This window comes from Deferrisoma palaeochoriense (assembly GCF_054656955.1).
In genome coordinates this window covers 1-57,185 of the sequence record NZ_BAAHXI010000001.1, presented here as the reverse complement: position 1 = coordinate 57,185, position 57,185 = coordinate 1, and the positions used below count along the sequence as shown (strand labels likewise).

51 protein-coding genes, 1 tRNA gene and 1 pseudogene are annotated in these 57,185 nt (G+C 71.1%); 29 read left to right on the top strand and 24 right to left on the bottom strand.

Going from position 1 to position 57,185, the window contains the following annotated elements; all coding sequences use genetic code 11:
- The first annotated feature begins 149 nt into the window (after window positions 1-149).
- The 4 genes from ACYQ8L_RS00265 (at window position 150) to prfB (ending at window position 4,406) form a co-directional block, all read left to right on the top strand.
- Entirely contained in the window at window positions 150-674 is a 525-nt protein-coding gene (locus ACYQ8L_RS00265) for a CheB methylesterase domain-containing protein (RefSeq protein WP_459939857.1), read from the top strand.
- Window positions 661-1,644, top strand: coding sequence for a diguanylate cyclase (locus ACYQ8L_RS00260; RefSeq protein ID WP_459939741.1), 984 nt, complete (start codon window positions 661-663; stop codon window positions 1,642-1,644). Before ACYQ8L_RS00265 ends, ACYQ8L_RS00260 begins: the two co-directional genes overlap by 14 nt.
- Entirely contained in the window at window positions 1,616-3,184 is a 1,569-nt protein-coding gene (gene lnt / locus ACYQ8L_RS00255) for an apolipoprotein N-acyltransferase (protein WP_459939740.1), read from the top strand. The genes ACYQ8L_RS00260 and lnt overlap by 29 nt, the downstream gene beginning before the upstream one ends.
- A 96-nt stretch (window positions 3,185-3,280) precedes the next feature.
- Window positions 3,281-4,406, top strand: a protein-coding gene (gene prfB / locus ACYQ8L_RS00250; protein WP_459939739.1) for a peptide chain release factor 2 whose coding sequence is annotated in 2 segments (ribosomal slippage) — window positions 3,281-3,343 and window positions 3,345-4,406 — 1,125 coding nt in all. Because the reading frame shifts where the segments join, the coding sequence is not laid out codon by codon here.
- 237 nt (window positions 4,407-4,643) lie between these two features.
- Here the strand turns inward: prfB and bamD are convergent.
- A complete protein-coding gene (gene bamD / locus ACYQ8L_RS00245) occupies window positions 4,644-6,044 on the bottom strand; it encodes an outer membrane protein assembly factor BamD (RefSeq protein WP_459939738.1) in 1,401 nt (466 codons plus the stop codon).
- A gap of 184 nt (window positions 6,045-6,228) precedes the next feature.
- Here bamD and ACYQ8L_RS00240 point away from each other — a divergent pair, with 184 nt between their 5' ends.
- The 23 genes and pseudogenes from ACYQ8L_RS00240 to ACYQ8L_RS00130 all read left to right on the top strand — a co-directional run bounded on the left by ACYQ8L_RS00240 (window position 6,229) and on the right by ACYQ8L_RS00130 (window position 29,804).
- Window positions 6,229-6,780 carry a YceD family protein gene (locus tag ACYQ8L_RS00240; protein ID WP_459939737.1) on the top strand — a complete coding sequence of 184 codons (552 nt, stop codon included), beginning with the start codon at window positions 6,229-6,231 and terminating at the stop codon, window positions 6,778-6,780.
- A 51-nt stretch (window positions 6,781-6,831) separates the two neighbouring features.
- Window positions 6,832-7,020, top strand: coding sequence for a 50S ribosomal protein L32 (rpmF, locus tag ACYQ8L_RS00235; RefSeq protein ID WP_459939736.1), 189 nt, complete (start codon window positions 6,832-6,834; stop codon window positions 7,018-7,020).
- Between the two features lie 9 nt (window positions 7,021-7,029).
- Complete coding sequence (gene plsX, locus ACYQ8L_RS00230) at window positions 7,030-8,139, top strand: phosphate acyltransferase PlsX (RefSeq protein ID WP_459939735.1); 1,110 nt, start codon at window positions 7,030-7,032, stop codon at window positions 8,137-8,139.
- Window positions 8,140-8,141: 2 nt separating this feature from the next.
- Complete coding sequence (locus ACYQ8L_RS00225; RefSeq protein WP_459939734.1) at window positions 8,142-9,143, top strand: beta-ketoacyl-ACP synthase III; 1,002 nt, start codon at window positions 8,142-8,144, stop codon at window positions 9,141-9,143.
- 106 nt (window positions 9,144-9,249) lie between these two features.
- Window positions 9,250-10,176 carry an ACP S-malonyltransferase gene (fabD, locus tag ACYQ8L_RS00220; RefSeq protein WP_459939733.1) on the top strand — a complete coding sequence of 309 codons (927 nt, stop codon included), beginning with the start codon at window positions 9,250-9,252 and terminating at the stop codon, window positions 10,174-10,176.
- 41 nt (window positions 10,177-10,217) lie between these two features.
- Window positions 10,218-10,952 (top strand): 3-oxoacyl-ACP reductase FabG, encoded by a 735-nt coding sequence (gene fabG, locus ACYQ8L_RS00215; RefSeq protein ID WP_459939732.1) that lies wholly within the window; start codon window positions 10,218-10,220, stop codon window positions 10,950-10,952.
- 32 nt (window positions 10,953-10,984) lie between these two features.
- Complete coding sequence (gene acpP / locus ACYQ8L_RS00210; RefSeq protein ID WP_459939731.1) at window positions 10,985-11,227, top strand: acyl carrier protein; 243 nt, start codon at window positions 10,985-10,987, stop codon at window positions 11,225-11,227.
- Between the two features lie 96 nt (window positions 11,228-11,323).
- Window positions 11,324-12,568 (top strand): beta-ketoacyl-ACP synthase II, encoded by a 1,245-nt coding sequence (gene fabF / locus ACYQ8L_RS00205; protein WP_459939730.1) that lies wholly within the window; start codon window positions 11,324-11,326, stop codon window positions 12,566-12,568.
- Between the two features lie 8 nt (window positions 12,569-12,576).
- Window positions 12,577-12,996, top strand: a pseudogene (rpiB, locus tag ACYQ8L_RS00200) (ribose 5-phosphate isomerase B); the annotation flags it as partial.
- Between the two features lie 24 nt (window positions 12,997-13,020).
- Window positions 13,021-14,271, top strand: coding sequence for a serine hydroxymethyltransferase (locus ACYQ8L_RS00195; protein ID WP_459939856.1), 1,251 nt, complete (start codon window positions 13,021-13,023; stop codon window positions 14,269-14,271).
- A 175-nt stretch (window positions 14,272-14,446) separates the two neighbouring features.
- Window positions 14,447-14,905, top strand: coding sequence for a deoxycytidylate deaminase (locus tag ACYQ8L_RS00190; protein WP_459939855.1), 459 nt, complete (start codon window positions 14,447-14,449; stop codon window positions 14,903-14,905).
- 3 nt (window positions 14,906-14,908) lie between these two features.
- Window positions 14,909-15,373, top strand: coding sequence for a transcriptional regulator NrdR (nrdR, locus tag ACYQ8L_RS00185; protein WP_459939729.1), 465 nt, complete (start codon window positions 14,909-14,911; stop codon window positions 15,371-15,373).
- Window positions 15,370-16,512 (top strand): bifunctional diaminohydroxyphosphoribosylaminopyrimidine deaminase/5-amino-6-(5-phosphoribosylamino)uracil reductase RibD, encoded by a 1,143-nt coding sequence (ribD, locus tag ACYQ8L_RS00180; protein ID WP_459939728.1) that lies wholly within the window; start codon window positions 15,370-15,372, stop codon window positions 16,510-16,512. Before nrdR ends, ribD begins: the two co-directional genes overlap by 4 nt.
- Before the next feature lie 19 nt (window positions 16,513-16,531).
- Window positions 16,532-17,176, top strand: a complete 645-nt coding sequence (locus ACYQ8L_RS00175) for a riboflavin synthase (RefSeq protein WP_459939727.1) — start codon at window positions 16,532-16,534, stop codon at window positions 17,174-17,176.
- Window positions 17,177-17,265: 89 nt separating this feature from the next.
- On the top strand, window positions 17,266-18,498 hold the full coding sequence (locus ACYQ8L_RS00170) for a bifunctional 3,4-dihydroxy-2-butanone-4-phosphate synthase/GTP cyclohydrolase II (RefSeq protein WP_459939726.1): 1,233 nt from the start codon (window positions 17,266-17,268) through the stop codon (window positions 18,496-18,498).
- Between the two features lie 9 nt (window positions 18,499-18,507).
- On the top strand, window positions 18,508-18,975 hold the full coding sequence (ribH, locus tag ACYQ8L_RS00165; protein WP_459939725.1) for a 6,7-dimethyl-8-ribityllumazine synthase: 468 nt from the start codon (window positions 18,508-18,510) through the stop codon (window positions 18,973-18,975).
- An 8-nt stretch (window positions 18,976-18,983) separates the two neighbouring features.
- Window positions 18,984-19,418 carry a transcription antitermination factor NusB gene (nusB, locus tag ACYQ8L_RS00160; RefSeq protein WP_459939724.1) on the top strand — a complete coding sequence of 145 codons (435 nt, stop codon included), beginning with the start codon at window positions 18,984-18,986 and terminating at the stop codon, window positions 19,416-19,418.
- On the top strand, window positions 19,415-21,088 hold the full coding sequence (locus ACYQ8L_RS00155) for a sigma-54 interaction domain-containing protein (protein WP_459939723.1): 1,674 nt from the start codon (window positions 19,415-19,417) through the stop codon (window positions 21,086-21,088). Before nusB ends, ACYQ8L_RS00155 begins: the two co-directional genes overlap by 4 nt.
- Before the next feature lie 300 nt (window positions 21,089-21,388).
- Window positions 21,389-22,702, top strand: a complete 1,314-nt coding sequence (locus ACYQ8L_RS00150) for a hypothetical protein (protein ID WP_459939722.1) — start codon at window positions 21,389-21,391, stop codon at window positions 22,700-22,702.
- 19 nt (window positions 22,703-22,721) lie between these two features.
- Window positions 22,722-23,579: a cytochrome c3 family protein gene (locus ACYQ8L_RS00145; protein ID WP_459939721.1), complete on the top strand. Its 858-nt coding sequence runs from the start codon at window positions 22,722-22,724 to the stop codon at window positions 23,577-23,579.
- A 30-nt stretch (window positions 23,580-23,609) separates the two neighbouring features.
- Window positions 23,610-26,060, top strand: a complete 2,451-nt coding sequence (locus ACYQ8L_RS00140; RefSeq protein WP_459939720.1) for a cytochrome c3 family protein — start codon at window positions 23,610-23,612, stop codon at window positions 26,058-26,060.
- Between the two features lie 171 nt (window positions 26,061-26,231).
- The gene (locus ACYQ8L_RS00135) at window positions 26,232-27,470 is read left to right on the top strand and encodes a rhodanese-like domain-containing protein (protein ID WP_459939719.1); all 1,239 of its coding nucleotides are present in this window, start codon (window positions 26,232-26,234) and stop codon (window positions 27,468-27,470) included.
- Window positions 27,471-27,479: 9 nt separating this feature from the next.
- On the top strand, window positions 27,480-29,804 hold the full coding sequence (locus tag ACYQ8L_RS00130) for a hypothetical protein (RefSeq protein ID WP_459939718.1): 2,325 nt from the start codon (window positions 27,480-27,482) through the stop codon (window positions 29,802-29,804).
- Window positions 29,805-29,872: 68 nt separating this feature from the next.
- Here the strand turns inward: ACYQ8L_RS00130 and ACYQ8L_RS00125 are convergent, their stop codons facing one another.
- A complete protein-coding gene (locus ACYQ8L_RS00125; RefSeq protein ID WP_459939717.1) occupies window positions 29,873-30,778 on the bottom strand; it encodes a multiheme cytochrome-associated LysR family transcriptional regulator in 906 nt (301 codons plus the stop codon).
- 489 nt (window positions 30,779-31,267) lie between these two features.
- On the opposite strand from ACYQ8L_RS00125, the gene ACYQ8L_RS00120 reads away from it, so the two are divergent.
- Window positions 31,268-33,781, top strand: coding sequence for a carboxypeptidase regulatory-like domain-containing protein (locus ACYQ8L_RS00120; RefSeq protein WP_459939716.1), 2,514 nt, complete (start codon window positions 31,268-31,270; stop codon window positions 33,779-33,781).
- A gap of 584 nt (window positions 33,782-34,365) precedes the next feature.
- Here ACYQ8L_RS00120 and ACYQ8L_RS00115 read toward each other — a convergent pair.
- The 18 genes from ACYQ8L_RS00115 to ACYQ8L_RS00030 all read right to left on the bottom strand — a co-directional run bounded on the left by ACYQ8L_RS00115 (window position 34,366) and on the right by ACYQ8L_RS00030 (window position 51,616).
- Window positions 34,366-35,655, bottom strand: a complete 1,290-nt coding sequence (locus ACYQ8L_RS00115) for a HEAT repeat domain-containing protein (RefSeq protein WP_459939715.1) — start codon at window positions 35,653-35,655, stop codon at window positions 34,366-34,368.
- Between the two features lie 10 nt (window positions 35,656-35,665).
- A complete protein-coding gene (locus ACYQ8L_RS00110; protein ID WP_459939714.1) occupies window positions 35,666-38,473 on the bottom strand; it encodes a cytochrome c3 family protein in 2,808 nt (935 codons plus the stop codon).
- Complete coding sequence (locus ACYQ8L_RS00105; protein ID WP_459939713.1) at window positions 38,470-38,679, bottom strand: hypothetical protein; 210 nt, start codon at window positions 38,677-38,679, stop codon at window positions 38,470-38,472. The genes ACYQ8L_RS00110 and ACYQ8L_RS00105 overlap by 4 nt, the downstream gene beginning before the upstream one ends.
- A 371-nt stretch (window positions 38,680-39,050) precedes the next feature.
- On the bottom strand, window positions 39,051-39,905 hold the full coding sequence (locus ACYQ8L_RS00100; RefSeq protein WP_459939712.1) for an NHL repeat-containing protein: 855 nt from the start codon (window positions 39,903-39,905) through the stop codon (window positions 39,051-39,053).
- Window positions 39,902-40,444, bottom strand: a complete 543-nt coding sequence (locus ACYQ8L_RS00095; protein ID WP_459939711.1) for a hypothetical protein — start codon at window positions 40,442-40,444, stop codon at window positions 39,902-39,904. The genes ACYQ8L_RS00100 and ACYQ8L_RS00095 overlap by 4 nt, the downstream gene beginning before the upstream one ends.
- Window positions 40,437-41,363 carry a tetratricopeptide repeat protein gene (locus ACYQ8L_RS00090; protein WP_459939710.1) on the bottom strand — a complete coding sequence of 309 codons (927 nt, stop codon included), beginning with the start codon at window positions 41,361-41,363 and terminating at the stop codon, window positions 40,437-40,439. Before ACYQ8L_RS00090 ends, ACYQ8L_RS00095 begins: the two co-directional genes overlap by 8 nt.
- Window positions 41,360-42,079 (bottom strand): cytochrome c3 family protein, encoded by a 720-nt coding sequence (locus ACYQ8L_RS00085; RefSeq protein ID WP_459939709.1) that lies wholly within the window; start codon window positions 42,077-42,079, stop codon window positions 41,360-41,362. The genes ACYQ8L_RS00090 and ACYQ8L_RS00085 overlap by 4 nt, the downstream gene beginning before the upstream one ends.
- Window positions 42,066-42,989 carry a hypothetical protein gene (locus tag ACYQ8L_RS00080; RefSeq protein ID WP_459939708.1) on the bottom strand — a complete coding sequence of 308 codons (924 nt, stop codon included), beginning with the start codon at window positions 42,987-42,989 and terminating at the stop codon, window positions 42,066-42,068. The genes ACYQ8L_RS00085 and ACYQ8L_RS00080 overlap by 14 nt, the downstream gene beginning before the upstream one ends.
- Complete coding sequence (locus ACYQ8L_RS00075; protein WP_459939707.1) at window positions 42,986-43,402, bottom strand: ExbD/TolR family protein; 417 nt, start codon at window positions 43,400-43,402, stop codon at window positions 42,986-42,988. Before ACYQ8L_RS00075 ends, ACYQ8L_RS00080 begins: the two co-directional genes overlap by 4 nt.
- Entirely contained in the window at window positions 43,392-44,054 is a 663-nt protein-coding gene (locus ACYQ8L_RS00070) for a MotA/TolQ/ExbB proton channel family protein (RefSeq protein ID WP_459939706.1), read from the bottom strand. Before ACYQ8L_RS00070 ends, ACYQ8L_RS00075 begins: the two co-directional genes overlap by 11 nt.
- Window positions 44,055-44,271: 217 nt before the next feature.
- The gene (locus tag ACYQ8L_RS00065) at window positions 44,272-45,609 is read right to left on the bottom strand and encodes a hypothetical protein (protein ID WP_459939705.1); all 1,338 of its coding nucleotides are present in this window, start codon (window positions 45,607-45,609) and stop codon (window positions 44,272-44,274) included.
- An 82-nt stretch (window positions 45,610-45,691) separates the two neighbouring features.
- A tRNA-Pro gene (locus ACYQ8L_RS00060) sits at window positions 45,692-45,768 on the bottom strand.
- Between the two features lie 148 nt (window positions 45,769-45,916).
- Window positions 45,917-46,438: a metallophosphoesterase family protein gene (locus ACYQ8L_RS00055; RefSeq protein WP_459939704.1), complete on the bottom strand. Its 522-nt coding sequence runs from the start codon at window positions 46,436-46,438 to the stop codon at window positions 45,917-45,919.
- Between the two features lie 5 nt (window positions 46,439-46,443).
- On the bottom strand, window positions 46,444-47,367 hold the full coding sequence (locus ACYQ8L_RS00050; protein ID WP_459939703.1) for an NAD(P)/FAD-dependent oxidoreductase: 924 nt from the start codon (window positions 47,365-47,367) through the stop codon (window positions 46,444-46,446).
- A 222-nt stretch (window positions 47,368-47,589) separates the two neighbouring features.
- Window positions 47,590-48,051, bottom strand: a complete 462-nt coding sequence (locus ACYQ8L_RS00045; protein ID WP_459939702.1) for a hypothetical protein — start codon at window positions 48,049-48,051, stop codon at window positions 47,590-47,592.
- A complete protein-coding gene (locus ACYQ8L_RS00040; protein ID WP_459939701.1) occupies window positions 47,966-49,159 on the bottom strand; it encodes a mechanosensitive ion channel family protein in 1,194 nt (397 codons plus the stop codon). The genes ACYQ8L_RS00045 and ACYQ8L_RS00040 overlap by 86 nt, the downstream gene beginning before the upstream one ends.
- A 97-nt stretch (window positions 49,160-49,256) precedes the next feature.
- Window positions 49,257-49,667 (bottom strand): 8-oxo-dGTP diphosphatase MutT, encoded by a 411-nt coding sequence (mutT, locus tag ACYQ8L_RS00035; RefSeq protein WP_459939700.1) that lies wholly within the window; start codon window positions 49,665-49,667, stop codon window positions 49,257-49,259.
- Window positions 49,664-51,616, bottom strand: coding sequence for an acetoacetate--CoA ligase (locus ACYQ8L_RS00030; protein WP_459939699.1), 1,953 nt, complete (start codon window positions 51,614-51,616; stop codon window positions 49,664-49,666). The genes mutT and ACYQ8L_RS00030 overlap by 4 nt, the downstream gene beginning before the upstream one ends.
- Window positions 51,617-51,833: 217 nt before the next feature.
- Between ACYQ8L_RS00030 and ACYQ8L_RS00025 the strand changes: the two genes are divergently transcribed.
- Window positions 51,834-52,871, top strand: coding sequence for a fatty acid desaturase (locus ACYQ8L_RS00025; protein ID WP_459939698.1), 1,038 nt, complete (start codon window positions 51,834-51,836; stop codon window positions 52,869-52,871).
- A 94-nt stretch (window positions 52,872-52,965) separates the two neighbouring features.
- On the opposite strand, the gene ACYQ8L_RS00020 is transcribed toward ACYQ8L_RS00025, so the two are convergent.
- From ACYQ8L_RS00020 to ACYQ8L_RS00005, 4 genes are all read right to left on the bottom strand, one after another.
- Window positions 52,966-53,544 (bottom strand): isochorismatase family protein, encoded by a 579-nt coding sequence (locus ACYQ8L_RS00020; RefSeq protein ID WP_459939697.1) that lies wholly within the window; start codon window positions 53,542-53,544, stop codon window positions 52,966-52,968.
- Window positions 53,541-54,653, bottom strand: coding sequence for an oxidoreductase (locus tag ACYQ8L_RS00015; RefSeq protein ID WP_459939696.1), 1,113 nt, complete (start codon window positions 54,651-54,653; stop codon window positions 53,541-53,543). Before ACYQ8L_RS00015 ends, ACYQ8L_RS00020 begins: the two co-directional genes overlap by 4 nt.
- A gap of 21 nt (window positions 54,654-54,674) precedes the next feature.
- Window positions 54,675-55,769 (bottom strand): methyltransferase domain-containing protein, encoded by a 1,095-nt coding sequence (locus tag ACYQ8L_RS00010; RefSeq protein WP_459939695.1) that lies wholly within the window; start codon window positions 55,767-55,769, stop codon window positions 54,675-54,677.
- 61 nt (window positions 55,770-55,830) lie between these two features.
- Window positions 55,831-57,147 (bottom strand): PhoH family protein, encoded by a 1,317-nt coding sequence (locus ACYQ8L_RS00005; protein ID WP_459939694.1) that lies wholly within the window; start codon window positions 57,145-57,147, stop codon window positions 55,831-55,833.
- Window positions 57,148-57,185 lie beyond the last annotated feature (38 nt).

Genomic DNA, 57,185 nt, shown 5'->3' with positions numbered 1-57,185 from the left:
GGGGCGGCGCAGGGGGTGGTCGGCGGGGCCGAAGGAAGCCGAGACCCCGCCCCGGGCCGCCCCGCCGGGCCCCGCCCGGCCCGACCGCATCGTGGCGATCGCCGCGAGTACCGGCGGCCCCCCGGGCGGTCCAGCGGCTCCTTCAGGATCTGGCGCCGCCCTTTCCCTGTCCAGGGGTTCTGGTGCAGCATATCAGCCTGGGGTTCACTCGGGGCTTCGCCGGATGGCTCGAAAGGGAGACCGGCCACCCCGTAACGGTGGTGGAGCGGCCCGTGGAACTCACCCCCGGCACCCTCTATGTGGCGGCCGACGGAACCCACCTGGCCGTTCGCCACGGCCGGGCCGTGCCCCAGGAGGGGCCGCCGGTGAACGCCTGCCGCCCCTCGGCCGACGTGCTGTTTGAGGCCGTGGCCCGGGAGTACGGGGCGAGGGCCGTGGGAGTGGTGCTCACCGGCATGGGTCGCGACGGCGCCCAGGGGGCCCTGGCCCTCCGCCGGGCGGGCGCCTCGGTGCTCGTGCAGGACGAGGAGACCTCGGTGATCTTCGGCATGCCCAAAGCGGCGATCGAGGTGGGGGCCGCCACCCGGGTGGTGGGACTGGGGGAGATGGCCCGGGCCGTCCTCGAGGCGCTGGGAACCGAACCCCGGGCGGAGGTGCGCCATGGCGTCCGCTGAGATTCTGGTGGTGGACGACAGCCGCATTGTGCGGGCCATGGTGACCGACGTCCTGAGGGCCCAGGGCTACGGTATCCGGGAGGCCGAGGACGGCCGGGAGGCGCTGGCCCAGGTGAGGGAACGCCCCCCCGATCTGATTCTCCTCGACGTCATGATGCCGGAGATGGACGGCTACGAGGTGTGCCGGGAACTCCGGCGGCGCGAGACCAACGATGACTATATCCCGATCCTGATGCTCACGGCCAAGGGCGACGTGGAGGACCTGGCTCGCGGCCTCGACGCCGGGGCCGACGACTACATCTCGAAGCCCTTCGACAACGTGGAACTCGTGGCCCGGGTGCGAAGCCTCCTGCGGATCCGGGCCCTGCAAAAACGGCTCTTCCGCCAAAACCTGGAACTCGAGGCCAAAAACCAGCAACTCGAAGCCCTGGCCCGCCAACTCGACGCGGCCAACCAGGAACTGCGGCTTCTCTCGGTGACCGACGGCCTCACCAAGGCCTACAACCACCGCCACTTCCAGGAACGGCTGCGGGCCGAATACGCCCGGGCCACCCGCCACGGGGAGCCACTGGCCTGCGTGATGATCGACCTGGACCGGTTCAAGCGGATCAACGACACCTACGGCCACCCGGTGGGCGACCGGGTGCTCGTGCACCTGGTAGAGGTCCTGAAGGAGGGGGTCCGGGGCGAGGACCTGGTGGCCCGCTACGGCGGGGAGGAGTTCGTGCTCCTCCTGCCCAAGACCGACGCGGCCCACGCGCGCGCCCTCGCCGAACGGCTCCGGGCCCGGATTGAGGCCGAACCCGTGCCGATCGGCGACGGCGCGACGCTGCCGGTCACGGTGAGCATGGGCGTGGCCGACCTTGTTCCGGGGAGCCGGGACCGCTCCCCCGACGAACTCCTGAAGGCCGCGGACGAGGCCCTCTACCGCGCCAAGACGAATGGCCGAAACCGGGTCGAAGTGGCGTGACCCCCGGGCCTGGGGCCTGGCCGGCTGGGGGGCGCTGGTGGCCGCGGCGGGGTTTCCCCCGGTGGGGATCTGGCCCCTGGCGCTGGCGCTTCCCGCACCCCTGTGGGCGGCCACCCTCGGCGCCGCCCCGGGCCGGGGGTTTTTTCTGGGGTGGGTCCAAGGCCTTGGGTTTTTCGGCACGCTCCTGTGGTGGATCGCGCCCACCGTGGCCGCCTACGGGGGGCTCCCCTGGCCCGCTGCGGCCGGGTGCGTGGGGCTCCTGGCGGGGTACCTGGCGCTCTTTCCCGGGCTGTGCGGCTGGGTTTGCGCCGCCCTGGGCCGGAAGTCCCCGGCCTCGGCCCTTCTGACCGCGCCCCTGGTGTGGACCGGCGCCGAGGCCCTGCGCGGTTGGTTCCTCGGCGGGTTCCCCTGGGGCGACGTCCCCCAGGCCCTGTGGGCCTGGTCCCCGGCCCTGGCGCTGGCCCCCTGGGCCGGGACCGACGGAATCCGGCTGGCCGCGGCCGCCCTGGCCGTGGCGCCCGCGTGGTTGCTGGCTCACCTGGGCCGCGGAACCAAGCCCGGGGCCGCCGCGCTGGCCGTGCCCCTTGTTGCGGCCATGGGCTGGGCCGGCCTCGCCCGCCTCCCCTCGCCCCTTCCTCCCGCCTCCGGGGCGATCCGCGTCGGCGTGGTCCAGGGCAATATCGACCAGGCCGTGAAGTGGGACAAGGCCTACCGGGCGGCTACTTTGGAGCGGTACGAACGCCTGAGCCGGGATCTTCGCCCCCGGCCTGACCTCATCGTGTGGCCCGAGACGGCGGTACCCCTCTACGCCCAGGATCCCGGGCCCGAACGGGCCCGGATCGAGCGCCTGGCCCGGGAACTGGGCGCCTGGATCCTTTTTGGCGCGCCCGCGTACGAACGGCGTGGTGGCGAGGTCGAGTACCGAAACGCCGTCTTCCTGATGTCGCCGGAAGGCACTCTGGCCGGGCGCTACGACAAGGTCCACCTCGTGCCCTTCGGCGAATACGTACCCCTGGGCCGGTACCTGCCGTTCCTCAAGAAGCTCGTGGAAGGCGCCGGCGACTTCTCCCCAGGCGATGGGGTCCGCCCCCTCGTGGCCCCGGGCCTCGCCCCCGTGGGCCCCCTGATCTGCTTCGAGAGCATCTTCCCGTCCTTTGCGGCTGCCCATGCCCGGGCCGGGGCGCGGCTCCTTGCCGTGGTGACGAACGACGCCTGGTTCGGCCGGACCGCAGGTCCCTATCACCATTTGGCGTTCGCCGCGCTCCGGGCCGCCGAAACCGGCCTCGCCCTGGTGAGGGCCGCCAACACGGGGGTGAGCGCCGCCTTCGACCGGCGGGGTCAGATGCTACGGGCCACGGAACTGGGGGCCCGGGACGCCTTCGTGGTGGAGGTACCGCTGTCCCCCGGGGTTCCCCCTCCCCAGGTCTGGGTCCGCCCCTGGATCCCGACCGTCTGCCTCACCTTGGCCGGCGGCTTGGGTTTTGCTATCCTTCGCCGCCCCCGGGGACCCGGCCCTCCGGACCTCCCCCGGTCCCGGTAGGGCCGGGGGTCGGGCCGTGCGGCTCCGGGCGACCGGAGGCGCCCGCCGGGCCGCCGCTAGGCCGACCATCCCCTCTCCGCGCAGGAGTCTCGGACCATGCCCGACATCGAGCGACTCGACGACCTGCACCGCCGACTCACCGACCTATGGAGGCATCTTTGACCTGGCCGGCAAGGAGAAGCGTATAGCCGAACTCGACGCCCTCATGGCCCGTCCCGACTTCTGGGACGACCCGGAGGCCGCAGCCCGGTTGGGGAAGGAGCGTGAGCGGCTCGTCGAGGAGGTGGACCGCTGGAACCACCTCCACGACGAGCTCGAGGAGTGCCGGGTCGCCTGGGAACTCGGGGAGGAGGAGGGAGACGAGGAGCTGGTGCGGGAGGCCGAGGAACGCCTCGGGGCGGTGGCCCGGGGCGTCCGCGACATGGAGCTGCGGGCCATGCTCGGCGGCCCCCATGATGCGGGGGACGCGATCGTGGCCATCAACGCGGGGGCGGGGGGCACCGAAGCCCAGGACTGGGCCCAGATGCTCCTTCGCATGTACCTCCGGTGGGCCGAGAAGAGGGGGTACACCGTGGAGATCGTCGACGAACTGCCCGGCGACGAAGCCGGCATCAAGAACGTAACCTTCACGGTGTCGGGTCCCTACGCCTACGGCTATCTCAAGGCCGAAGAGGGGGTCCACCGGCTTGTGCGGATCAGCCCGTTCGACGCCCAGGCCCGCCGGCACACCTCGTTCGCCTCGGTGAGCGTGTATCCCGAGGTGGAAGAGGACGTGGAGGTGGAGATCGACGAGAACGACCTGCGGGTCGACGTGTTCCGGGCGAGCGGGGCCGGGGGACAGCACGTGAACCGGACGGAATCGGCGGTGCGCGTGACCCATCTGCCCACTGGCATCGTGGTCACCTGCCAGAGCGAACGAAGCCAGCACAAAAACCGGGCCAACGCGATGCGGATCCTCAAAGCCCGTCTCCTCGACCTGGAACGGCGAAAGCGCGAGGAGGAGTGGGAGGCCCAGCAGGGAGAGAAACGGGAGATCGCCTGGGGAAGCCAGATCCGCTCTTACGTGCTCCAGCCGTACCGAAAGATCAAGGACCACCGTACCGGCCTCGAGGAGGGCGACGTGGACCGGGTGCTCGATGGGGAACTCGACGCCTTCATGGAGGCCTACCTCCTGCGGGCGGCGGGCCAGGGGGGCGAGATCCGGCCCGAAGCCCAGGCCTGATCCCCGGCGGAACCGAAAAACGGGCGCCCCCTCCGAGGGCGCCCGTTTTTTGCACCTTGGCTGTGGCCTCATACCAAGTTGCGTTCAAAGCTACGGTTTCCCGATTCGGCCCGGCGAGGGGCCTGGTGGAGCGCCGGGCGTGGCTCCTACAGTAGCCGGATGCCGCACTCGGCACGGCCGGAACCAGGCCCCTTGCCGAACCCCCGGGCTGGGTGTCTGTTTCAACGCAACTTGGTATCAGTTCCCCTGCAGCATCTTCCGGTACCGCTCCAGGGCCTTTCGCTTCTCCCGGGGAAGGCTCTGCTCGGCCTCCTCGACCCGGGCCTCGAGTTCCTCCAACCGGCGCCGGGCCGCCTCGGCCTCCTCCCCCTCGGGATGGGCTTCGAGAAACGACCGGTACGCCTCGGCCGTGTCCGCCGCCTGGGCCCGCTTCCAGTCCGCCTCCAGGGCTGTTTCCGCCGGTGCCGCCGCGGGGGGCGCCGGGGCCACCTGGGCGCGGTCGCGGATCACGGCGGCCCTCCGGCGGGCCTCCTCGGCCATGGGGTGGTCCGGGTAGGCCGCGCGGAACGCTTCGTACGCCTCGGCCGTGTCCGCCGCCTCGGCCTCGGCCCAGGCCTGATCGGCCTGGGCCCGGAGCACCGCCTCCCGCTCCCGCCGGGCCGCCTCCTCGGCCTCCCGGGCCCTGCGAGCCTCCTCTTCCCGGGCTCTGGCCGCCGCCTCCTCGGCCTCCCGGGCTTTCCGCGCCTCCTCCTCCGCCCGCAGTTGCGCTAGGAGCTCCCGAGCCTCGGCCTCGTGGGGGGTCCCCGGGTAGGTTTCCAGAAACGCCTCCAGCCCGGAAACCGAACGGGCTTCCTTGGCGATCCGGAAGGCCTTTTCCGCGGCCCGCAGGTGGTCGAGTCGCCGCTGGGCCTCGATGGCATACCGCCCCTCGGGGTACGCCGCCAGAAACGCCTCCAGGGCCTCGGGCGTCCCCTCGGCTTGCGCCTTCTCGTAGGCCTCCCGCTCCGCCTGCTGCTCCTTGGCCCACGCCTCCCGCAGGCGCCGGGCCTCGGCCGCCTGAGGCGCGTCGGGGTACCGGGCCAGGAACGCATCCAGGGCCTCCGGGGTTCCCTCGACCAAAGCGCGCTGGTAGGCCGCGTTCACCTCCTGCTCCCAGCGCGCCTTCTCCTCCTGGTACTTCCTAAGGATCTCCAGCTTCTTCTGGGCATCCTCGCGGTAGGCCGAATCGGGATGTTCCCGGAGGAACGCCTCCAGGGCTTCCACGGTCCCCGCCGCCAGGGCCCTTTCGTACGCCTCCCTCTCGGCCTTCTCGATGCGCTCCAGAGCCTGGAGGGTCAACTGCCGGACCTGGTCCAGATCCGAGGCGTCGGGCTGGAGTTCGGCGTACCGCACAAAGTGATAAAGTGCCCGGGGATAGTCCTGGAGGCGGAAGAAATACACCACGCCCAGGTTGTAGTGGGCTTCAGGGTAGTCCGGATCCACCTGGAGCGCCGCGAGGTACTCGTCCTTCGCCTTCTCGTACTCGCGCTTCTTTAGGTAATAGTTCCCCGCCTCCTTCCTGAGGCGCGCCTCCGGGGGTTGGGCCAGGGCGCCCCCCGCGAGCGCCAGAACCATTGCGACCGAGACGATCCACCGCATCGCGGCCTCCTTGGCGGAGACGGGTTTCCGTATTTTTAGCCCTGAAAGGTTTGAAGTATACGGGGTTGAGCCCCCAGGCACAAGCACGCTCCCCGCGCTGCACGAGGGGAAGGGAACGGGAAACTTGACCTGAGGACGGACCCGGATATAATGGGCGGCTTATTGTGCCTCGGAGGAACCGAACGTGTCAGCCAAACGCATCCTGTCCATCGACCAGATCCCCGCCGGCGGCCTGGACTGCCTCCTGGAGTTCGGGCCCACCGGTGCCCGCGACCTCGCACGGGAACGGGGCTGGGTCGAAGTGGAATGGATCTCGGGGATCTCGGGCGTGGCGCGGCTCCAGCGCTCGGGGTCCGATGTCTTCGTGACCGGGGAGGTCCGGGCCACGGTGCGCTGCCGGTGCGTGCGGTGCCTGGAACCCCACGACCGCGCGGTGTCCGAGGCCTTTCACCTGACCTTCGTGACCGACCTGGACCGGTCCCACGGCGAGCACGAACTCCGGCGCGAAGACATGGAGGTGGAGGAACTCGTCGGAGACAGCCTCGACCTCGGGGGAATCGCGGTGGAACAGATTCTGCTTGCGTTGCCCGACTACCCGGTGTGCCGCGACGACTGCCTCGGGCTTTGCCCGGTGTGCGGGGCCGACCGGAACCGGGTGCCCTGCGAGTGCCGGACCGAGGCCCCCGACCCCCGGTTTGCCGTTCTGGCCCGGTGGAAGGCGGCCCGCGGGGCGTAGCGGTTCCTTCCGGGACGCAAGCCCGACCCCATCGAACACAAGGAGAATCCCATGGCCGTACCCAGAAAACGCCACTCCGTGGCCCGCAAGCGCAAACGCAGGTCCCACCTCGCGCTCGGGGCCCCGAACCTCGACACCTGCCCCCGGTGCCTCGAGCCCAAGCCCCCCCATCGGGCGTGCCTTGCGTGCGGCACGTACAAGGGCCGGGAGGTGCTGCCCCAGGAAGAGGAAGAGTTCTAACCCCCGCCCATGCGGATCGCCGTTGACGCCATGGGGGGCGACTACGCCCCCGAGGCGGTGATCGAAGGGGCCGTCTGGGCGGCCCGGGACTTCGGCACCCACGTGATCCTGGTGGGCGATCGGGAGATCGTGCTCCAACACCTCGAGCGCCACAGGATCGACGGGCTTCCGATCTCGATCAAGCACGCCTCCGAGGCGGTGGGCATGCACGAGAGCCCCTCGGTGGCCGTGCGCCGCAAGAGGGACTCGTCGCTTCGCGTGGCCTTCGAACTCGTCAAGGCGGGCGAGGCCCGGGCCGTGGTGAGCGCCGGAAACTCCGGAGCCGCCATGGCCCTTGCCATGCTCGTGCTCCGTCTCCTGCCCGGGGTCGACCGGCCCGCGATCGCGGCCGTGCTGCCGTCCCTTTCGGGGGCCACCGTGCTCCTCGACGTGGGCGCGAACGTGGATTGCAAGCCGGTGCACCTCGTGCAGTTCGCGCTTATGGGGGAGGTGTTCGCCCGGCTGGTCCTCGGGACCGAGCGCCCCCGGGTGGGTCTCCTGTCGAACGGCGAGGAGGAGACGAAGGGCACCGACACCACCCGGGCGGCCCACCAGGCCCTTAAACAGTCCCGGATCCACTACCTGGGCTACGTGGAGGGCCGCGAGGTGTTCAACGGCGCCGCCGACGTGGTGGTGTGCGACGGGTTCGTGGGTAACGCGATCCTCAAGAGTTCGGAGGGCCTCGCCAAGGCCGTGGGGCAGATGCTCAGGGAGGAGTTCCGGCGCGGCCTCGCCCCCCGCATCGGGTACCTTTTCGCCCGGGGGGCCTTCGAGCGGCTCCGGCACCGCATGGACTACGCCGAGGTGGGGGGGGCGCCCCTGCTGGGCATCAACGGCGTGGGGATCGTGGCCCACGGATCCTCGAACGCCCGGGCCATCCGTAACGCCATCCGGGTGGCCCGGGATTTCGCCGACCGCCGGGTCAACCTCCACATGACGCAACTGCTCGAACGAAGCCACGACATCGGGGCCTGGGCCGCCAAGGGCGGCTTCTGGGCGCACCTCAAGGACCGGCTGGTGCACCCCCGTCGGGAGGCCCGGGACCGCGAAGAGCCCGCCGAACCTGAGCCAGAGGCGTAGCCTTGACCGAACGACGACACCCCCCGCGGGCGGCCGTGCTGGGCACCGGGCGGTGTCTGCCCGACCGGGTGGTCACCAACCACGACCTGGAAGCCCGCGTGGACACGAGCGACGAGTGGATCCGCACGCGCACCGGCATCCGGGAGCGCCGGATCGCCCCGGAGGGGGTCGACACGTGCGACCTGTGCGAGGAAGCGGCCCGGCAGGCCCTGGACGCGGCCGGCCTCGGTCCCGACGACCTCGATCTCATCCTCGTGGCCACCGTGACCCCGGCCCTCGGGTTCCCGGCCACCGCGTGCCTCCTGCAGGACCGCCTCGGGACCCGGGGGCAGATGGCCTTCGACCTGAGCGCCGGCTGCACCGGGTTCCTCTACGCGCTCGCCGTGGCCGACGGGTTCATCCGCTCCGGCGCGGCGCGCCACGTGCTCGCGATCGGCGCCGAAACGCTGAGCCGGATCGTGGACTGGGACGACCGGGCCACCTGCGTGCTCTTTGGCGACGGGGCGGGAGCGGTCGTCCTCGGCCCCTCCCCCGACCCCGACCGGGGCGTGCTGGCCACCCGGATGGCGGCCGACGGCTCCTACTGGCCGCTTCTCCACATGCCCGGCGGCGGATCCCGCCACCCGCCCAGCCCCGAAAGCCTCGCGCAGCGCCTCCACTACGTGAAGATGCAGGGCAACGAGGTGTTCAAGGTCGCCGTGCGCACGCTCCACCAGGTGGCCGAGGAGGTGCTCGAGGAAGCCGGCGTCCACGGCGACGAGGTGGACTGGTTCGTGCCCCACCAGGCCAACCGTCGGATCATCGACGCCGTGCGCCTGCGGCTCAAAGTGCCCGAAGACCGGGTGTATGTGAACGTGGACCGGTACGGGAACACCTCGGCCGCCTCGGTGCCCATCGCGCTCGATGAGATGGCGCGATCGGGCAAAATCCGCCCCGGGCACCTCGTGCTCCTCGACGCCTTCGGCGCGGGGTTCACCTACGGCGCCGCCCTCATCCGGTGGTAGCGCGGGGGGTTGCGCGCGCCCGCCGTCCTTACGTATAGTCTCGCGGATCTCGTCCCCGTACCCCGATTCCATCAGGGCCTTCCCGCCGCCGGGAGTCACCCGCACCATGAGCACCGCGTATCTGTTTCCGGGCCAGGGTTCCCAGTACGTGGGCATGGGCCGCGCGCTCGCCGAGGTGTCGGCGGCCGCCCGGGAGGTGTTCCGCCAGGCCGACGAGGCCCTGGGCCGCCCCCTTTCGAGGCTCATCTTCGAGGGCCCGGAAGACGCCCTCCGGCTCACCGAGAACACCCAGCCCGCCATCCTTACCGCGAGCGTGGCGTGCCTGCGGGCCCTCGAGGAGGCGGGCGCGCCTCCCCCGGCCGCGGTGGCCGGCCACAGCCTCGGGGAGTACTCGGCCCTCGTGGCGGCGGAGGTCCTCTCCCTTCCGGACGCCGTGCGCCTGGTGGAAAAACGGGGCCGGTTCATGCAGGAGGCGGTGCCCGTGGGCCAGGGTACCATGGCCGCGATCCTGGGCCTGGACCTGGCCGAGGTGGAGGAGATCTGCCGGAGGATTCACCGGCCGGACCACGTGGTGGAGGTGGCCAACGACAACTGCCCGGGGCAGGTCGTGATCTCCGGACACACGGCCGCCGTCGCCGAGGCCTGCGGGGCGGCGAAAGAGGCCGGGGCCAAGCGGGCCGTGGAACTCGCGGTCAGCGCCCCTTTCCACTGTTCCCTCATGGAACCGGCGGGGCAACGGCTCGAGGCCGAACTGCGGCGCGTGCAGGTGCGTCCGCCCCGGTTCCCGGTGGTCGCCAACGTGGACGCCCAGCCCTACCGGTCGGCCGACGACGTGGTGCCCCGGCTCGTGGCCCAGGTGAGCAACCGGGTCCGATGGCAGGAGTGCGTGAAGGCGCTCCGGGCCCTGGGGGTGGACCGGTTCGTGGAGGTGGGGCCGGGGAAGGTGCTCTCCGGGCTGGTGCGCCGGATCGACCGGAGCGTAACCGTGGCCAACGTGGAGGATCCCGAGACGCTGAAGGCCTTCCTCGGGTAGCGGGAGGACCCGCGTCCGGTTTCGACGCTTCGAGGAGACCCATGGAGTTCGAGGGAAAGGTCGCCATTGTCACCGGCTCCACCCGGGGCATCGGCCGGGCCGTGGCCGAGCGCCTCAGCCGCGAGGGCGCCCGCGTGCTCGTGACGGGCCGCGACGCCGAGGCCGCCGCCCGGGTGGCCGCGGAACTCCCGGCCGAGGCCCTCGGGGCGGGCCTCGACGTATCGGACCCTGAGAGCGTCGAGGCGGCCGTGGGCCGAGCCCTCGAGGCGTGGGGCCGCATCGACATCCTCGTGAACAACGCCGGCATCACCCGGGACAACCTGGCCCTGCGGATGAAGCTCGAGGACTGGCGGGCCGTGATCGACACAAACCTCACGGGTGCGTTCCTGTGCGCCAAGGCCTGCCTCCGGCCCATGGTGCGGGCCAAGTCGGGGGCCATCGTGAACATCTCGAGCGTGGTGGGGGCCCTGGGCAACCCCGGCCAGCCCAACTACTGCGCCGCCAAGGCCGGGCTCGAGGGCCTTACCCGGAGCCTCGCCCGGGAGTACGCCAACCGAGGGGTGCGGGTGAACGCCGTGGCCCCCGGCTACATCGCCACGGACATGACCGCCGAACTGCCCGAGGCCGTGCGGGAGGGGCTCCTGTCCCAGGTCCCGCTGGCGCGCCTGGGCCGACCCGAGGACGTGGCGGAGGCCGTGGCGTTCCTCGCGTCGGATCGGGCGGCGTACATCACGGGCCAGGTGCTCCACGTGAACGGGGGCATGTATATGGGCTAGTCCCTGAAACCCGAAACGAAAGAGAGGGAGAGATGAGCGCGAACATCGAGGAAACCGTCAAGAAGATCATCGCCGAGCAGTTGGGGGTCGACGAGGAGAAGATCGTGCCCGAGGCGCGGTTCATCGAGGACCTCGGGGCCGACAGCCTCGACACCGTGGAACTCGTCATGGCCCTGGAGGAGGAGTTCGACCAGGAGATCCCCGACGAGGACGCGGAGAAGATCCGCACCGTGCAGGACGCCATCGACTACATCAAGTCGAAGTTGGCGGCGTAAGGGAAAACGTTCGGCGGTTAGGGAAGGGAGCCAGGCCCGCCGGGTCTGGCTCCCTTCCCTAATGAACCCGCCCGAAGCGGGTTCAGGAGGAGCGACGTGGCAGCACGACGAGTGGTGGTCACCGGCCTGGGGTGCGTCACCCCCCTGGGCGTGGGCGTGGAGGAGACCTGGAAGAGCTGTCTCGCCGGCCGGTCGGGCGTGGGCCCGATCACCAAGTTCGACGCGGCGGGCCTGAAGACCCAGATCGCCGCCGAGGTCCGGGGGTTCGACCCGGCGGCGTTCATGGACCGGCGCGACGCCAAGAAGATGGACACCTTCATCCAGTACGCCGTGGCCTCGGCCAAGATGGCCGTCGAGGACGCAGGGCTGGAGATCACCCCGGAGAACGCCGAGCAGGTCGGCACCTCGATCGGGGCCGGCCTCGGGGGGCTTCCCGAGATCGAGAACCAGCACAAGGTGCTCCTGGAGTCGGGGCCCCGGCGGGTGAGCCCGTTTTTCATCCCCATGGTCATCGCAAACCTGGCCCCCGGATACGTGGCGATCCTCACGGGCGCCAAGGGCCCGAACCTCTCCATCGTCACGGCCTGCGCCACCGGGGCCCATTCCATCGGGGAGGCCTGGCACGCCATCCGGCGGGGCGACGCCGACGTCATGCTGGCCGGCGGCGTGGAGTCCACCATCACCCCCCTGGCCGTGGCCGGGTTCAACGCCATGCGGGCCCTCTCCACCCGCAACGACGAGCCCGAAAGGGCGAGCCGGCCCTTTGACAAGGACCGGGACGGGTTCGTCATGGGCGAGGGCGGGGCCGTGCTGGTGCTCGAAGAACTCGAACGGGCCCGGGCCCGGGGAGCCAAGATCTACGCCGAACTCCTGGGGTACGGGGCGACCTGCGACGCCTACCACATCACGGCCCCCGACCCCGAGGGCGACGGCGCGGCCCGGTGCATGCAGGCGGCCCTGCGGTCGGCCGGGCTCGCCCCGGACGAAGTGGACTACATCAACGCCCACGGCACGAGCACCCCGTTCAACGACTATTACGAAACCCTGGCGATCAAGCGGGTGTTCGGCGACCACGCCCAACGGCTCTGGGTTTCGTCCACGAAGAGCATGACGGGCCATCTCCTGGGCGCCGCCGGGAGCGTCGAGGCGGTGTTCTCGGTGCTGGCGATCCGGGATCAGGTGGCGCCCCCCACCATCAACTACGACACGCCCGACCCCGACTGCGACCTCGACTACGTGCCCAACGAGGCCCGTCCGGGCCGGATCCGGGCGGTCCTGTCCAACTCCTTCGGGTTCGGCGGCACCAACGCAACCCTCCTCTTTCGCAGATTCGAAGGGTAAAGCCGGCCATGATCCTGATCTCCAGCGACCACGGGGGCTACGCCCTCAAGGAGGACCTCAAGGCCTTCCTCGGCGAACTCGGCTACGAGGTCCGGGACCTGGGGCCGGAGAACGGCGACCCCGTGGACTACCCCGAGTTCGGGGTGGAGGTGGCCCGCCGGGTGGCCCGGGGGGAGGCCGAGCGGGGTATCCTCCTTTGCGGCACCGGGATCGGCATGAGCATCGTGGCGAACAAGGTCCCGGGGGTCCGGGCGGCGCTGGTGCACGACACCTACACGGCCCGGATGGCCCGGGAGCACAACGACGCCAATGTGCTCGTGATCGGCGGCCGCACCACCGACCCGGCCCTGGCCCGGGAGATGGTGCGCGTCTGGCTCGAGGCCCAGTTTCAAGGGGGGCGCCACGCGCGGCGGATCGAGAAGATCCGGGAAATCGAGCGCCAGCGTCGCCCGGTGCTTCCGGAACAGGACCCCGACGTCTGGGCCGCGATCCAGGGGGAGATCCGGCGGGAGGAGGAGGGCATCGTGCTCATCGCCTCCGAGAACTACGCCTCGGAGGCCGTGCTCGAGGCCCAGGGGTCGGTGCTCACGAACAAGTACGCAGAGGGGTACCCGGGCAAACGCTACTACGGCGGGTGCCGGTTCGTGGATGAGGTGGAGCAACTCGCCATCGAGCGGGCCAAGGCCCTTTTCGGCGCCGACCACGCCAACGTGCAGCCCCTTTCGGGTTCGGCGGCGAACATGGCGGCCTACTACGCGCTCCTCCAACCCGGGGACACGATCCTCGGCATGGCCCTGGCCCACGGGGGGCACCTGACCCACGGGGCACCCGTGAGCTTCTCGGGCCGCCAGTACCGGGCCGTGACCTACGGGGTCCGGCGGGACACCGGCACCATCGACTACGACGAGGTGCGCGACGTGGCCCGGCGGGAACGGCCCGCCGTGATCGTGGCCGGCGCGAGCTCCTACTCCCGGGTGCTCGACTTCGCGGCCTTCCGGGAGATCGCGGACGAGGTGGGGGCCTATCTGGTGGTGGACATGGCCCACATCGCGGGTCTGGTGGCCGGCGGGGCCCACCCGAACCCGGTGCCCTACGCCGACATCGTCACGAGCACCACCCACAAGACCCTGCGGGGCCCCCGGGGCGGGCTCGTGCTGTGCCGGGCCGAGCACGCCGAGGCCGTGGACAAGGCCGTGTTCCCGGGGCTCCAGGGCGGCCCCCTCATGCACCAGGTGGCGGCCAAGGCCGTGGCGTTTCGGGAGGCCGCGACACCGGCGTTTCGGGACTATGCCCACCAGATCGTGGCCAACGCCCGGGCCATGGCCGAGGCGCTCGACCGCCGCGGCTACCGGATCGTCTCGGGCGGCACCGACAACCACCTGTTCCTGGTGGACCTGACGCCCCAGGACCTCACCGGGCTCGACGCCGAGCGGTGCCTCGACCGGGCCGGGATCACGGTGAACAAGAACGCCATCCCCTACGAGACCCGAAGCCCCTTCGTCACGAGCGGCATCCGCATCGGCACGCCCATCGTGACGACCCGGGGCATGGGCCTGGCGGAGATGGAGATCATCGCTGACGCCATCGCCCGGGTGCTCGCCCGGTGCGGCGACGAGACCACCGAGGCCCAGGTGCGCGGCGAAATGCGGGAACTGTGCGGCCGGTTCCCCTTCTACCACCACCTCCTGGACGGGGCGGCCTGAACCGGGGGAACCCGCCCCCCTTCCCTTCCCGCCCGCCGGGGAGGGCAACCGGAAGCCCGGGGCCGCGGCTCGCCGGGCCGGAGGGGCCGGCCCAGGGAGACGGGCGGTCTCGCCTTCCGGCGTTCCACCCTGCTGGCCTCCACATCCCACCCACGACGACGCAACGAGGTTCACGATCATGCGTCCTTCCTGGCAGGAGTACTTCATCGAGATCACACGGCTGGTGGCGACCCGCTCCACCTGCACCCGCCGCAAGGTGGGGGCGATCCTCGTGAAGAACAAGCGGATCCTCGCCACGGGCTATAACGGCGCCCCCTCGGGCGTAGCCCACTGCCTCGACGTGGGGTGCCTGCGGGAGGAGATGGGCATCCCCTCCGGCGAGCGCCACGAGCTGTGCCGGGGACTCCACGCCGAGCAGAACGCCATCCTCCAGGCGGCCCAACACGGGGTGCGGATCGAGGGCTCCGACATGTACTGCACGAACCTCCCGTGCGTGATCTGCACCAAGATGATCATCAACGCCGGCATCCGCCGGGTGTACTACCTCCAGGGCTACGCCGATCCGCTGAGCCGGGACCTCCTGCGCAGCGCGGCCATCGACCTCGTGCCCCTGGGCGAACCCGAGGAGGCGTGAGCCGTGCGCTGTCCGTTTTGCGGGGAACAGGAGGACCGGGTCATCGACTCCCGGGTGTCCCGGGAGGGCGAGGTGATCCGACGGCGGCGGGAGTGCGTGGCCTGCGGCCGCCGGTTCACCACCTACGAGCGGGTCGAGGACACGCTGCCCCTGGTGGTCAAGAAGGACGGCCGCCGGGAGTCCTTCGACCGGCTCAAGATCCTGGCCGGCATCAAGAAGGCGTGCGAAAAGCGGCCCGTGTCGGCCGACAGCCTCGAGCGCATCGTGGACCGGATCGAGGCCCGGCTCCAGGAGGAGGGCCGAAAGGAGGTCCCCAGCCGGGAGATCGGCGAGGCGGTCATGGCCGAACTCCAGGCCCTCGACCCGGTGGCCTACGTACGGTTCGCCTCGGTGTACCGGGAGTTTCGCGGGGTGGACGAGTTCGTGGACGCCCTGCGCGAGTTCCTCGAGGGGCAGAAGGACGCGTGACCGAGGCCGCCGACCGGTTCTACATGGGCCTCGCCCTGGACCTCGCCCGGAAGGGGCTCGGTCGCACGAGCCCCAACCCGGCCGTGGGGTGCGTGGTGGTGCGCGACGGGCGCGTCGTCGGCCGGGGCTACCACCCCCGGGCCGGGGAGCCCCACGCCGAGGTGTTCGCCCTTGACGAGGCCGGGCCGGCCGCCCGGGGGGCCGACCTCTACGTGACCCTGGAGCCCTGCTCCCACCACGGCCGCACGCCGCCCTGCACCGAGCGCATTGTGGCCGCCGGGGTCCGGCGGGTGGTGGCCGCCATGGCCGACCCCAACCCCGCCGTGTCGGGCGGGGGGTTCGAGCGGCTCAGGGCCGCCGGCGTCCGGGTGGAGGTAGGGTTACTCGAACCCGAGGCCCGGCGACTCAACGAGGCGTTCTGCCTTTCCATCGTGGAGGGCCGGGCCTTCGTGCACCTCAAGCTCGCCGCGACCCTCGACGGCAAGACGGCCACCGCATCCGGCGACAGCCGCTGGATCACATCGCCGCAGAGCCGGGAGCGGGTCCACCGCCTCCGGGACCGGTGCGGGGTCGTGATCGTGGGCGTGGGCACGGCCGCGGCCGACGATCCCCGGCTTACGGTTCGCCTCCCCGGAGAGCCGGAGCGGCCCACGGTGCGGGTCGTCCTGGATCCCCGGGCCCGCGTGCCGGAAACCCTCTGGATGCTCTCCCCCGGCGAGGCGCCTTCCACCTGGATCGCCTGCGGCCCCGAGGCGCCGGCCGACCGAATCGAGGCCCTCGCCCGCCGGGGCGCCCGGGTGCTGCGGCTGCCCCAGGGGCCCCGGGGCCTCGACCTCCGGCGACTGCTCGAGGAGATCTACGCCGCGGGGCGCATGGAGGTCCTCGTGGAGGGCGGAGCCGAGACCGCCCGCCGGTTCCTCGACGCGGGGTTGGCGGACCGGATCCATCTCTTCTACGCGCCGCGGCTCCTGGGGGGCCGGGACGCGGCGCCCATGCTCGGGGGAGCGAGCCCGGAACGGATCGCCGAGGCCTGGCCCGTGGAGGACCTCGAATGGGAACGGGTGGGCCCGGACCTCTACGTGACCGGCCGTCCGGGCCGACTTCCTCCGTCCCCGGGGCCCGGCGCTTCAGCGGCCTAGGCGAGAAGGGGCACCCACCATGTTCACGGGCATCGTGCAAGACGTGGGAACGGTCCGGGAGATCTCGGCCGTGCCGGGCGGCAAGCGGCTGCGGATCGCCACCCGCCTCGACACGGCCGATTTCGAGCTCGGGGAGTCCGTGGCCGTGGACGGGGTGTGCCTCACGGTCACCGAGATCGCCCCGGGCCTGTTCTCGGCCGACGCCTCCCCCGAAACCCTCGGCCGGTCCACCCTGTCGGACCTCCGGCCGGGCCGCCGGGTGAACCTCGAGCGGGCGCTTCGGCTCAGCGACCGTCTGGGCGGCCACCTGGTGCTCGGCCACGTGGACGCCACCGGCCGGGTCCTGGGCATCCGGACCGAGGGGGCGTTTCGGGTGGTGCGGTTCGAGGCTCCCCCCCCGGTGGCCCGGTACCTCGTGGAGAAGGGGTCCGTGGCCGTGGACGGGGTGAGCCTCACCGTGTACGAGGTGAGCGCCGGCCAGTTCTCCGTGGCCGTGATCCCCCACACTTGGGACGCCACGGCGCTCGCCCAGCGATCCCCCGGCGACCGGGTCAACCTGGAGGCCGATGTCTTGGCGAAATACGTCGAGAAACTCCTCGGGGGCCGCCCGGCCGAAGGCGGGGTCACCTGGGAGCTTTTGGCCCGCAGCGGCTTTCTGAAGTAGAATACCCGCCCTCGACCCTTTTGAACCCCATGAGCAAAGGCCCGGCCCCGCCGTTCGGGCGGCGCGCCGGCTTGGAGCAGGACATTCCCATGCCGATCGAACGCGTCAAACAAGCCATCCAGGCCTTCCGGGAAGGCCGCATGGTCATCCTGGTGGACGACGAGGACCGGGAGAACGAGGGGGACCTCGCCATCGCGGCGGAAAAGGTGACCCCCCAGGCCATCAACTTCATGGCCAAGCACGGCCGGGGGCTCATCTGCCTCGCCATGACCGAGGAGCGGTGCGACTACCTGAAGCTCCCGCCCATGGTTTCCGACAACACGAGCCCGTTCCAGACCGCCTTCACCGTGTCCATCGAGGCCCGCCGGGGCGTGAGCACCGGGATCTCGGCCCACGACCGGGCCACCACCATCCTCACGGCCATCGCCGACGACACCCGGCCCGAGGATCTCGTGCGGCCCGGCCACGTGTTCCCGCTGCGCGCCCGCAAGGGAGGCGTGCTCGTGCGAACCGGCCAGACCGAGGGGTCGGTGGATCTGGCGCGGCTCGCGGGCCTCAAGCCCGCGGCCGTGATCTGCGAGATCATGAACGACGACGGCACCATGGCCCGGCGCCCGGAGCTCGAGAGGTTCTCCCAGGAGCACGGGCTGCCCATCGTCACGATCGCCGACATCATCGAGTACCGGCTGCGCACCGAACGGCTGGTGCGCCGGTCGGCCGAGACCCGCCTTCCCACGGCCTACGGCGGGGAGTTCCGGGCCATCGTGTACGAGAACGACGTGGACGACTACCTCCACGTGGCCCTGGTCAAGGGCGACGTGGCCGGGGACGAGCCGGTGCTCGTGCGGGTGCACTCCGAGTGCCTCACCGGCGACGTGTTCGGGAGCCTGCGGTGCGACTGCGGCGACCAGCTCCACCAGGCCATGCGCATGATCGCCGAGGAGGGCCGGGGCGTGATCCTCTATCTCCGGCAGGAGGGCCGCGGTATCGGGCTCGTGAACAAGCTCAAGGCCTACGCCCTCCAGGACCAGGGCAAGGACACGGTGGAGGCCAACGAGGAGCTGGGGTTCCAGGCCGATCTGCGCGAGTACGGGATCGGGGCCCAGATCCTCGTGGACCTGGGCATCCGCAACATCCGGCTCATGACGAACAATCCAAAGAAAATCGTAGGCATCGAGGGATACGGGCTCGAGGTGGTGGAGCGGGTGCCCATCGAGATCCCGCCCCACCCCGAGAACGAGCGGTATCTTCGAGCCAAGAAGGAAAAGCTGGGCCACTGGATCGATCCCGACCGCCGGGATCCCGGCCCGACCGACGCGTGAGGAGACGCCATGCCTGCTTTCATCGAGGGGAAGCTCACCAGCCAGGGCCTTAGGATCGCCCTCGTGGCGAGCCGGTTCAACAGCTTCGTCACCGACCGGCTTGTGGAGGGGGCCGTGGACGCCGTGGTCCGCACCGGGGGGGACCCGGACGCGATCCGGGTGTACAAGGTGCCGGGCGCGTTCGAGATCCCGCTCGTGGCCAAAAAGCTCGCCACCTCGGGCCGGTTCGACGCCGTGGTGTGCCTGGGCGCGGTGATCCGGGGCTCGACCCCCCATTTCGACTACGTCGCCTCCGAGGTGGCCAAGGGCGTGGCCCTGGTCGCCCTGGAGACCGGGCTTCCCGTGACCTTCGGGGTGCTCACCACCGACACCCTGGAGCAGGCCATCGAACGGGCGGGCTCCAAGGCCGGGAACAAGGGGTTTGAGGCCGCCATGGCCGCCATCGAGACCGCAAACCTCCTCCGGGCGGAGGGGTAAGGGGCTCCATGGGTGCCCGACGAGCGGCCCGGCGGGCGGCGCTGCAGGCGCTCTACGCCCTCGACCTCAACCCCGAGCAACCCCCTGTGGGGCTCCTGGAGCAGGCGATAGCCGAGGCCGGGGGCGAAGCGGACCGGCCCTACGCCGAGACCCTGGTGCGGGGGGCCTGGGAACGCCGGGACGAGATCGACGAGCGCATCCGGGGCGCCAGCCGCCGCTGGCGGCTCGAGCGGATGGACCGGGTGGACCGGAGCGTGCTGCGGCTCGCCACGTACGAGCTCCTGGCCTCCGCGGACGTGCCGGCCCCCATCGTCCTGGACGAGGCCGTGGAACTCGCCCGGGAGTTCGGGGCCGAGGACTCCCCCCGGTTCGTGAACGGCATCCTGGACCGGATCGCCCGGGAACTCCGTCCCGGCGAAACCCGGCCGAGGAGGGCCCCGTGAGCGCGACCGCCCTGCCCGCCCTGACCGATGTGCTGGCCGCATTCCACCAGCCCGCCGTGCTGGTGGACCGGTCCGGCCGGATCCTGTGGGGGAACCCCCCGTTCCGGGGGCTCTTCGGCGATCAGCCCCCGCCCCAGAGCCTGGGGGAGTGGGAGGAGCGCTCGCCCCGGGACGGCGAACCCCTCTGGGACGCGTTGGTGCGGAACCGTACCCTGGTGCGCCGGCTCCACACGGGCCGGGGCATCCAGCCGCTCCGCCTCAAGCTCGCGGCCCGGCCGGGGGGCGACGCGGTCGTCGTGCTGGCGAGCGCCGCGTCGGCCGAAGGCATCGAGGCCCTGCAGGAGCGCACGGCGATCCTGGAGGCGGTGTTCGACAGCCTGAACGAGGGCGTTCTCGCCATCGACGCCCAGGAGCGGATCATCGCCCTTTCGCGCTCGGCCGAGCGGCTCACGGGGTTTGCCGAGGCCGAGGTGCTGGGGCAGATCTGCCGCGAGGTGTTCCAGGCGCCCCCGGGCACCGAGTGCCCGTTTCAGGCCATGATCCGAAGCGGCCAGGGGTTTCACCACCGGGAGATGGTGCTCAAGGGCAAGGGCGGCCGACCGCTCCACGTGTCCGTGAACGCGACCCCGCTTCGGGGCCGCGACGGAAGGCTCGAAGGGGCCGTCGTGGTGCTCCGGGACCTCTCCGAACTCGACCGGCTGCGCTCGGAACTCGCCGGCAGCGGCGCCCGACTCGGCATCGTGGGGAACCACCCCTCGATCCGCCGGGTCATCGAGAAAATCGAGACCGTGGCCCCGAGCGAGGTCTCGGTGCTCATCACCGGGGAATCGGGCACCGGAAAGGAGCTCGTGGCCCGGGCCATCCACGACCTGAGCCCCCGCCGGAACAAGCCCTTCATCAAGGTCAACTGCGCGGCCCTGGCCGAGGGGCTCCTGGAGAGCGAGCTCTTCGGCCACGTGCGGGGCGCGTTCACCGGCGCGGTGCGCGACCGGCCCGGCCGGTTCGAGGCCGCCCACGGGGGCACCCTGTTCCTCGACGAGATCGGCGAGACCTCCCCCGCCCTTCAGGTGAAGCTCCTCCGGGTGCTCCAGGAAGGGGAGTTCGAGCGGGTGGGCGAGTCCGTTCCCCGGCGGGCCGACGTGCGGATCGTGGCCGCCACCAACAAGGACCTCCGGAGAGAGGTGGCCGAGGGCCGGTTCCGGGACGACCTCTTCTTCCGGCTGTGCGTCGTTCCGATCGAGCTCCCGCCGCTTCGGGAGCGGCGGGAGGACGTGCCGCTCCTGGCCGACCACTTCCTGAAACGGCTCGCTCTCCGGGAGGGGCGGCGCAAGGTGTTCGCGTCGGCCGCCTACGGGATCCTCGAGCGCTACGCCTGGCCCGGCAACGTGCGGGAGCTCGAAAACGCCGTGGCCCACGCCTACGTGTGCTCCCCGGGCGACGTGATCCAGCCCGAGGCCCTCCCCGACCACATCCTCCGGGGCGAGGACCCCTTCGGCGGCGAAGACCCCTACGCCGAGGAGCGCGAGCAGATCTACGCCGCCCTCGAGGCCACGGGCTGGAACAAGGGCGAAGCCGCCAAACGCCTGGGCTGGAGCCGCACCACCCTGTGGCGCCGGATGCGGGACCTGGGCATCCGGGACACCCGCCGCAAGCCCCCCGCCCCCCTCTGAACGCCATTCCCCTCTTTTTTTCGAAAAAGCGACCCGTCCCCCTCAAGCCCCCTCCCCTGCCGTCCGATCCTATTCCCCGTCAACTTTGCGACGAACCAAGCCCCTCCCCAATTGTTTCAACTGGAAACACAGAGAAACAAACCTGAACAACCTTGTGAAACACTAAAGCCAACAGGGTAACCGGACAGACTCGTAACATCCCGTTTTCCAAGATTGTTTTGCTTTGTGGCCACCCCCGGCACGCCTCTCGCATGCCGGAAGGTTGTACCCACGTTCACATTCACCAGGAGGGAACCACGGATGCGAAACCCGCTGCCACCGCTCCTCGCAGCCCTCCTCGCGGCTGGGCCGGCCCTGGGGGCCGGGCCGGACGTACGGGCCGATCTGTCGGCCGAGTACGAAACCCGGTGGGCCCAGATGCACGCGGGAGACGACGAAACCGACCAGGACCTGGCCGTGGACCTGGGCCTCGAGGCCGGCCGCGTGGCCGTGGAGGGGCTCGGGTTCTCGGGCCGGCTCCGCTACGAGGCCGACCTCGACGGCACGGCCGAGGCGAGCCCGTACAAGGACACCCTCGACACCTATTCCAACCGGGACGACTGGCGGCTCTACCGGGCCGTCGTGTCCTACGACCTGCCGGCCGGCTGGGCGCGCCTCGAGGCCGGGCGCCAGGAGGTCTGGAGCGCCGAGACCGTGCTCTTCGACGGCGGGCTCGTGCGCCTCACCCCCTGCCGCTGGGCTCAACTCGAGGCTTTCGGCGGCCGCCGGGTGAGCTTCTACAAGGACCCGGAGCCCAACGCTGTCTACGGCGGCAACCTGGATCTGCGGCCCCTGCCCGGCACTCTCGTAAGCCTCGAGGACGTCCACTACATCGAGAACACCTTCGAGGCCCGGCTGGTCCAGGATCTGGCCGGCTGGGGCACCGGCCGACTGGGGTACCGGATGGTCAACGCCGACCCCCAGGAACTCTCGGCCGCCCTCCACCTCTACCCCTGGGCCGAGGCCGAGGTGCACGCCACCTACGTGCGCACCCTGGCCGAGGAGGGCGACGACGACTACGCCTACGACTACACCTCGGCCGACGACCACGAGGTGCCCTACCTCACCTTCGAGCCCCTGGAGCCCTACGCCGACTATACCCTGACCGTGCGCCAGGGGTTCTTCGGCAAGGTGGGCCTGGGGGCCCGGCTCCGCCACCACAACGTGGTCGACGAGGCCGACGAGGACACCTACAACGTGGACTTCGACGAGGGGGCAATCCTCCTCGACCTCTCGGACCTCCCCTGGCCGGGGCTTCGCCTCGACGCCGAGGCGGTGCGCTGGGTCGAAAACCGCGACCGCTCGGACATCACCGAGGACAACCTCTGGGGGGTTACCGTGGCGGTGGAGCAGTCCTGGCGGGGCCACGCCCTGGGCGCCTCGTTCCAGAAGCAGGCCTACGACTCCGACGGCCGGCCCCGGGACAGCCGGGCCTGGGAGGCCTGGGCCCGGGTGCGGCTCCTGGAGAGCGCCGCGCTCCACCTGCGCTACGCCCGGGAAACCGACGACCTCTACCGGGCCGACGGCGTCGACGCCCTGAACACCTTTACGGCCCGCCTGAACCTGACCTTCTAACCACCGGGGAGACACCGCCATGCGACGGATCCGACTGCGAACCACCGCCCTGGCCGCAGGCCTCGCCCTCTCCCTGGGCCTCGGTTGCGTGACCAGCCTCAAGGGCCTGCGGTTCGACCACAAGCTCCACTCCGGGGAGGCCGGCTGCGCCGACTGTCACGCCGGCGCCAAGCGGCCCGACCACGAGGCCTGCGCGGCCTGCCACGAGATCGACCAGAAGAACCCGTCGGACGCGTGCCTCACCTGCCACACCGAGGGCGACTACCTGGTGGAGGCGGCCCGGCCCGCCTCCTACGCCGACGTCATCTTCGACCACGACGCCCACGCCGACGTGGACTGCGCCCGGTGCCACGCCGGAGCGGCCACGAGCACCCGGGCCAGCGACTCGAACCTGCCCGGGATGAAGGTATGCCTCGGCTGTCACGACGGCGACGAGGCGCCCTCCGACTGTGCCACCTGCCACCAGAGGCTCCGCAAGGACGTGCGGCCCGCGAGCCACAGCGCGGCTTGGCCGAAAGCTCACGCCGAGGCGGGCCGCCTGGACGGGGAGTCGTGTACCTGGTGCCACGGCGAAAACGCCTGCTCCGACTGCCACGCCACGGCCCGGCCCAAGAGCCACACTCCGGCCTGGAAGAACTCCGGCCACGGCATCGCGGCCGACCTGGATCGAAAGGCCTGCGCGGCCTGCCACCGGGCCGACGAGTGCTCCCGGTGCCACCGCACCCGGCCGGCGAGCCATTTCGGCGCGAACTTCCGGATCCCCCTCGACGCCGGCCAGGGCCACGCCGGCCTGGTGGCCCGCCGGGGCGGGGCCCGCAGCTGCCGCGCCTGCCACGAAGCGAGTTTCTGCCTGACCTGTCACCCGGGCGGGTTCTGACCCCGGAGCCCCACAACGAGGAGGAGACCCATGCGCATCAAGCCCAGAGGATTTCACCGCGCCCTGGTTACCGTGGCCGGGGCCGCACTGCTGAGCGCCGGCCCCGCCGCGGCCTTCGATCACGGGCAACTCGAAGCGCTGTACAACGATCCCGAAACCGGCGGAGCCAACGTCTGCCGGGTATGCCACCCCGAGGCCGTGGAGAGCTTCAAGGCCTCGGTCCACTACACGTCCCGCTCCGTGGTGGAGAACGAGAACTTCTTCTTCCCGGGCGGCGGCAAGCACGGCATGCTCGACCGGGCCTGTGCGCTCGTGGGCTCGCCCATGCTCCTGAACATGCTGGGCACCTCCTACACCTCCGTGGAGGTGGCCGCCGAGCAGGGCGGCACCCCGGGCCAGCAGTGCGGCTCGTGCCACACGAACTACTACAACACCCTGTTCGAGGGGTTCCTGACCCAGCAGTTCATGGGCATGGAGATGGACGCCGCCTCGGCAGCCTCACAGGCCGAGCAGATCATGCTCTCCGGCGTCGACTGCCTCGTGTGTCACGCCGAGGAGTACGACTTCCGGATCCGCACCACCTATGAGCCCGATCCGTACGGGCTCAACATGGGCTTCGGCACGCTCGACGGCGTTCCCCAGCGCATCAAGCAGGACCGCTCGGCCGAGGCCCTGGCCTCGATCGTCCGGACCCCCACGGACGAGATGTGCCTGCGGTGCCACGAGCACGGCCGCACCGACTACAAACGGGGCGAACTGCCCGAGGCCGAGTACGACATCCACTACAAGCTCGGCGTGTCGTCGGAAAACCCGTGCCTGTTCTGTCACGAGGCCACGGACCACAAGTTCAACCGGGGCCCCATGGTGAACGGCGACCTGTTCGCCTCGGACTACCCGGTCAACTCCGACGAGAACGACGCCTCGTGCGCGGGCTGCCACACCGACCGGCCCCACTCGAGCGACCGGCTCAACGACCACGTGGAGAAGATCGCCTGCGAGACCTGCCACATCACCTGGACCTCCGGGGCCGAAACCACGATCTGGGGCGACGGCGGATTCCTGGCCCTGGCCAAGGGCAAGGACAACCGGCCCGTGAAGCTCTACACGAAGAAAGAGGGCGGCCAGCCGCTCACCAACGAGGAACTCTGGGAGAACTACCACCAGCGGCCAATCTACATGCCGTTCTCGGGGCTCACGAGCTTCCTGGCCCAACCCCTCCCGGTGACCAACCCGGCCACGGGCGAGGCGCCGCGGATCTACCCGTTCAAGACCATCATCAACCCCCTGCCCTTCGACGGCCGGTTCTTCGGGATCGGCGTGGACGACGTGGATCGCGACCGCGACGGCGTCAACGACTACTCCATGTTCGCGGCCATGCGGATGTTTGCCGAGCAGTACAAGATGCTCGGGTTCATGGACCAGGACTTCGACTTCTCGAAGTTCCAGGTGGACGAGGCCACCGGCATGGTGGTGACCACCGTGGACCCGGCCGACCCGGCGTACCCGGGCTACGCGGCCATGGCCCAGATGGCGGCGTTCCCGAACATGCTGTTCTTCGACAAGTACACCTTCGGGTACAACTGGTACCAGGACCTCGGGAAGCTGGCCGAGGCGGGCAAGATCACCACCTGGGACGAAGCCTACCGGCCCCTCGCGGTCAAGGACATGCGAAAGGCCGTGGAGGTGGGGATGAGCCGGCTCCTGGACATGATGCTCCAAATGGGCTTCGACCCCACCGAATACGGCATGACCGCCGAGCAGATGAAAGCCATGTACTCGAAGGACGCGCTTTCGGCCGACCAGGTCGTGGTCATGGCCGCCCCGCCGGGGAGCGAGATGCAGATGATGCTCTCCCAGATGGGCGTGGACCCGGCCCTGTGGCAGAACTACCCGGCCTACTCCAACGGTGTCACCCTGGGCGGCCACGGCGTGCGCAAGGACGACGCCCTCATGTGCGCCGACTGCCACGACGCCGAACGGAGCGTGTTCAACCAGAAGGTGGAGGTGCCCACCTATGGGCCTAATGGCCTGCCGCTCGTGCACTGGGAGTTCTACTCCAAAGAACTCCTCGAGAAGGCCGAGGCCGGGGAGATCGTGGAGGACGTGTGGGAGGCCGGGTACGCGCTGGCGAGCGACGACTTCGAGATGGGCGGGCCCTTCGTGACCGCCTCCCAGGCGGCCGAGGCCCTGGGCATCACCTTCGGACTCGACGGCGACTACATCGCGGTCTTGGTGCCCACCACCCGGCTCGCCACCAACTGGGAGGTGCTCGGGTACTCCGCGGCTCGGATCGCCGAACTCACCGGCACCTCGTCCGAGGAGGCCGGCGGGGTGATCCCGGGCGACGTGGAGTCGGACGAGGCCGGCTCCAGCGAGTGCTTCGTGCAGGCGCTGGGCGGTGAGGTCGGCCCCCTGGCCGGACTCTCCTGGCTCCTGGCCGCTGCGGCGGCAGGTCTCGGTCTGACAGGACGTAAACGGTAGCGGTACCCGCGGGGCCCGTTCTCCAGGGAACGGGCCCCCCTATTCCGGGGAAATGTGAAATTTTCCACATTTAAACGCCAGAGAAAGGAGGTGCCCCATGGTGTAGCCGCGAAGTGGGAGTTCTTGCCCGCGTAATAGGTCTTCCAGTTCCTTCACGAGGAGGAGAAGCCAATGAGATCGCTCCGATGGTTGCGATACGCTGCCGCCGCTCTCCTGTTCCCCCTGGCGCTCGGCGCCTGCGGCGGGTCGGACGATGACGACGACAACGCCGGATCGCCTACACCGCCGGTGAGCACCACGATCACCCGCGAAGACGTCGCGGCCCGGCTCGACGGCGTGCTCAAGACCGGCCTCAACACGATCAATGCCGACCAGGTCGCCGCCCTCTTCTTCGACGGCGATCCCTCCAACGACCCCTTCGTCCTCGACGTCCGAAACGCCGAGGACTACGCCAAGGGCCACATCCCGGGCGCGGTGAACGTGCCCCTCAAGGAGTTCGCCCAGCGGTACCTCGAAGAGGGCGACGCCCTCGTTCCCGCCGACAAGAACGTGGTGGTGGCCTCCTACTACGGGGGCGACGGGAACATGGCGAGCCTTCTCATCAACGCCGTGCGGATCAAGGATCCGGCGAACTTCGGGGACTACCCGTGGTCGAAGACCATCATGATGGGCATGATGGCCTGGAGCTTCGACAAGGAGCTTTCCAACGGCCACCGGTGGACCGACGACGCGGGGGACAAGCGCCTCGCTGACGGCCCCGTCGAGACCACCGCCTACACCGGGGGTTCCTTCGACCTTCCGGAGTTCTCCGGGTTCAGCGCCGACACGGTGGAAGGGGTGATCCTGGAGCGGGCGGCAAAGTACCTCGCCCAGGCCGACACCCCCCTCACGCTCCAGATGCCGGCCACCGAGCTCAAGGCGCTCCTCGACGACGGGGATCCGGCGAACGATCCCCAGATCCTCAGCGTGCGGGGCGCCGCCCACTACGCGCTCGGGCACATCCCCGGGGCGCTCAATGTGTTCTGGAAGGACACGGCCGTCCTCGAGAACCTGACGATCCTCGATCCCGACAAGCCCGTGGTGGCCTACTGCTACACCGGCCACACCGGGTCGCTGGCCACCCTGACGCTGGCGATTCTCGGGTACGACGCGAAGAACCTCCTTTACGGCATGGACGGCTGGTACCCCTCCCCGACGGTCGGCGCGGGCAAACTCCCCAACTTCGACACGATCCGGGGTTGGGACTTCCCCGTGGACGACGGGGGAGCGGACGACCTGGGTTCCCTGGCCGCCTACAAGCCGCCCACCGGCTGCAAGGGGTGCCACACGAGCCTCACGGCCATCTTCTACGACCTGACCACCAACCCGCCCCAGGCCACGGAGGCACCACCCTCCGTGGGGGAGGGGTGAGGGGGCGCCGTGGAGCCCGTGCCGGCTTCCAAGAAGTTCTGGATCTACGACGGTCACCTTGCCAGCTACGATGCCAAGTACGCCAGCGCGTTTGACGAGGACGGGGACATCCACCCCGGCCGGAACTGCACCGACTGCCACGGCGGCGACACCGCCAAGTCCAGCCGAGCCGAAGCCCACACCGGTTCGTTCGCGGCCATCCCCGGCGGCGAGGCCGCCTGCCTGAACTGCCACAGCGTGTTCCATCCGAACACGGCCGAGGCGAACAACGGCCTCCACGCCACCCTGGCCGGGTATACGGCGATCCTGTCGAAGCGGGGCTTCGACCCGGAGGACGAGACCTCGGCCGAGCGGTTCGAGGAGCAGTGCACCAAGTGCCACACGGCCAACAGCAGCGGCGACGTGGCCTGCGGCCAGTGCCACGTGAGCGTGCCCGCGCCGGCGGGCGGCGGGCTCCTGGCCGGCCACCGGTTCCAGGGCACCCCGAGCATGGACAACAACTGCACCGCCTGCCACGGCTCGCGGGTCAAGGACGAGTATTACGGGCTCAACAACGAGCTCCTGGCGCGCAACCGCCAGTTCCTGGGCGAGGACAGCCCCTGGAAGGACGAGGCCTTTGAACTCGAACCTGACGTGCACAAGGAAGCCGGGCTCGCCTGTGTGGACTGCCACTCCGGCGACGAGATGCACGGCGCGGGCGCGCCGGAAAACGACGACCGCTACGCGGTTTCGACCTCGCCCGCCTGCGAGGACTGCCACGACGACCTCGTGGGGGCCAACATGCTCCACAGCCAGCAGCACCTCGACGCCATGGACTGCTACGTCTGCCATGCCCAGCCCTACAAGAACTGCTTCGAGTGCCACACCGACGTCACGGAGAACGGGGTGCCCTACTACGTGATCTCGGAGAACGAACCCGGCGGCAATTACGACCACCTGATGACCTTCCGGGTGGGCAAGAACCCCAAGTGGCTCGACGGGGTGGAGGGCGCGAAGAAGTACGCGGTACTGCGGCACGTGCCGGTGGACCCCGACGTGTTCACGTACACGGGCGACAATGCTGTGGAGGGGCTCCTGCCCAACGCGGACGCCCGGCCCACCTGGGCCTACGCCACCCCCCACAACATCCGCCGGAAAACGAAGATCACCGAAAGCTGTGAAAACTGCCACGGGGCCGACTACAGCAAGTTCTGGCTGACCGACCCGGTGGAGAACGCCTATGGCTGGGTGGGCGAGGTGTACGAGAACTTCGAGCGCGCGGCCAACCGGAACATCGTCCGTGCAGAACCGGTGCCGATGCCGACCGCGACCTTCGGCACCAGCCTGCACAAAACCCGCGCCGGGAAGGCCAGTTGGTACGCGGCCGAAAACGGAGGGTTCGAAACCCTGACCGGCGTCCCGTACGAGGACCTGGGCTGCAAGGACTGCCACCGCTCCGACATGACCGAGGCGGAGTGGGAAGCCCAGGGGAGCACCGCCTCCTGCAACGACTGCCACCGGGACGAGCCCATCACCGGCAGCACCTGCCTCAAGTGCCACGGCCGCCAGGGCGCCGAGAAGAGCCAACTCGCCGCCGGAAACCAGGCCGTCTCCGACGTCCACCGCGATGACCTGGGCATGGACTGCATGGACTGCCACACCTCGGGCGACGTCCACGGCGACGGCACCACCTACGACTCCATGCTCGCGGACGGGGCGATCGACGCCAAGTGCGAGAACTGTCACGACCCCGAGGGCCTGGAGGCAAACGCCTATCACACCCGGCACCTCGACGACATCGACTGCAGCGCCTGCCACACTCAGTCGGTGATGAGCTGCTACAACTGCCACTTCGACAAGCAGGTTGAGGACCACACCAAGAAGATCGCCTACGGCCAGTTCACCGGGTTCAAGCTCCTCATGAACCGCGGCGGCAAGGTCACGGCGGCCACGATGATGAGTCTCAAATACGGCTCCGGCGCCGATGCGAAGACCTTCGTGGCCTTCGCGCCCTACTACGGCCACACCGTGAAAAAGGACGCCGTCACGTCGTGCAACGACTGCCACGGCAACGCGGCGGTCCAGTCGTATACGGGTACGGGCACGATCCAGGTGGTGGGTTGGAACGAAACCGAGGGCAAGCTCGTGCCGCCCCAGGGGATCATCCCCGTTCCGCCGGACTACAATACGGCGCTCAAGTTCAGCTTTGTGGACTGGGACGGAACCACCATGGTCGACGGGAAACCGGCCTGGTTCCACCTGAAGGACGAGGTGGATCTCTTCCAGGTCCGGGAGGGGTACGGCACGCCCTTGACCGACGGCCAGATGAACTGGCTCAAGGTGTCCATGGAGTAACGTGCCGAAGGTGAGGGGCACACGGGCCGCCGGGCGTGACGCCCGGCGGCCCTTTTTTCCGGGGGCCTTCACCCTCCGTTGCCGGCCGTCAGCGTCTTCACGATGTGCTCCCGTAGGGCGGCCGCGGCGGCCGAGGGAGGCTTGGAGCCCGGAAGCAGCAGGGTCCGCAGCCGGCGGTGCTCGAACCCCTTGACCCGGTGGGTTCGGAGCGCCCCGTCGAACGAGGTCACCAGGTCCGACGGCAGGAACGCCACCCCGTCGCCCCGCAGCACCGACTCCCGCAGCGCCACGAGGTCGTCGAAGACCACCACGCCCCTAAATTCATCAATTCTTCGTCCCGCCCCGGCCAAGTTCGCCTCGAGGAGCGCCCGGCAGCACTGGGCTTCGGCGGGCACCAGGAGTATCTGCGAAAGGAGATCCTCCACGGCTAGCGTTCCCACCGGAACGCCCAAGCCGGGGTGGCTTGCGAACACCACCTCGTCCCCTCCCAGGGGAATCCGGTCGCACCCGACGGCCTCGAACCCGAGGCAGTGCTCCACGACCGCCAGGTCGTAGGCTCCACGGGCGACCCCCAAGGCGATCTGCTCCGGCGTCCCGAACTCCAGCCGCAGTCGGGGCGGCCGGCGGCTCGTTGCCGCCAGGAACCCGTGGAGCACCTCGGGCAGTCGCAGAATCCCGAACTCGGGGGTACAGGCGAAACCGACCGGCCGATCGAACCCGGCGATCCGGACCCGCTCCTCGATCTCGCCCTCCAGTTCCAGAATGCGCCGGGCCTTTTCGAGCACCTCGCTCCCCACCTCGGTGGGCACGATGCGCGGACCGGAGCGGTCGACCAGGGCCACGCCGTACTGTTCCTCCAAGAACTGGATCCTACGGGACACGGTGGACTGGGACACGCACAAACTTTCCGCGGCCCGAGAGAAGCTCCCCTTCTCCACCACCTCGATCAACGACCTCCAATACACAGACTCCATCGGTTTCCCTCTCGGCTACGAAGGTAGTCCCGGGCGCGGATGGGGAACGGACGTTGGCCCGGGGCGAGCGCGGCACACGTTCGCCGCGCCGGAACCGCCCCCTTTGCCCGAGATCGCGCGCCCCTCTGTTCGCCGGATCGAAGGCGGCGCCCCCTCGTGCATCCAACCATAAGGCCAGCAACCCGCCGCCGCGTCTCCTGCCGGGATCGCCTCTCGTATACGTTTCGGAGCTCCATCCGGATCTGACCCTCCATGCGCCCAACGCATGGGTCGATGCAAAACATTCGCTTCCGGTCCGGCGACGCCCGCAGTATCCTGAACCCGCATTCACCGCAGCAATATGTGAAATATACCACAAAAATACACGGCGTCCACAGGCCAAAGAATGCCCATACCCGGCGGGGATGACCCGGAGGGAAAGGAGGTGATGGATCGAGATCGGGTACGCCGGTCCCCAGGGACACACCACAATGCGAGGGAGGAATGAGGATGCGGAAGATTCTATGGGTGTTGGTTCTCGGTTTTGCGGTAGCGCTCGCCGGGTGCGCGGGCGACGATGGAGACGACGGCGCGCCGGGGGCCCCGGGAGCCCCAGGGAAAGACGCCGTGGACACCGGGACGATCACGGGGGTGGTGGAGGACGCCACCGGTGCCGTCGTGAGCGGTGCCACCGTCACGACCGATCCTGCAACCCAAACGGTCACCACCGACGATCAGGGCACGTTCGCCCTGGCTGACATTCCGGTGGGCGCCTACGTGTTGACCGCCACGAAGGACGGCATGGGGACGACCACCCTGCCGGTCGGCGTGGCCGGCGGGGCGACCACCAACGTGAGGCTCACCCTCACCGCGGATTCCGGCACCGAGGAGACCTCCGGCCAGATCCTGGGCAAGGTGTTGGACGTGAACGGCCAGCCCGTGGCCGGGGCCACCGTGGAGGTGGAGGGCCAGGGCGTCACGGCCACCACCGACGAAACCGGCGCCTTCACCCTGGAGGGCGTAGAGCCAGGGTTCGTGTACCTCTACGTGACGAGCCCGGACAAAACGATCTACCTCGACGGCGAAACCCGCTCGTCGATCTACGTCGCCGCGGGCGACACGGTGGAAGACGTCACCGTGACCCTCTCGGGCCGGCCCAGCGACGAGGCCACTTACGTCGGCATGGGGACCTGCAAGCGCTGCCACGGCGACGAGTGGGCCGACCTGTTCGCCGCGTTCGACGGCACCGCCAGCGCCTCGGCGCACTCCCGGTTCGTAACCGAGGGGACGAGCCAGATGGTGTACCCGGACCTCTGGCCCGAACCTGGCGACAAGGTGGTACCCCGAAGCTCCACGGGGGAACTCCTGCTCGTTCAGGACCCCCAGACCGGCGAGGGCCTCGTGAACGTGGTGCTGTGCACCCGCGACGGCGAGGACGGCCGGGAATACCTGTTCAAGTTTTACCCCGAAACCGACTCACCCGTCACCGACCCGGCCGATGAAGACCTCCTCGACTGCTCCGGGGCCGACGGCGACATCTTCGCGTGGAAGACGGCTCAGGACGCCGGGACCTACGACCCCACGGCCGGGCCTGTGTTCATCCCGGTGGCCGCGACCATCGGCGGTCAGGGCAACTGGGGCGAGGGCTGGGCCGACCCGGACCACACGACGCCCGACCGCCACCCCAACTTCGGCGAGGGCAAGCAGCGCTACATGTGCCGCATGCAGGACGTGCCCTGGCTCCGGCAGTGGGCTAAGGACAACGGGGTGACCAACTGGCTCGACGAGAACTACAGGGACTGGGTGGCCTACATGCCGGTGTACATCATGCAGGACGGCACCCCGGTGGGGAGCGAGGTTCTGGGCCCCAACGACGTGACCGGCTTCCCCGCCTTCTGGGAGAAGTCCCCGACCCACTGGGCCTACCCCGCCAACACCTGGTCGCGCGGGTGCACCGGGTGTCATTCCACTGGCGTGAGGATCACCTCCCAAACCTTCGCCGACGCCCATGAACCGGGCGACGCCAAGGAGGTGGTCACGAACGTCGAGTTCACCGCCCTCAACGTTACCTGCGAGCGCTGCCACGGCCCGGGCTCGGAGCACGTGAACACCAAAAAGAAGGCGAAGCTGATCCTGCCCCAGTACCTCACGGCCAAGGCGGCGAACGAGACCTGCGGCCAGTGCCACGGCTCGCACCCTGGCAAAAGCGCGAACCCCACGGTCCACAAGTACGCCTACAACGCCGACTACGAGGACGCCATCGGGTACGGGTACTTCGTGCCCGGGGTGTACGACATCGAGGACTTCTTCTGGAAGTTCGATCAGCCGACCTGGGCGCAAAACGAGTACTCGGGCAACAAGCTGAACGGGGAGTACCTGGGCACGTTCCACACCTGGCCCGACCAGACCCACTCCCGGGCCCACTCCCAGATGCTCTCGGAGATGCGTCGGTCGGTCCACTACAACAACTCGTTTGAAAAGCTCACGTGCTTCACCTGCCACGACGCCCACACCCTGGACGCCCCCGACCTCGAGGTGGACGGCGTGGAGTTCCCGCACGCGGCGTACGCCGACAACACCCTGTGCCTCGCGTGCCACGCCACCCACGGGCCCTTCGAAGACCTCGCCAAGCAGGACGTAAAGGACGCGAGCGGCGGGAATTTCCAGGCCCTAAGTAAGGTGGCCCGGGTGGTGGCCGAGCACATGGAGGCCGAGGCCAGCATGGGCGCCGCCCCCTACACACCGACCGACCCGGACATGCCGTCGGGGGCCTGCACCTCGTGCCACATGCCCAAAATCGGGAAACTCCAGGACGTCAAGATCGACGCCGAGTGGCACCTGGCGTGGGACAGCAACGGGAAGAGCGCCGTGGCCGAGGGCAATGTCGGGTCCCACGTGTTCGACGTGGTCTGGCCGGCCCAGAGCGCCGTGCTGGTGCCCACGGCCACCCGGGACGCCGACGTGATGCCGAACTCGTGCAGCAAGTGCCACGACTTCGCCCGGTTCAGCGGGGACGACGACTAGCCCGACCTCTTTTCCCTTCCGGTTCGGTTCTACGACATCGCTCGTGGGGCTGATCCTTCGACCGGCCGCCAGGGCCCCACCTGGCGGCCGGCTTTTTTGCCTCACACCTTCACTATTACTCCGGCGGCTAAACAGAAGCGGCTTCGGGGCGTGTGGCCTGCTGGAGCGCCGGGTGCGGCCCCTCACGTCGCCGCGCCCCTCGAGGCTTGGATTGCTTTGGAAGATCCGGAACTTCCGCTCTCGGCGCCCCGAGCCACCGAACCGGCAACGGCATGCAAGGGCGCGGCGATCGGGTGCCGCACTCGCGCCCGGCCGGAAGCAGGTCCCACGCCCCGGCGGCCACGTGTGCGCCGTTATAGACGCCGGGCTGATAATACCAACGGAAGTGTTGTCAGATTCCCGTGGTTGCTGCGGAAACCAGCGGGTGGGGCGGTGGAGAGCCGGGTGCGGCGGGCATCTCGTCTACCTGTGCCGCATCAACAGAAAGGCAGAGGGTAGGTCGCCCGAGAGATTCTCCAGCCTGGGTGTCTCGCCAGAGCGCCCATCCCACCCCGGGGAAGGTGGAGAGGGGGGGAAAGCGCCCCCTACTCCCCCCGCTCCCGGATGGCGTCGAGGGCGGCCTGGGCGTACCGGCGGTATTTGCGCTCCTGGAGGAACGGCTCCAGGGCGGGCACGGCCCGGGGGGTGCCGATGCGGGCCAAAGTTTCGAGGGCGAGCCGCACGTTCGCCGCCTTGGGGTCCTGGAGCGCCTTCAGGAACGCGGACTCGTACTCGGGGCCGCCGTGGGCGGCCAGGTTCTGGAGGGCGAAGTGGCGCACCACCTCGTTGGGGTGCTCGGCAAGGGGCGCGATGCGGGGCAGGAACTCCGGCCCGCCCCGGTCGAGGAGGATCTGGAGCGCGACGGCCGGCAGATTCGGGTCGGCGTCCCCGAGCCAGTCGGCGACCGCCCGGACCTGGTCGGCGGTGAGGGCCCCTCGGCGGTCGTAGACCACCATGGCGGCCCGCGCCCGGTCGTCGGCCGGGGCCTTGGGGTCTGCGGCGAGGTCCAGGAAAAACCGGGTCGTGGCCGGGCAGTCGAGCCGCTCGAGCACGTCCAGGATCCGGCCCTTTTCGGCGGCGGGAACCTCGGGGTCGGCCCAGAGGGCCGCGAGCGCCGGCACGGCCTCCTCTTCGAGGCAGCTCCACTCCCGGATCGCGGCGCCGGCGTGCTCCCCGGCCTTGACCGCCGCCGCGAGCACCTTCCGGCCCCGGGGGTCGCCCCGGCCGGCCAGGATCGTGGCGGCCCGGAACCGGAGCCGCCAGGAGTCCGATGCCAGGGCCTCGGCCAGGAGTTCCTCCGCCCCGGGAGCCCCGATCCTCGCCAGGGCCCCCAGGGCCGCCGCCCTCACCCGGTCGTCGGGATCGGTCCACCCCCAGGCGATCACGTCGGGATTGCCCCCCCGACGGCCCAGGGCCTCCAGGGCGACGGCCCGGACCCTCGGGTCGGCGTCGCCCACGGCCCGTTCCAGGGCCCGGATCGCGGCGTCGCCCGGAACGTTCTCGAGAGCCATCACGGCCTTCTTGCGCACCCAGTAGTCCCGGTCGGAGAGCATCTCGGCCAAGGGGCCGGCCGCCTCCGGAAGCCCAGTGCGGCCCAGGGCCTCGGCGCAGGCCGCCTTGACGCCGAACGCGTCCTCGGTCTCGTTGCGGTAGGCCTCGGCCAGGAGCCGCACCGCCTCGGCCCCGCCCACCTCCGCCAGGGCCTCGGCCGCCTTCCGCCGGGCGTTGCCGTCGGGACCCGAAAGGTCGGCCCGCAGCGCGTCGAGGTCCGCCGCCAACCCCACCCCCCCAATGGCCCAGAGAACCGCCCCCACGATCCACCATCTCGCGATCATCCCATCCCCCTTACCGGAACTCCTCCCCCACATCGGACCAGACCCAATGGTACTTGAGGTAGCGCTCCGCCGCATCCTCTGGGTGGCACACGGCGCACACGCTGCGGCCGGCCTCGGCCGGTTCCCGGAGCCGGAGGAACCGGGTCACCACGTTGGGCCCGAGGGTCCCGAACCCCGGCTTGATGAACGCGCCGAAGGGGCTCCACACGTGGGGGTCGTGGCAGCTCACGCACTGGAGGTTCCCGGTGGGCCCCGGCCTCCCCTCGCGGTCGTAAAGCGGGATCACCGGCGGCTGGCCGGTCTTCAGGGCCCAGGTGTCCGCGAGCGCCATGGGCCGCTGGAGGTAGATGGTGCCCCGGGGCGTCAGGAGCGGCTCGGCGTCCTTCATGTGGTGCTGGAGGAGGAGCACCTCTCCCTCGATGGGGCCCCCCTCCCGGTGGCACGACCGGCACAGCCGGTTCGGCGGGTACGCGCCGGGCGCGGGTTCCAGCGCCCACAGGGCCCGGTCCACCCCCCGGTGAGCCCGGTGACAGGGCCCGCAAGGCCCCAGGGGGTCGGGGGGATCGGTAGGGATGTCGTGGGGGGTGCCCCGCACGGCGGCCTCGGCCGGGTGGCACCGGGCGCAAAGCGTCCCGTCGGAGGCCGGAACCCGGAGAAACGCGGGGATCCGCTCCCCGGCCGGGTCCCACCGGCCGTGGAGGTCGTGGCAGGTGGCGCAGGCAAGCGTCCGGCCGGCCCGGCCGCCCAGGGGATCGTAAAGCGGGAGGTCCCCCGGGTCCATCCCCTCGGGCAGCACCGCGTTCACCGGGTGGGAGCCGGGGCCGGCATGGGGGAGGGGGCCGTCGGCCGGCGGGCCGTGGCACCCGGAGCACTTCCGGTCGTTCCAGGTGCCCGGGGCGCCCTCCCGCAGCTTCCACAGGGGGGGTTCCCCCTCGTGGGCGTGCTGGGGATGGCAGACGTCGCAGGCCGCCCCCTCCCCGCCAACTCGGGGGTCGTGGGCGCTCCCCAGGAGCGAGGCCTTGTCGCCGTGGCAGACCAGGCACAACCGCGGGGGATCCCGGGGTTCCAGCCGGAACGCCCCGGGGCGGTGGACGTCGTGGCAGGTGGGGCATGACATGAACCCAAAGGGGTTCCGGCCGCCCTCTCGGTCGAACAGGGGGAGCCGGTCGCCCAGGCCCTTCCAGGCCGGGGGGCCTCCGGCGGTGTGGGCCGTAAGGCTCCGGATCTCGTCCCCGTGGCACCCCCGGCACCGGGCCTCCGCGGGGCCTTCCGTAGGCCGGCCGTGGGCCGGGTGACACGTGCCGCAGCCCTCGACCCCGCCGTGGGGCCGCTTCGCCGTCTCCTCCTTGTCGGGGTGACAGGCGAGGCAGGTGCCCTCCCCCAGCCGCACCGGTGCCTCCGGCCGGTGGGGATCGTGGCAGGTGGGGCAGGCTACGGCGCCCCGGGGGGCCCCGGCCCCCGTGGGGCCGAACACCGGCAAGCCCGGCCGGGCCTCTGCGGCCGCCGCCGGATGGAGCTGTCCCCCGTCGTGGCACCCCGCGCACCGGGCCGCCGCAGGTTCTGGGGCGTGGATGCGGTGGCAGGCGCTGCACCCCTCGGCCCCGCCGTGGCCTTTCCCCCCGTGCTCGGCCCCGTGACAGTCGGTGCAGGCCGCCTCGTCCGGGGCGCCCCCGTGGGCCCGGTGGCAGGTGGTGCACCAGAGCACCCGACCGCCGGCCAAGGGGACGGCCACCGGGTGGGCCCCGGCGTTCGCCGGCACGAAGGGGTTCTGGCCGGTGTGGCAGTAGAGGCACCGCACCCCTGGCATGCCGCCCAACAGAGGCTCCACCGCCGCCCCGTGGACCCGGTGGCAGGTGGCGCAGCCCATCCGGCCGTCGCTCTGGGTCGGAAGCCCCCGCCGGGCCAGCACCACCGGGTCGGCCCCGGCGGGAACGGGATCCCGGTGGGGGCCCGGCAGATCGGCGTGGCACCCGTCGCACAGGAGGTTCCCCTCGAGCGGAGCCCGGAGAAGCCCCGCCGCGCTCCCTTCCGGCTTCACCGGGTCGTGGGCCGCGTGGCACTCCGCGCAGTAGGGGGTGGCGGCCGGGTGGTGCCCCGGGCCCTGGCTTCCCTCGTGGCAGGCCAGGCAGGGGCGGCCCTCGGCCAAAAACGGCGCCTCGGAGTGGGGCCGGTGGCAGGCGCTGCACCCGGCCTCCCGGTGGGCGTCCAGGGGTTCGGTGGGGCGGTGGCACACCCGGCACAGATCGTCTCGCCCCCCGCCGTAGGGAGCCACCAGCAGGGCCCGACCCGCGCCCCCATGCACCCGGTGACACGTGGCGCACACGATCCGGCCCCCCTCGGTCCGGCCCCCCAGGCCGGCGACCCGGGCGGCGAGATCGGCGGGCAACACCCTTCCCCGGTGCCGGTCGCCCCGGCCGGGATGGCACGAGGCGCAGGGCTCGTCGCCCCGGGGCAGCACCCGGAGCCACCGCCGGCCGGCCTCCCCCCCGGCGTGGGGGGAATGGCAGGTGCCGCACTCGATCCGGCCCCGGTAGAGCTTGAAGGGATCCGGCAGTTCCCGGCCGGCCGGCACCCCCGCCGGGTGCTGCGCCCCCCGCCCCAACACCCGGCGACTGTCCACCACCGAGCCGTTGTGGCACGACCGGCACACCCGTTCCTGGGCCGCTTCGTCGCCCAGGAGCACGTCGCGGTCGGTCCGGAGGAGGTCGAAGGCCGCCCGGTCCCGGGAGGGGTGGCAGGCCACGCAGGGCCAGTCGTCCACCGCGGCCGCCAGGGCCACGGCCGGCCAGAGGAGCAGGAGGGCGAGGAGCCGGATCATCCGGAGGCCGGGGCCTCCCGCTTAAAGATGAAAAACGCTCCCCGCACCTCGCCCTGGGGCGTGGTGTAGGGGATGGTGGTCACGAGTTCCCACCCCTCCTCCCCCGCCCGTTTCACCTTGGTCAGGTCCAGGGCCTCCTTGGGCAGCCCGCCAAAGGGCTCCGGGTTGGGAACGAAGATCTGGCCGTACTCCCATCTTCGGCTCAAAGAATCACCTCCGGCTGTCAGGCTGGGAAGCTGGAAAGTTAGGAAGCCGGGAAGCTGGAACGCTGTGAACCCATCAGAAGCCGTGCTAGTGGCCCGTCTCACCCAAAAAACATGCAAATTGCGGCGGTGGGGCTGGGGGTCCGACGAAGCGCGACGGCCGAGCAACTCGGGCCGCCCGGCGCCAGGGGAGCGGCCGCGGCGCGTGCCCTCACGCGCCGCAGCGGACCGCGCCGAGCCGGCCCCTGCGAGGCCGTTCAGCGAAGGAGGGGCCCCCAGCCCCACCCCTTGGGGAAACTACGGGATTTCGGGAACGCATCATTAGATCGCCGCCGCTCACAGGGGGATCAGCAGGCCGGGGACGGACCTTCCCGTCAAGGGCTGCCCGCCCCGGGAAGCACCTTCCAGACCCGGCCGGCCGAGGCGTCGAGAACCCACAGGCCGTCGCGCCACCGAAGCCGCAGGGGGTCCCCGAACCGCACCGTCCGACCCTCGCACCGGACGGGACCAGCAGAGCGGCCGGGGTCGAGAAGCACCACGCACCCCGTGACCCCGTCCGACACCCAGACCCGGCCGCTCGGGTCCACCGCGATCCCGGTGGGCCGGGTGAACCCGGTCCCGCCGAGGTCCACGGGCCCCACCAGGGCGCCCGTGGGGGCGAAGCTCCACACCCCCGGCCCGGCCGGGTCGGTCACGTAGGCCTCCCCCGACGGCCCCACGGCCACGGAAAACGGCGCCCGGGCCCGGCCCGCGAGATCGGTCCAGGCCAGGAGCGCCCCGTCGTACGCGAACAGGAACACCCGGGGCGGGTCCCGGTCCACCACCCAGGCGATCCCGTCCCGGGCGTCGAGCCCCACCGGGTCGGCGGGCGGGGGATCGGTCGCCAGGGGAGCCTCCCTGCGGCCGCCGGGGCCGTGGGTGACCAACCGGAACGAGCCCGTCTCCCCCACGAGTGCGACCACGACCCCGTCGGGGTCGGCGGCCACGAGCCGCGGCCGACCGTTCTCCACCGGCTCTAGCCCGTCGCCCGTCCGGCCCCGGACCAGCCGGCCCCCCAGGTCCTCCACGGCCCAGACCGCCCGGTCCGAGGCCACGGCGAAGGATCGGGGTTGGTCGAGCCGGGGCAGGGGGACCTCCAGGGTCCGCACGGACGCGCCCGGGTCTCCTCGCGCCGCGGCGGCCCACGCCAGAACCGCCCCGACCAGCGAAAGCAGGCGCCCCGGCCTCACCGGCTCCCCTCCAGCCACCGGAGCACGGCCAGGTCCTCGAGGAGCCGGCGGCGGTACGGGTCGTAGAGGTCCGGCCCGGCAAGCCAGGGGCTGCCCCGGCGGTGGCACTCGGTGCACCCCGGCCCCCGGGCCCGGAACCGGGCGTCCGGGCCCGGCCGGTCCACCGGCCGCCACCCCTCGGGGCCGCGCACCCCGACGAACACCCGGCCGCCCCGCCCGGGGGCGCGCCCGGGCACGAGCCGGGGCCCCACGAGGTGGCACACCCCGCAGTCGAGCCCCACCCGGTGCAGGTTCCAAAACGCCCGCAGTCGGCCGTCGCGGCCGTGGGCGACCGGCGGGTGGCACCGGGTGCAATATCCCCGGGGTTCCTCGATCCGGGCCCGGTCGTAAGCGTGGAAGGGGGGACGGAGGACCCGGGCCTCCGGCCGGATCCCCGTAGGGCCGACGGCCCCGGGCCACCGGGCGAACCCCAGGGCCGCCGCGGCCAAGCCGGCGAGGAGGACAAGCGAAGCGACCCGCCGCACCCAGGCGCTACCCACGGTCCACCCCCAGGGAGGAAAGGAGCTCCCGCGCCCTTGGGGCGGCCGGGCTGAACGGGTCCTGTTCCAGGAACCGCTCCAGGGTTTCCCGGGCGTCGGCGGTGCGCCCGGCCTTGGCGTACACCGCGCCCAGGTTGAACAGCGCCTGGGAGTAGCCCGGGTAGAGGGCCAGGGCCTCCCGGTAGGCCGCCGCGGCCTCGTCCCACCGCCCCTCGCGGGCCGCCTGGTTCCCCCGGGCCAGGAGGTCCTCCACCGAGGGCGGCCGCGGCTCCTCCTCGGCGGGCCGTTCCGTCTCCCCCACCCAGGTCGGCCAGGCCCGGGCGGCGAGATACCAGGAGACCCGGCCCGTGATCCAGGCCGCGTTCCAGGGAAGCTTCTCGGGGGCGACGAGGGCGAAGTAAAGGTGCCACCCCAGGGGCAGGAGGAGACCCAGGCCCAGAGCGCTGTGAATGCGGGCGGCCCGAACCAGGTTCGCCGGCCCCACGCCCTCCACCACCACGCCGGGATGGGCCACGGCCCACCCCGTGATCCCGAGGCCTAGGAGGCCGATCCAAAACCCCAGGTACCCGAACCGCTCCCGGTGGGAGAACCGGCCCCGGGGCGGCGGTTTCGCCCACGGCAGGCACGCCCGCACCAGGTCCGCCAGGTCGCCGGGGCGGGGCACGAGCCCCCACGGGTTTCGGCCCTCGAGCCACCACAGGGCCACCCGCACGAGATGGAGCCCGGCCGCGAGCGCGACCAGGAAGGCTGAGACCCCGTGGAGGAACCCCGGATCCACGGGCCAGCCGGCCCCGAGCGCCGGGGTCTCCAGGGCGGGCCCGGTGGCGAGGGCCCCCAGCACGCCGGCGGTGGCCATGAAGTGCAGGCCCCGGTCGACCGGATCGAGCACCTCCACGGTCCGGGGACGCGGGCGGGTCACGGCCGCCTCCCCAGGGCGTGGAGCCCCAGCATCAGGGCCACGACGGCGCCGGCCCACCCCAGGCCCCGGGCCGCCCCGCCCCAGGCCGGGACGTCGGACCTCCGGTCGTGGTCAAAGAGCTGCTGGAACCCCTCTCCCGCGTCCGGATGGCAGGCCGCTGCGCCGCAGGCCTCCCGGGCCTGGGGGCCGGCTTCCACCCCGTGGACCCCGTGACAGGCCGAGCATCCAGGGGCCCGTTCTCCGGCCTCGGCATGGCCGCGCACCCCGAAGGCCCCCGCCGTGTCCGGGTACCGGGCCAGGGGTTCCGTGGCCTGCGGATGGCACCCCTGGCACAACGCGTCCGGATCCTCGGGGAGCCCCCCGCCCCCGTGGCAGGCGAGGCACGGGGGATCGGCCAGGCCGGCGTGGACCCCGGCCTGCTCGGCGGCGGACAGCGCCGCGTGGCTCGCGTCGGGCACGTGGCAGGGGAGATCGCAGCGCACCCGCACCTCGCCGTGGGGAACCCCCTCGGCCCCCTTGTGGCAGTCGGCGCAGGCGAGCCGGCCGTGGAGCCCCGAAGCATAGGCTTCGGCGTGAATCCAGAGCTCGCGGCCCGGCGCGTCGAACCCGGCCACGCCGTGGCACTCCAGGCACGGGTCCGGGCCCGCCGCCCTGCCCGCCGCGGCGGACACGAGCGTGACCACCGCCACGATGAGGACCCGGCTACTCGATCTCAAACAGCACGTCCACATGGATCTCGGCCTCGCGCCGGTCGAAGGGCCAGCCGGCCACGGATTCGGTCACGGCCCGGACGAAGGGGGCGTAGAGTTCCCGCTCGTCCGCGGTGGCCGGGGCCTTGAGTTGGGTGCTCACGATCCGGCCCGCGGCGTCGGTCCAGACCCGGTACCAAACCCGGCAGATCCCCTTTTGCAGCTCCCGCCGGTGGAACCGAAGGTCCGGGTACGGGATCGGCGGGTGGAGCTCCTCAATCCCGGTCGGCGGGTACGACACCACGGTGACCCGGATCCGGGGGTCGAGGTACCCCTCCTCTCCCCCGCCACCCGCTCCGCCCGCCCCCTCGCCCTCTCCGGCCCCAGCGACCCCTCGGCCCCGGGCGGCCTGGCGCTCGGCCAGGGCCTCCCCCCGGGCCTCCAACTCCGCCAGCACCGCAGACCACTCGTCGGGCCTGGGCTCGGGCCGGACGTCGGCCGGCGGAGGCGCGGGCGGTTTCGGCTCGGCCCGGCTCTCGGCCACCGGCGCGCCGGGCTTTCGCACCTCGGGCTCGGGGAGGCCGGGCCGGGGCACCACTCCCGCGGGCGGCCGTTCGGACGGGGCCTCGCGCGCTCGCTCGGCCGCCGGCACCTTGCGACGCGCCTCGGCCCGGTTCACAGGGGCGGGCGGGGCCTCGGCCGCCCCCGTGCCCGCGCGGGGCGGGGGTTCGGGCCGGGGAGGCGGGGGCGGGGGCGGCACGTAGGGCCGCACCCGGAGCGCCCGGCGCACCCGCGCCTGTTCCAACACCGGCCGGTAGGTGACGTCGGGCCCCCACAGCACCAGGGCATGGATCCCCGCGGCCAGGGCGAGGCCCAGTCCCACCCCGAACCGGTGGAGCCGGGTATCCCGGGGATCGGATCCGGGAACGGATCTCACCCGCCGCCCTCCGGCTCGGGCGCGGTGGGCAGGGCCACGTCGGTGATGCCGGCCTGGAGGAGCTCGTCCATCACGTCGGCCACCCGGCCGTAGGGCACCCGCCGGTCGCTTCGCACCACCACGGGCCGGCGGGGGTTCCGACGACGGGCCGCCGCCACCCGGGCGCCCAGGTCCTCCAGGGCCACCGGCTTGCCGTCGAGGTGCACCGGGCCCTCGGCCGGGATCGTGATCACCACCTCGCGCACCTCGACCGGCTCGCCCACCTTGGTTTCCGGCAGTTCGATCAAAAGCCCCCGGTCCACGCTGAAGACGGTCGTCAGCATGAAAAAGATGATGAGCAAAAAGGCGATGTCCGCCATGGACGCCATGGGGACGCCTTCGTCGTCCGGGGGCAGGCGGCGCTTAAATCTCAAGGTACTCTCCGCCGATCTCGTACCGGGCGAGGCTTCGGGCCTGGCGCTCCTCGGCCTCCTCCAGGGCCTCCAGGAACCGGATCGAGCCCTCCTCCAGCTCCATCACGAACCGGTTCACCTTGCCCACGAACAGGGCGTGGCAGAAGAACGCCGGGATCGCCACGGCCAGGCCCGCCGCGGTGGTGATCAGGGCCTCCGAGATCCCCAGGGCCACATTGGCCGGGTCCCCCAGGCCGGCCCGCCCCATGGCCTCGAAGGCCTTGATCATACCGGACACGGTGCCGAAGAACCCCACGAGCGGGGCGGTCTTGGCCACGGCCTGGAGGAACACGAGCCCGCGCTCGAGCTTCGCCACCTCCAGGTCGCCCCGGGCCTCGATGGCCTTCTCCACCTCGGCCCGGCCCCGGCGGATCCGCTCGAGCCCGGCCGTGAGGATCCGGGCCATGGCCCCCCCGCCCTTCCGGGCGATCTCCAAGGCCTCCTCGTAGCGCTGGGCCTCCAGGGCCGCCGCGATCCGGGCCGTGAAGGCCTCGGTGTCGGTGCGGGCCTGGTAGAGCACGAGAAGCCGCTCCACCACCACCGCAAGCCCGGCCACCGACAGTCCGGCCAGCACCCACATGGCCGGCCCGCCCTTCTGGAACAGTTCCCACATATACGGATCTCTCCTGTGAAGTCGGCTGGGCGGCTCGGCGGCTTGGCGGCGAGGCCGCTGAAAACTCGGCGATCCCATCGTCATCGCCTGCACGAGCCCGAGGAGGCGGCTCCCGGGCCGCGGCGACGCAATAGTCAAGGCTTCCAGCCGCCTAGCCGCCTAGCTGCCTAGCTGCCTAGCTGCCTAGCTGTCCAGCCGTCCAGCCGCCTAGCTGCCCTCAGTCGTACCGCGCGTGGCACGGGGTGCAGAGCTCGGCGAAGCTCGGGACCCGCCAGGCCTTCTCCTCCCCCGCCCCCAGGGCCGCCTCACCCCGGACCGCGCCCTTCTCGTGGGGGTTGTGGCAGGTGGTGCACACGATCTGGCCCTCGTGGAGCGGAAGCCGCACCCGGTGCCTCTCCTCGTAGGCGTGGAGCTTCTTCTCCATGGGCTCGGGCATCTCCACGAGGTGGTTCACCGTCGGGTGGGGCGCCGGATCGTGGCACCCCATGCACAGTTCCAGGGGCGAGTGAAGAAACGCGAGCGCCCCGGGCCCCTCCTCCCCCGGCCGCTTCCGGTGGCAGAACACGCAACTCGTGCTCACGAGCCGGCCGTCGTCGGTGACCTGGTCGTGGGGGTTGAGCGCCCCCGCCCCGGCCCGGGGGTGGCACCGGTAGCAGAACTCGGTGGGGGTGAGATACGGCCCGCCCCGGAGGAACCGGGGATTCCGGGGGTCGATCCGTTCGGTGCAGGGCTCGTCGTGGCAGGTGGAGCAGGTGATCTTTCCCTCGGGGCCCAGGGGGAGATCCTGAAAGTCCATGGGGTAGGTCTGTTCGGTGGAGGCCACCCCCACGGGGTGGATCTTCTCGTGGCCCCCGGTGTGGCAGCGCACGCACCGCGCCGTGGCGTCGGGCTCGAGGAACACCGGGTCGGACCCGGGCGCCGGCTCCCCCGGGTGGCAGGCCCGGCACCCGGCCCGGTTCCCGTGCACGAAGCTCGCCGGGCTTTGGGCGGCGAACCGCAGGTAAGCCTTCCGCACGGCGGCCGGGCCCACGTCCTCGGAGTGGAGGTCGTGGCAGGTGTAGCACGCGGGTTCGCCCCCCGGGAGCGGGAGCCCGGCCTCCTCCAGGTCAGCCGTTGGGTCGGCCGCCCCGAGCACCAGGGGGTGGTCCTCGCTGCCTCCCGGGTGGCACAGCCCGCAGGCCGCCTCGATGCGGTCCGGGCCCGCCGCGCCCCCGTCGAGGGTGCGAAACGTCATCTGCCCGGGCGGGGTCTGGGCCGGGTCCTCCAGGTGGCAGAACAGGCAGGCGATCGCGGTGTGGGGGTTCTTGGGCCGGTTGGCCGCCGGGGCCGGGCCCCCGGCCTCCAGCCGGTTCCGGGCGGCCTGGAGGCCCTGGTCATCCGGGGCCACCACCACGAAGAACCGGAAGTCCTTGTCCTTGTGGCACACCCGGCAGGTCTTGGGCAGGAGGTCGTGGGCCGGGTCCGCGGGCTCCACCAGACGGTACGACACGTCGCCGGCCCGGGCCGGGCCGGCGAGGCAGACCAGCAAAAACAAGACGGCCAGGGGCGTCCTCATGCGGCGCGGTTCCTCCCGAAACCGAACGTCCGCTCGAGCCCCTGGCCTCTTCGCCCGCAACAAAAAACGGCGGAGGGAAAGATGGTCGGGACGACTGGATTCGAACCAGCGACCTTCTGCTCCCGAAGCAGACGCGCTACCAGACTGCGCCACGTCCCGACGCTTCCCGCTCACCGTTGCTCCGGCCTCAGCCGGAAGGCGGATTCTACCCACAACGCGACTCCCGTTTCAAGCTCCCCTCGGCCTCAACCTCCTTCCACCGCGCCCGTCGCGCCCCCTCCGGCAACACCGGCCCCCGAGGACGAGCCTACCGGGACTCGCCTGGGGCCCTCCGGACCGGCACGCGAACGTGAAGGACCGTGAGGCCCCCCTCGGTGTCCAGCAGGAGATACCGGGCCTCGTCCCCGCCCCCGGCCGGCCCCGGGTTGAGGAGCAACCGATCGCCCACCTCCCGGGTCAGGGGCTCGTGGGTGTGCCCCACCAGGAGCACCCCGGCCTCCACCAGGGCGAACACCTCATCGAGTTCCCCCTTGGGGGTGTCGGCGTCCAGGGGGCGCCAGGCCTCCCGGGGATCGGCGTGGCACAGGGCGAGCGCCACGCCGCCGTCCTCCACCCGGATCCAGGCGGGCAGATCCGTGGGGTCGGCTTCCCCCCGCACCCCCACGACGCCGGCCTCCCGAAGCCGGGCCCAGACCACGGCCCCCTCGGGCCCGCCCCCCATGTCCCCCAGGTGGAACAGGGCCTCGGCGCCCCGCCGCCGGGCGTCCTCCAGGATCGCCTCCAGGGCGGGGAGGTCGCCGTGGAGATCGGCGAAGGCCGCGATCCGCACCCCGGCTATCCGCCCTTCAGGTGCCGGAGGGCGTCCATGCCGGCCACGGCGCCGTCGCCCACGGCCGTGGCCACCTGGTGGAACCGCCGGCGACGCACGTCGCCCACGGCGTAGACCCCGGGCACGCTCGTCTCGCAGTCCTCCCCCGCCACCACGTACCCGGCCTCGTCCAGGTCCACCACACCCCGCAGGAAATCGGTGCCCGGCAGTTTTCGGCCCGAGAAGATGAACACCCCGTCCACCGAGAGCTCCCTCTCCCCGCCCGAGGCGCGGTCCTCGATCCGGAGCCCGGTCACCCCCTGCTCGTCCCCCAGCACCTCGAGGGGCTTCGCGTTCGGCACCACCTGGACCTTGGGGTGGGCCAGGAGCTCCCGGCGCAGGTCGCTCGTGGGTTTGAGCTCGGCCGTGGGGATCACGAGGTACAGGGGGTCCGCGAACCGGCTCAGGAAGTGGGCCTCTTCCATGGCCCACTCGCTCGCCCCCACCAGCGCCACGGGCCGGCCCCGGTAGAGGGCGCCGTCGCAGGTGGCGCAGTAGGAGACCCCCCGGCCCAGGTACTCCTCCTCCCCGGGCACCCCGAGCCGCTGCACGAGCCCGGTGGCCACCACCACCACCCGGGACCGGAACGGAAACCCCGAAACCACCACCTCCTTTTCGTCCCCGTCGACCCGCAGGGCCTCCACCCGGCCGAACTGGATCTCGAGCCCGAACCGGCGGGCCTGCTGCTCCATGCGGTCGATGAGCTCCCGGCCGCTGATCCCCTCCGGGAAGCCCGGGTAGTTCTCCACATGGGCCGTCTGGGCGATCTGGCCGCCCAGGAGGGCCTGCTCGAGAAGCAGCGTCTTCCGGCCCGCCCGGGCCAGGTACATTCCCGCGGTGAGGCCCCCGGGCCCCCCGCCGATCACGATGGCATCGTAGGCGTCACTCATGTCGTGTCCCCTCTCCCCCGTTCGGTGGTCATGCTATTACTCCGGCGGCTAAATAGGCACGGCCGGGGGCATGGGGCCTGCTGGAGCGCCGGGCGTGGCTCCTACAGTGGCCGGATGCCGCTCTCACGCACGGCCGGAAGCAGGCCCCATGCCCTCGCGGTCTCCTTGCGGGCCTCTATTGGCGCCGGGTTCATAGACGGTCCCCCCGGGGACCAGGCGCCCTCACTCCCGCGGGTTCTCGGTCCGGTAGGCGTTGACGAAGGCCCGGGTCAGATCGCGGGCCGCGGCCAGCACCGCGTCGGCGGCCCGTCCGCTCATCTGGGCCAGCACCGCCGACTCCCGCCAGGTGACCGCCCGAACCGGAACACCCCGGGCCGTGGTCACCGGCTCTTCCAGGGCCAGGTCCACGGCGCAGGCGAACAGGCCCGCCCCCCGCAGCTCGGTGGCCCGCGCCCGAACGACAAGGGCGGCCTCCCCCGCGGCCGTCCCCAGGCCGGCCGCCTCCAGCTCCCCCCGCACCGCCCCGGCCAGGGCCTCCCGGGTGAGCCCCGTCCGCTCGAGGGCTGCCGGCACCTCGGCCGCCTCGACCCGGGGCGGTTCAAGCCCCCGAAGCGCCTGCTCCTGCCCCCGCACCGGTGTCGCCAGGCACAGGAGCGCCGCCGCCAGCGCAAGCCACCGTTCCATGGTCACCCCTCCTCTCGTCCCCCGCCAAGTACACGGTCTGGGTGGGGAACGCGAACTCCACCCCCTCCTCGGCAAACACCCGCTGGATGCCGTGGAGCACCTCGTTTCCGTACCGGAGCGAGGTGGCCCAGTCCGGCAGGTGGGCCTGGAACCACACCCGGATCACCTTGGAGTACCGATCGAGCCGGTCCAGGTAGATCCAGCACATCTGGGGATTTACTTCGGGGAGATCCAGCACGTAGGCCCGGAGCCGCTCGGCCAGGCGCTGGAGCCGGTCGGCCGGCACCTCGTAGGGCACGTCCAGGTCCCACTTGTACATGAATTTGGTCCTGCCGAAGTAGTTTTTCACCGCACCCTTCACGAAGTCGGCGTTGGGGATGGACACCGTGGTCATGTCGGAGAAGAGCTCGAGGTAGGTCCGGAACAGCCCGATCTTGGTGACCGTGCCCGACCACGGGCCGAAGGCGATGAAGTGGCCCTCATCGAAGATGCCGGTGCCGTAGATGTAGAGCCGGCCCACCAGGTTGGCGAGCGGCTCCTTCACCGCCACCACCAGGGCGATCCCGCCGATCCCGAGGCTCGCCCAGATCGCCTTGAGGTCCACCCCCAGGTTGGAGAGCACCGTGAGGAAGCCCAGGATCCACAGGACCATGTTGGCCACCTCGCGGATCTGCTTCTCTACCCGGGCCACGGTGCGGCGCCGGTCCTGCAGGTCCTCCACCCCGCGGGCCTCGAGCCGGTCCAGGTACGCCCGGGCCCCCACCTCGACCAGCCCCTGCACGAACCGGATCGCGATGGCGAAAAAGAGCACCACCGCCACCACCACCAGAACCCGGTCGATCCAGCCGGAGAAGGGATCGGGGATCCGGAGGTTCGCCTTGGCGAGCCACACCCCGCCTAGCAAGAACAGGTGGACGGCCGGCGAGAGCACCCGGCCCACCAGAAGGTCGTCGAGCCGGGTCCGGCTCTTCTCGGCCCACCGGGCCAGGTAGCGCTCCAGCACAAACCGGCCCACCCGCCCCAAGACGGCCGCGGCCACAACAATGCCCAAGGCCACCAGGTAGGCGCGCACGGTGTTCCCCAGAACGGATGCATCCAGTCCGGGCATCGACCTCCTCTCTTCTGTCCGGGGGGCAGGTCCTCCGGCGGCCGATCAAAGCACACGGCGGGCGGGGGGCGCAACCGGGCGCAGGTGCCCCGGCCGGTCAGGGGGGTGAGGGCGCGCCGGCCGCGACCAACCGGGCGATCGGAACGTCGGCCTCGGGCAGGGGGTAGCGGGGGAGTTCCGGCGGGGTGGCCCAGGCCACGGCCTGGCCGTGGAGCCCCCGGGGCTCGCCCTCGACCAGGCGGCAGGCGTAGGCGGTCATGCGGATGGCGATGTGGGGGTACCGGTGCTCCACGGTGGCGAGCACCTCCCCCACCTCGACGCCGATCCCGAGCTCCTCCCGGAGCTCCCGGGCGAGGGCCTGCTCCGGGGTCTCCCCGGGCTCCACCTTGCCCCCCGGGAACTCCCACAGCCCCGCGTGGGCCCCCGAAGGGCGCTGGGCCAGGAGCACCCGCCCGTCGCCGCGGCGCACCACGGCCGCGACGACGGGCACCCAGTCGGTCCGCCTCACGTGGCGAGTTCCGGCAGGTTCTTGAAGTAGTCCAGGGCCTCGGGGTTCGCCAGGGCGTCGCGGTTTTTCACCTCCTCGCCGTGGACGATCTTGGTGACCGCGATCTCCACCTTCTTGCCGTTGAGGGTGCGCGGGATGTCGGGCACCTGGATCACCTTGGCCGGCACGTGGCGCGGGGTGCAGTTGGTGCGAATCTGGGTCTTGATCTTCTTCACCAGGGCCTCGTCCAGGGTGAGCCCGGGCCGGAGCACCACGAACAGGATCACCCGGACGTCGTCCTCCCACTTCTGGCCGATGACCAGGGAGTCCACCACCTCGTCCAGGGCCTCCACCTGCCGGTAGATCTCGGCCGTGCCGATCCGCACCCCGCCCGGGTTCAGGGTGGCGTCGGATCGGCCGTACACGATCACCCCGCCCCGGGGGGTGATCTCGATGTAGTCGCCGTGGCGCCACACCCCGGGGAAGTACCGGAAGTAGGCGTCCAGGTACTTCTCGTTGCCCGGGTCGTTCCAGAAGTAGATCGGCATCGAGGGGAAGGGCGCGGTGCACACAAGTTCGCCCTTCTGACCGATCACGGGCTTCCCGTCGTCGGTCCAGGCCTCCACCTTCATGCCGAGGCCGCGCTTTTGGATCTCGCCGGCGTACACCGGGTCGATGGGCGAGCCCAACATGAAGCACGAGATGATGTCGGTGCCGCCGCTGATCGAGGCGAGCTGGAGGTCCTGTTTCACCTCCTGGTACACCCACTCGAACCCGTCCTCGGAGAGCGGCGAACCGGTGGAGCACACGGCCTTGAGGGCCGAGAGGTCGAAGTCCCGGCCGGGGTGCACCTCGGACTTCTGGCACAGGCTGATGTACTTCGCGCTCGTCCCGAACACCGTGAGCCTTTGCTCCTCGGCCATCTTCCACAGCACGTTCATGTCGGGGTAGGCCGGGCTGCCGTCGTAGAGCACCACCTTGGCGCCCACGAACAGGGCGCTCACGAGCCAGTTCCACATCATCCACCCGCAGGTGGTGAAGTAGAAGATCGCGTCACCGGGCTTTAGGTCGGTGTGGAGGATGTGCTCCTTGGCGTGCTGGATCAGGGTGCCCCCCGCGCCGTGGACGATGCACTTGGGCACCCCCGTGGTGCCCGAGGAGTACATGATGTACAAGGGGTGGTCGAAGGGGAGCTGGGCGAACTCCACCTCGGCCGCGTCGTTCGCCAGCGCGTCGGCCCAGAGCACCCCCTTCCCGCCCAACACCGAAAGGTCGGGCGAGTCCGAGACGAACGGGACCACCACGATCCGCTCCACCGCCGGGATCTCCCGGGCCACCTCGGCCACCCGGCCCAGGGAGTCGAAGGCCTTCCCGTTGTAGAAGTACCCGTCGCAGGTCACGAGCACCTTGGGCTCGATCTGGCCGAACCGGTCCATCACCCCCTTGAACCCGAAGTCCGGGCTGCACGAGGACCAGATCGCGCCCATGCTGGTGGTCGCCAGCATGGCCACCACGGTCTCGATGCGGTTCGGCATGAACCCGGCGACTCGGTCCCCCTCCTTCACCCCGGCCTCCTTGAGGAACCGGGCCATCTTGGCCACCAGCCGGTACAGCTCGGCGTAGGTGACCCGGGAGTGCTCCTCGCCGCCCTCGCGCACGAACACCAGGGCCGGCCGGTCGTCCCGGTGCCGGAGCAGGTTCTCGGCGAAATTGAGCCGGGCCCCCCGGAACCACTTGGCCCCGGGCATCACGGGGTTCTCGAGCACCGCCTCGTAGGGGGTGGAGTGGCGGATGCCCACGAACTTCCACACGCTCTCCCAGAACGCCGGGATCTCCCGGATCGACCAGTCGTAGAGGTCGTCGTAGGTCTTGAGGTCGAGCCCGTGCTGCTCGTTCACCCACCGGATGAACCGGGTCAGGTTCGCCTGCTCGATGCGCTCGGGCGACGGGGTCCACAGGAGCTTGGCCATGGCGAGATTCCTCCTCTCTTCGAATTGGCGAAACCGAGCTTCGAATCCGTCCCAATAAACGGAGTTTGACCATAACCAAACCGGCGGTCGGGGACAAGGGAGTGGTGTTGACACGGCCGCGGGGCAGGGCTATCGAATCGGGGCGTGGAACCCCGGGAGGTCGAAAACGAGGGCCTGGGCCGCGGCCCGGGACGACTCATCGTGCGGAGGCTGCAACATGGCCGGCGCCCACCCCCTCTCCCCCGCCACCCTCCCCTTTCGCTGGCCGGAATGGTTCCCCCGTCTCAAGCGGTTCCAGCGGCCGGACGGGTGGGTGGCGGGATGGCAGGTGGTGAACACCCTCGTGCCGTACCTGGCCCTGTGGGCCCTCATGGCGGCCTTGGTGCGTAACGGCTACCCCTACGCCCTCACCCTCGTCCTGGCCGTGCCCGCCGCCGGGCTCCTGGTGCGGGTGTTCATCCTGTTCCACGACTGCGTCCACGACTCGTTCTTCCCCTGGAAGGCGGCGAACACGGTCCTGGGGTACCTGTGCGGCACCCTGGTCTTCACGCCCCTGGAAGACTGGCGGTTCACCCACTTAAAGCACCACGGCACCTACGCCAACCTGGACGCCCGGGGGGTGGGGGACATCACCACGCTGACCCTCGAGGAGTACCGGGCCCTGGACCGGGGCCAACGGCTCCGGTACCGGCTGTACCGAAACCCGCTGGTGCTTTTCGGCATCGGGCCCCTCTACCAGTTCCTGATCCGTCAGCGCTGGCCCAGCCGGGCCGTGAGCCGAAAGGCCCGGCGAAGCGTGTGGATCACCGACGCGCTCCTGGCCGCGATTTTGCTGGGGGCGTGGTGGACCGTGGGGCTACGGACCTACGTGCTCGTGCAGCTCCCGATCATCTGGCTGGCGGGGGCCGGGGGGGTCTGGCTCTTCTACGTGCAGCACCAGTTCCCGGGCGTGTACTGGGCGAGGCGGCCCGACTGGAACCCGCTTCGGGCGGCCTTCGACGGCAGTTCGTTCTACGACCTGCCCCCCCTGCTGCGGTGGTTTTCGGGGAACATCGGGTACCACTTCGTCCACCACCTGCGGCCCCGGATCCCCAACTACCGGCTCAAGGCCTGCTACGAGGCCGTTCCCGAGCTGCGGGGGAAGAAGCCCCTGGGATTCCGCGAGAGCCTCGCCACGGTCCGGCTCAAGCTCTGGGACGAGGCCAACGGCCGGCTGGTGGGGTTCCCCCCTCTCCGCGAGGACCTGGCGGCGTAGGCCCGACCCCAGGCCCGCGCATCCCCCCCCTCGCAGCCGTCCCCTCTTGAAGCCCTTTTGGAGGTCCAAGGGGCCCAGGAGGGGGGGGGCGAGCTCACCGAAATCGGTTCACCCGGTCCTTGAGGCGGGGCAGCACCCGGGGAAACGCGGGGTGGTCCCGGCCGCCCAGGAGGGCGAAGAGCAGGGTCTCGGTGGTCAGGGGGAAGACGCCGGCGCGCAGGAGAAGTTCCCGGCCCGTCCGCTGGTCGCGGGGGTTCCGGGAGAACACGGCGTCGTCGAGGAAGGCGACCCGGCGGCCCCGCTCCAAGAGCCCCAGGGCGGTCTGGAGGACACACACATGGGTCTCGATCCCCAAGAGCGCGACCCACCCGGTGCCGAGGGCCTCGAGGCCGTCGAGGGCCGCCGGGTCGCGGGTGGCGTCGTAGCGGCCCTTGGCCGCGACCCGGGCGCCGGGCGCCGCGGCCGCCACCTCGGGGTGGGTGGTCCCGAACCGGCCCGGGTCGAGTTCGAGGAGGAGGGTGGGAAGCCCCAGGGGTTCCAGGAGCCAAAGCGACCCGGCCACGGCGGAGACCACGCGCTCGGCCCGCCGGGGCGGATAGGCCTTGAGAAGCCCGGGTTGGACGTCCACCACCGCGAGCCCCACCTCCCCCGGCCGGGGAAGGAGCCGGGTCACGTCCCCTCCTTCTTCTCCTTCACGACGCACCGCACGCCCTCCCCCTGCCACCCGGGGCCGAAGCAGCCGTTACAACTCACGCACCGGGCCGGGGCCCGGTCGCCCCGCTCCCACCGCGCCGGGAGGTCCGGCTCCCAAATGAGCGGCCGCGACAGGCTGAAGAGGTCGGCCACCCCCTCGGCGAGCAGGTCCTCCAGCGTCTCGATCCGACGCAAGCCCCCCACCGTGGCCACGGGGCACCCGACGCGGCGCTTCACCGCGGCCGCCAGATCCCGGAGGTAGGCCTCCCCCTCCCCGGGTTTCACCTTGGCCCGGGCCGGCCCGCGGTCGCCCGAGGCCGGGGTGCCGCCGCTCACCTCGATGAACGCGACCCCGCGCTGGGCGAGCCACTCGGCCACCTGGGCCGCCTCGTCGATCTCCAGCCCCCGGTCCACGAAGTCGCAGCCGTTCAGCTTGACGGCCAGGGGGAAGTCGGGGCCGGCCACGCCCTGCACCGCCGCCACGATCTCCTCCAGGAACCGGAACCGGTTCCGCAGGGTGCCCCCGTAGGCGTCGGTGCGCTGGTTCGTGCCGGGCGAGAGGAACTGGTTGATCAGGTACCCGTGGGCCGCGTGGAGTTGGACGAAGTCGAACCCCGCCTCCCGCACCCTCCGGGCCGCCCGGGCGAAGTCGCCGACGACCCGGGCGATCTGCTCGGCCGACATCTCCCGGGGCATCTCGGGGAACTGGGGGTGGTCCACGAACGAGGGGGCAATGGGGGTCATGCCCCCGATCCAGTCCGACCGGGTTTGCCCCCCGGCGTGGACGATCTGCACCCCGGCCAGCGCCCCGCCCTCGTGGATGGCCCGGGCGATCCGGGCGAGGCCCTCCACGTGGCCGTCGTCCCACACCCCGAGCATGCGCGGCGCCTGGCGCCCCTCGGGGCTCACGGCCGCGTACCCGGTGATCACGACGCCGGCGCCGCCCCGGCCGAGCTCGGCGTAGCGCTCCACCAGGGCGTCGGTGGCGCGGTTGTCCTCGTCGGCGAGCCCGAGCCAGGTGGCCGAGCGCACGATGCGGTTGCGGGCCGTCAAGGGCCCGATCCGGACGGGTTCGAAGATGTCGTACATGGCGGAATCCTCTCGAAAAGGCTAGAAGCTAGAAGGCTGGAAAGCTGGGAGGCCCCTCCCTGCCCGCTGCGGCGGATCGGGGGCCGGAGAAGGGCCGGGACCGAACCGCCCCCGGCAGTCCTCCGTGCTCTCCGTGTCCTCCGTGGTTCCGTACCCCTGAGCCGCCGTGAGAAGAAGGCCCTGGTACTCGGCGATGTGCTCGCAGAACTCCCGGACGGCCTCGGCGGTTTCCGACAGGGTGACCCCGGTGCGGGCCATGAACCGGAGGCCCTCGTCCCGCCGCAGCTCCACCACCTCGGCCAGGTGGAACCGCCCCACCCGAAACCCGAGGGCACGGGCCGCGGCCTCCAGGTGGCCGAACCGGATCGTGTACTCGTCGTGGTCCTTCAGGGGCACCCGCCGGGGGTAGCCGTCGCCCTCCGGCACCGGCAGGAACCCGTAAGGATCGGGAAGCCGCACGTCCGAGCTGTGCTCCGTGAGGAACACGGCCCGGGCCTTGCCGGCCAGGGCCTCCAGGAACTCCACCGCGCCCAGATTGAACGCGAAGGTCTCCGGGGCGCCCGAAAGATCGATCCCGTAGCGCCGGACCCGCTCGGCCACGGCGGCCGTGACCGGGTCGGCCGGCTCCCCGGCAGCGGCCGCCAGCACCCGATCGCGCCGGAGCCCCACCGCGGTGGGGAAATCCCCCACGATCTCGTTGGCGATCACGAGGTCCGCCGGCTCGGCCAGGCCCGCGAAGTAGGCCCGGGCGTCCTCCTCCACGAAGGCCGCCCCCGGAAGCGCCCCGAGCCTCCGGCGCTGCTCCGCCAGGAACCGGGGGCTCAGGTCCACCATCGTGATCCGGCGGGGCGGCCACTCCCGCGAGAACGCCTCCATCAGGGTGCCGTACCCGCCCCCCACCTCCACCACGTGCCCCGGCCCCTCCCACCCCAAATGGGCGCGCAGGAACCGGGCCACCAGGGCGCCGTAGGGCAGGCGTTCCTCCAGGGCCGCGGCGTAGGGCCCGGCCGGGTCGGCCAGGCTCTGGCACACCGTGAGCTCCCAGAAGAGGCTCGGGTGCTCCCCCCGGTAAAACCCCTCGGTGCGGTTCAGGCGGGGGTCGGCCGCAGGTCCCATGGCCGGTCTGCGCGAGGCCGCCAAGATAATCCGGAAAGCCGCCGGTGCAACCCCGCGCCGCTCACAGCACGTTGGCCGCGAGCTCGGCCAGGGGGCTTCGCTCGCCCTTCTCCAGGGTCACGTGGGCCGCGATGGACTGGTTCTTGAAACGCTCCACGCAGTAGCTCAGGCCGTTAGAGGTGGAGTCGATGTAGGGGTTGTCGATCTGGTACGGGTCGCCCGTGAGCACGATTTTCGTGCCCTCCCCGGCCCGGGTGATGATCGTCTTGATCTCGTGGGGCGTCAGGTTCTGGGCCTCGTCCACGATCATGTACTGGTACGGGATCGAGCGGCCCCGGATGTAGGTCAGGGGCTCCAACGACATGAGCCCCATGTCGATGAGCTCCTGGTACCCCCGCCGGCGCCGGCCCTCCCGGTCCTCCACCCCCGCGAACAGGAAGTCCACGTTGTCGAAGATGGGCTGCATCCAGGGCCGGAGCTTCTCCTGCACGTCGCCCGGCAAGAACCCGATGTCCCGGCCCATGGGGAAGATCGGCCGGGACACCAGGAGCCGCTTGTACACCTGCTCCTCGATGCTCTTCTGGAGCCCGGCCGCGATGGCCAGGAGCGTCTTCCCCGTCCCGGCCTTCCCCACCAGGGTCACGAGCTGGATCCGCTCGTCCAGGAGGGCGTCGAGGGCGTAGCGCTGCTCTCGGTTCCGCGGGTGCACGCCCCACACCCCCTCCTTGGGCACTCGCACGGGCTCCACCTTGCCCGACTCGGCCCGGTACCGGCCGAGCCCCGCGTGCTGGGGATTCGTCTCGTCCCGGAGCCACACGTACTGGTTGTCAAAAAGCTCGGCCTCCACCTCGACCCCGTGCTCGTGGAAGAACCGGTCCACCGTGCCGGGGGGCACCGAGAGCTCGGCCGTCCCGGTGTAGAGCTCCTCGAGCCGCACTTTGCCCCGCTCGTAGTCCTCGGCCCGGATCCCCAGGGCGTTGGCCTTGATCCGGAGGTTGGTGTCCTTGGTCACGAACACCACGGGCAGCTCCTCCGTCTCCTTGAGGGCCAGGCACACGGCCAGGATCCGGTTGTCGCCCTTGCCCGCCGCGAGTTCGGGGGGCAGCCGGTCGGCGTACTCCAGCCCGAACATGACCCGCACCGCGCCGCCGTGGTCGTTGGGGATGCCGGCCTTCAGGTCCCCCTTGGTGCGCAGCGCGTCCAGGTAGCGCGACACGTGCCGGGCGTTCCGGCCGATCTCGTCCAGGTTCTTCTTGAACCGGTCGATCTCCTCGATCACCGTGATCGGGATGTTGACCACGTTGTCCTCGAAGGCGTTCAGGGCCTCGGGGTCGTGGAGGAGCACGTTGGTATCGAGGACGTAGTTCTTTTTGGCCATGGGGGATCCTTTCGGTAGGCGAGGAGGCTGGAAAGCTG

What these genes read in the sequence shown, in the direction of transcription:
- ACYQ8L_RS00260 (WP_459939741.1), top strand. Translation starts at nt 661, where the DNA reads ATGGCGTCCGCTGAGATTCTGGTGGTGGACGACAGCCGCATTGTGCGG.
- lnt (WP_459939740.1), top strand. Translation starts at nt 1,616, where the DNA reads ATGGCCGAAACCGGGTCGAAGTGGCGTGACCCCCGGGCCTGGGGCCTG.
- bamD (WP_459939738.1), bottom strand. Translation starts at nt 6,044, where the DNA reads ATGCGGTGGATCGTCTCGGTCGCAATGGTTCTGGCGCTCGCGGGGGGC.
- rpmF (WP_459939736.1), top strand. Translation starts at nt 6,832, where the DNA reads ATGGCCGTACCCAGAAAACGCCACTCCGTGGCCCGCAAGCGCAAACGC.
- plsX (WP_459939735.1), top strand. Translation starts at nt 7,030, where the DNA reads ATGCGGATCGCCGTTGACGCCATGGGGGGCGACTACGCCCCCGAGGCG.
- fabD (WP_459939733.1), top strand. Translation starts at nt 9,250, where the DNA reads ATGAGCACCGCGTATCTGTTTCCGGGCCAGGGTTCCCAGTACGTGGGC.
- fabG (WP_459939732.1), top strand. Translation starts at nt 10,218, where the DNA reads ATGGAGTTCGAGGGAAAGGTCGCCATTGTCACCGGCTCCACCCGGGGC.
- acpP (WP_459939731.1), top strand. Translation starts at nt 10,985, where the DNA reads ATGAGCGCGAACATCGAGGAAACCGTCAAGAAGATCATCGCCGAGCAG.
- ACYQ8L_RS00175 (WP_459939727.1), top strand. Translation starts at nt 16,532, where the DNA reads ATGTTCACGGGCATCGTGCAAGACGTGGGAACGGTCCGGGAGATCTCG.
- ACYQ8L_RS00170 (WP_459939726.1), top strand. Translation starts at nt 17,266, where the DNA reads ATGCCGATCGAACGCGTCAAACAAGCCATCCAGGCCTTCCGGGAAGGC.
- ribH (WP_459939725.1), top strand. Translation starts at nt 18,508, where the DNA reads ATGCCTGCTTTCATCGAGGGGAAGCTCACCAGCCAGGGCCTTAGGATC.
- nusB (WP_459939724.1), top strand. Translation starts at nt 18,984, where the DNA reads ATGGGTGCCCGACGAGCGGCCCGGCGGGCGGCGCTGCAGGCGCTCTAC.
- ACYQ8L_RS00150 (WP_459939722.1), top strand. Translation starts at nt 21,389, where the DNA reads ATGCGAAACCCGCTGCCACCGCTCCTCGCAGCCCTCCTCGCGGCTGGG.
- ACYQ8L_RS00145 (WP_459939721.1), top strand. Translation starts at nt 22,722, where the DNA reads ATGCGACGGATCCGACTGCGAACCACCGCCCTGGCCGCAGGCCTCGCC.
- ACYQ8L_RS00140 (WP_459939720.1), top strand. Translation starts at nt 23,610, where the DNA reads ATGCGCATCAAGCCCAGAGGATTTCACCGCGCCCTGGTTACCGTGGCC.
- ACYQ8L_RS00135 (WP_459939719.1), top strand. Translation starts at nt 26,232, where the DNA reads ATGAGATCGCTCCGATGGTTGCGATACGCTGCCGCCGCTCTCCTGTTC.
- ACYQ8L_RS00125 (WP_459939717.1), bottom strand. Translation starts at nt 30,778, where the DNA reads ATGGAGTCTGTGTATTGGAGGTCGTTGATCGAGGTGGTGGAGAAGGGG.
- ACYQ8L_RS00120 (WP_459939716.1), top strand. Translation starts at nt 31,268, where the DNA reads ATGCGGAAGATTCTATGGGTGTTGGTTCTCGGTTTTGCGGTAGCGCTC.
- ACYQ8L_RS00115 (WP_459939715.1), bottom strand. Translation starts at nt 35,655, where the DNA reads ATGATCGCGAGATGGTGGATCGTGGGGGCGGTTCTCTGGGCCATTGGG.
- ACYQ8L_RS00110 (WP_459939714.1), bottom strand. Translation starts at nt 38,473, where the DNA reads ATGATCCGGCTCCTCGCCCTCCTGCTCCTCTGGCCGGCCGTGGCCCTG.
- ACYQ8L_RS00070 (WP_459939706.1), bottom strand. Translation starts at nt 44,054, where the DNA reads ATGTGGGAACTGTTCCAGAAGGGCGGGCCGGCCATGTGGGTGCTGGCC.
- ACYQ8L_RS00065 (WP_459939705.1), bottom strand. Translation starts at nt 45,609, where the DNA reads ATGAGGACGCCCCTGGCCGTCTTGTTTTTGCTGGTCTGCCTCGCCGGC.
- ACYQ8L_RS00050 (WP_459939703.1), bottom strand. Translation starts at nt 47,367, where the DNA reads ATGAGTGACGCCTACGATGCCATCGTGATCGGCGGGGGGCCCGGGGGC.
- ACYQ8L_RS00045 (WP_459939702.1), bottom strand. Translation starts at nt 48,051, where the DNA reads ATGGAACGGTGGCTTGCGCTGGCGGCGGCGCTCCTGTGCCTGGCGACA.
- ACYQ8L_RS00040 (WP_459939701.1), bottom strand. Translation starts at nt 49,159, where the DNA reads ATGCCCGGACTGGATGCATCCGTTCTGGGGAACACCGTGCGCGCCTAC.
- ACYQ8L_RS00030 (WP_459939699.1), bottom strand. Translation starts at nt 51,616, where the DNA reads ATGGCCAAGCTCCTGTGGACCCCGTCGCCCGAGCGCATCGAGCAGGCG.
- ACYQ8L_RS00025 (WP_459939698.1), top strand. Translation starts at nt 51,834, where the DNA reads ATGGCCGGCGCCCACCCCCTCTCCCCCGCCACCCTCCCCTTTCGCTGG.
- ACYQ8L_RS00015 (WP_459939696.1), bottom strand. Translation starts at nt 54,653, where the DNA reads ATGTACGACATCTTCGAACCCGTCCGGATCGGGCCCTTGACGGCCCGC.
- ACYQ8L_RS00010 (WP_459939695.1), bottom strand. Translation starts at nt 55,769, where the DNA reads ATGGGACCTGCGGCCGACCCCCGCCTGAACCGCACCGAGGGGTTTTAC.
- ACYQ8L_RS00005 (WP_459939694.1), bottom strand. Translation starts at nt 57,147, where the DNA reads ATGGCCAAAAAGAACTACGTCCTCGATACCAACGTGCTCCTCCACGAC.